The following is a 53492-nucleotide window of genomic DNA, read 5'->3' as shown; positions in this document are numbered from 1 at the left end:
GGGGCATTTTTTTTTGGGAACGCCCCGGGGGGGGGGGGTTTTGGGGGCGCCCCCCGCCCCCGGGGGGGGGGCGCGGGGGGGGCCCCCCGGTTTCGCGGGGGGGGCGCCCCCCCCCGGGGCCCCGCTCGCGCGTTCGGACGGTTCGTACTGTCAGCCCTTGAGCGCGGCGTTCAGCTTCGCGGACTGCGCGGTGACGATCGCCGCGTCGGGCAGGTCGCTCTTCACACCAGTCATGTCCATGCGCAGCGCGACGGTGATCGTCGAGCCGTTGCGTGTGACGACGTAGCCGTGCTTGGCGTCTTCGGCTTCGAACTTGAACGCGAAGGACACCACGTCCCCGCCGGTGAGCGGCGACGGGGCCTGGGTCAGCTTGAACGACGTCTTCTCCCCTCCGGCGTCCACCGTGAACGCCTGGCAGCCGGGGAACGCCTGGGCCGCGTCGCTGAAGACCTTGGCCGCCTGGTCAGAGGTGTACGCGGCGACCGTGACGACAGTCGGCGCCATCGGGTCGGTGCCGACGATCGACTTCTGGACCGCCGCCTGTGGTTTGACCGCGCCGTTCGGCAGGCTCACCACGTCTACCAGCGGCTGGCACGCGGCGGGCTCCGCCTTGGCCGTCGACTTGTCCTGCGGCGGGCCGCCGACGACCTGCATGCCGCCGGAGAGGTCCTGCGCGGTGAGTGCCGCCGCGTCGAGCTGAGCCTGCGTCAGGGTCTTAGACCCGGGCGGGCCGTCCGCGCTGAACTTCGGTGTGGCGTCGGGCACCGACGGCTTCCCGCCTGCTGCCGGAGCACCAGTCGCAGGAGCGCCCGCAGCCGGAGTGCCGGGGGCCGGCGCCTTGGTGTCCGCGGCAGGAGCGGCGTCGGCCTTCTTGTCGTCACCGCCGCACGCGGCAGTCATCAGGAGCAGCGGAACGGCGAGCGCGGTGGCGGCCAGACGGCGGGACACAGACATGGAGGACCTCGTGCTTGGAGTGGGAATCGAAAACTGCGCCGGCAGTGGGGAAGATCCCTCGCCGGAACGTTTCTGCCGCTCCCCCGGCCCGCTGGATGATCATAGGACAGCCCGAACGGCGCAGACAAAGGAAATCGGCCGCCGCGGCGTCCCGGACGGCCGAGCCGTGGAACGCCGCAACGGCCTCCTCGGTGGTTTCAGACGCCGGTCCGCGCCCGGAGCGCGGCTTCGCCGGCAGCCCGCATCTCCTTCAGCGGACCCGTCCGCCCGGTCATCAACTCCACTTGCAGCACCGCCTGATGGACCAGCAGGTCCAGACCGCTGACCACAGCGCCGCCCCGCCCCGTCCAGGCCGCCGCCAGCGGTGTGGGCCACGGGTCGTAGACGACGTCGAACAACACGCCCGGTGCGTCCGGGAGTCCGGCCGCCAGCTGGTCGGCGGAGCCCTTGGGTGTGGTGGAGATCACCAGCGGTGCTGACAGACCATCAGCAGCCTGCTCCCACGGGTGCGGCACGACCGTGACGCCAAGGCGTTCACCCGCGGCCAGCATCTCCGCGGCACGTGAGTCCCCCCGTACGAAGACACTCACCGGACCGTCGGTCAGGGCACCCAGGGCGGCCAGCGCCGACGTTGCGGTCGCCCCCGCGCCGAGGACCGCGGCGGAGGGGACCCGTGTGACCCCGCGTTCGCGCAGCGCGTTGACCAGGCCGGGGACGTCGGTGTTGTCCCCGGTCCGGCGGCCGTCGGCGGTGAACACCACGGTGTTGACCGCGTCGACGGCCCGCGCCAGGGCGGAGACCTCGTCGAGCAGCGGCATGACCGCGCGCTTGAGCGGCATCGTCAGGGAGAGTCCGGCCCACGTGTCGTCGAGCTCCCCGAGGAAACCGGGCAGTGTCCGCTCGTCCACGTCGTAGGACTCGTAGGACCAGCCCTCAAGGCCCAGCGCCGCATACGCGGCGCGGTGCAGCACCGGGGAGAGCGAATGGGCGATGGGCGAGCCGAGGACCGCGGCCCGGCGCACGGCGGCAGCAGCGGTCACGAGTTCGGGTGGTCCTTCAGCCACGCCCTGAGCTTCGTTTCCAGGACCTTGAATTCCTTGTCGCTCTTGGCGAACTCAGTCTTCTGAATCGACGGGTCAGTTGTCACGAAGAAGAGCCAGCCCTCGTTGGACGGTGCGAACGTGCCGTTGAGCGCGTCCTTGCCCGGGTTGCCGATGGGGCTCGGCAGGGTCAGTCCCTTGTTCTTGGCCAGACGTGTGTTGTACGGGCTGTCCGTGTTCAGATCCGCGACCGTCAGATCCAGGGCGCTCTTGTTGAGGACGTAGTTGACCGTCGAGTCCATGCCCAGGTTCATGTTGGTCTTCACCCGGTTCTCGATGACCTCGGCGATCTTCGGGAAGTCGTCCGGCTTCGCGCCTTCGGCCTGCACGATGCTCGCGATGATGATCGCCTCGTACGGGGTGCGCCCGATCGCCTTGGCCTTCCCCTCCAGGTCCATCTTCTTGTACGAGGCGTTCGCCAGCGCGACCATCTTCTTCAGCACGTCGACCGGCTTCATGCCCGGCGCGGCCGGATACTTCGCCGGGTAGAGGAAGCCTTCGATATTGCCCTTGGCGTACTCCGGCAGACCGATCGAGGGGTCCTTGGCGGCCTTCACGAACTCCTCGACCGGAACGGCCATCTGTTTGGCCAGCACCGCGTAGACCTGCGAAGCCCGGTTGCCAGGCTTCACGTCGACCGACTGCTGCTGCTTGGGGTCCCCCAGGACGTCCAGGACGGCCTTAGCGGGCATCTTCGGGTGCAGGATGTACGCCCCCGCCTCCACGTGCCGCTGGTCGGGGTCCTTGGTGAGGGCCTGGGTGAACGCCTCCACGCTCTTGGTGACGCCCTGCTTCTTGAGCTCGTTGCCGATCTTCTGACCGACCCAGCCGCTCTCGACGATGAACACGACCGTCTTCGCGTCGCCCTTGCCGGAGTAGTCGGCCGGAGCCCCGAACTGCTCTTTGAGGAAGCTGTACGCGTACCAGCCGCCGCCGCCGATCAGGCCGAACACGATGACGAACGAGAGCAGTACGGCCAGGCCGCTGCGTTTCTTGCGGCCACGGCTCCGCCCGCCGCCCCTGCCGCCGTCCCGGCCTCCACGCCGGCCCGAGTCTTCCTGGCGGCGCCGACTGCGCGGTTCGTGGTCCATCCGCAGCCCTACGTCACTCATCCTCGTGCCCGCTCTCCGCCGAAGTGGCCGGTCCGTCGCCGGACATGCCCTGGTCTACCGGTGCCTGAACTTCTGGTGTTCCCTCACCCGGGTGGATATCGGGTTTGGAAGGGACCTTAACCGGTCGGCCCGGCGGCCGCCCGGAGGCCCGCTCGGTCTCCAGGGCATTCTGCAGGATGACCACGGCAGCGGCCTGGTCTACGACACTGCGCTGCTTGCGCCCCTTGACCCCGGAGGCCCGCAGGTTCTGGTGCGCGGTCACCGTCGTCATCCGCTCGTCGATCATCGTCACCCGCACCGGCGCGACCGCTGCGGCGAGCCTCCTCGCGAACTCCCGGCACTTGGCCGCGGCCGGCCCCTCGTGGCCGGACAGCGAGCGCGGCAGGCCGACGACGACCTCGATCGCCGCGCGTTCGACGACATGGCCGGCGATCCGCTCGATGTCCCCGCGCCCGGCCTTGACTGTCTCCACCGGCGAGGCGATCAGGCCGTACGGGTCACTGGCGGCCAGGCCGATCCGCGCGTCTCCTACATCGACGGCGAGGCGTACGCCACGCCTCATCACCGGCTCATGGGACTGGGGGCTGGACAGGTTCGTCTCCTTGGCAGGGCACACGCGGGGGAACACGCTGGAGCACACGATTTTTAGCGCACATGCTTCGGGGGAGGCATATGAACATTCTAAGTGGACGACACTCAGGTCCCTGTCATGGCTGCCAGATGTTGATCAATGCCAGTGGCGTCGACAGAGTTGTTTTCCCGGTCAGTCCTACATGGCTTGAGCTAGCATCTACATCGTTCACTTGATAGTGATCGCACCACAACCGCGAGAAGACCCCCGCTAGTCGATAGCAGGGGTCTTCTTGTTAGGCCTTCCGGCCATCAAGGCTGGGGGCTCTGTTACTTCAGCTCAACGCCCAGGACTCGCCGTTGGGTTTGTCGAACCACACGCGCTGCCCGTCGCCGTTGACGGTCAGTCCGAACAGTTCAGGTTCCGGGCGGTCATGGTCGATCCACCACCGGTAGGCCGCTTCCACATCCGTCCACAGCGACCGTTCCCCGACTTCACGGACGTCTGTCGGTTCACCTTCGCTGAAGCACACATACGCAAACGACTTGTCCCACGTGGAGTAGAACCACGCGACCAAATCCCCGTCCGCCTCGTACACGTGAGAAACACAGTTGGGCACCTGAAGCCCAATCACGAACCCCACATCGGGATCCCCGAATTCTTCAACGGCCTTACGCGCAAGGCCGGTTCCCGGCTCCCGTGCGTCCTTCGCCCATCCATCATGCCGGTAGTCGTCTGGGTCGATCCCCAGGCGCTGTGCCCGCATCTTCATGAAGGACAGCCCGCCGGCAAAACCGCCCGACGCTGAGCCGTCGTTGTTGACGGTCAGTGTCAGAAGCCGGTCGTGCGGTGTGAAATCGGTTCCCCACGGAAGGACGATCCGCCCGCCCGGAAGGGTCTGCTTCACCCACTCGTACGACACGCGCCGGATTCCACAAGTCACATGGATTCCATTGAACGGGCCTTCCCGGTCGAACCCCTCGAACCCGTCCCCGGTGTGCACACGCACGAAGACATCCGCTCGCGTCATGTTTTCCCGGGCCGTCGCTGCTAGGTCCGGGTCTACTTCGATGGAGAAGACGTTCCCGACGCGCCCGGCAATTTCCTTGATCCGTGCGGCCGTGTAGCCGGTGCCTGTCCCGATGTCGAGATAGGTCCCGCCCACGATCGGACGCAGCGCGTCAAACATATCGTCCACGGCACCGGGCATCGAAGCGGACGAAGACGCCGTTGTCCCCGGATCCGTCCCGGTGTGCTTTCCGTCGTCCCACTGCGTGACAAGGGGGATGTCCGCAGACACCGCCGCTTCCCACGCGTCCGGGTCCGTTCGCCGGTCCACGGCCGACCCGTAGGTGTCCGTGTCCGTATCGAACGGCCAAATCACGTCCGGGATGAAGTCCCGACGTTCCACACTGGTCACTTGCTGGCCTTTCATTTTCCTCGCTTACCCGTGTCCGGCGGGGGCCTCTTGTCCGGGTTGGGCACGGGCAGCGGCTCTTTCTCCTTGCCGTGCTTCGGGTCGTTACCCATGGCCTTCTCCTTCTTGTTGGAACGATTGGGAACCCCGGCCAACACGGGGATGGGTGTGCCGGCCGGGGCATTGCTCAGTTCCTACCGCCGACCACTCAGCGGCACCATTCAGGCGGGTCAGGAAGAAGCCTGTCGGGAACGGAACTGTTGTACCCGTCATCGCGATGACGGGGTTGTACCCCGACCCTGCCGGGCTTCCGTGCTGGGGGAGCCAACGTTGGGTGACATCCGGCAGGATCGGGAGTCTGTGTCAGTGCACGGCCGGTACGGCCATTTTTAGCCGAATGGTTCTGCCCCGGCCGTCGCCGTCGAGTGCGGCACTCAGGTCCCCGTTGTGCCTGTCCGCCACGAGTGCGATGAAGGGAAGACCGCGCCGCGCCCTTGCGCGCTCAGGTGGCAGGTTGCGGACGTATGACTTCCACGAGCCGGAACCGGACAGGATCAGCGGGATTCGGGGGTCGTGGTCGCGGCAGTCGATGTACAGCCATCCCGTCGCCCCAAACCCCTGTGTCCGGGCGTAGCGCAACTTCAGCGACGCGTGCTTGTGCTGTCTCAGATACCGCGCGTGCTGGATCGAGTGGGCCACGAGGACGTTCACGGCGTCCGCGACGTCGCTGCGGAAGGCATGGTCACGTAGGAGATCCCACGACGCCATGAGCCGTGCAACGGCTTCGCCCACCTGACGAAGGACCGCCGCCGTGTCGCCCAGAACCGGGTATGTCAGCCCGTCTTCTCCGCCGTTCCGGCTGAGCGGTGCACCTTCCTGGCTGAACTTCAGGGCCGACTTCGCCAGCGTGCTCACAGGCCGTTCACCCGACGCAACCGGTTCTCTTCCCTTACGCGATTGCGCAGCTCGTCCATGGTCGGGCTGTCAGCGCGGGTAACGGAGTTCCGGTTACCGGCAACGCTGTTCCACGCCTTGCCGGGCGTGCGCTTCGGCAACGCGACGGGCTTGGGGGTGTCGTCGTCCTTGTTGGCGTTACTGGTCTTCACTGTTCCGCGTCCTTCCGGTGCGGGTGCTGCGTGATGATCGTGTTGAAGCCGGCCGCAGTGATCGGGCTTCCAAACGCCCTTGCCGCCGTGCGCCCCTTCACTGCCGTCTGACAGATCAGGCAGTCGGCTACGGCGGCAAGTTCGAGAAGGGACAGGCTCAGCACGAGAGTTGACGAACACTCACCGGCCACGATTGACCCTCCATCACGTCTGGTTTTCGATTGCCACGGGCACTACACACAGAGTGAGTGAGTCGGCGTACGCTGGGCTAGAGGCAGCGTGTTTCCAAGGAACTTGGAAAGGTGGGAGTTGCACCCATGGACAAGAGGCAGCCGGAATCGGCTGACGGGTTGAAGTGGTTCGGCGAAGAGTTAGAGCACTCACTAGCGCACACGGGGAAGACGGGGCAGGCCCTAGCCGACTTCACGGGCTACAAGCCCCCGTACGTCTCGAAGGTGAAGAACGGCCAAGCCCTGTGTTCGCCGGACTTCGCTGAAGGGTGTGACCGCTTCTTCGGTACGCCTGGGTACTTCGCCCGGTTGCGGGAGCGGATCGCACAACACGGGCACCCTGAGTGGTTCGTCCCATACTTGGATCTCGAAGACAAAGCCGAAAAGATCTTGATCTTTGAGACCTACTTCGTCCCGGGACCCTTGCAGACGCCGGCCTATGCTGAAGCAGTCTTCCGCGCGTTCCACCCTCGCGACACAGACGAAGCAATTCAGACAAAGGTGACAACGCGCCTAGAACGCCGCTCGTTGCTGGACCGCCCCGACAACCCCTTGCTGTGGGTTGTTCTTGATCAAAGCTGCCTCTATCGCATGGTCGGGGGTCCCGCAGTCATGCGAGAGCAGCTAGAACACTTGGTTGCCCTTGCGGACTCGCCCCACGTGGTCATACAAGTTCTGCCGTTCACGGCGGTAGCCCCAGCGTCGCAAGCCTTCACCCTGCTTATGTTTGGCGACGAAACACCCCCCGTCCTCTACGCTGAGACCCGAGGGCTTGGGCAAGTGCATGACTCCGCCGCCATCGTTGCTACTGGCGTTTCGCAGTACGAACGGCTTCAGGCGGACGCCCTGTCCCCGGCAAAGTCGATCAACGCACTACGAGACAGGATCAAGGAACTCTCATGACGAGCAACACAGACCCCCAGTCGTTGCAGTGGGTCAAGTCGTCGTATTCAGACGGCAACGGCGGACAGTGCATCGAGTGGGCGCCAGATCACGCCGCAGAGACCGGCGAGTTCCTGATCCGGGACAGCAAGATCCCGGACGGCCCGCACCTCACGTTGACCGCTGCAAGCTTTGCCGGGTTGGTCGCCTTCGCCAAGTCCCACGGCTGAACGTCTGCCTGACCGAAGTTCCGTCACCCTCATGTAAGAAGCCCGGCACCCCTTGAAAGGAGTGCCGGGCTTCTTCTTTTAGAGGGATTTAGAGAAGCGTTCTCTCAGATCCTCGGGGATGAACAATTCGTGGCCACCCCTGTTTCTTGGGTGGCAGTACATTTTGATTCCACCCTTGATCAAGTCTTGAGTTATCTCATCAAAGTCCTTGTTGTCCCACCGCTCTGCATAAGTCATTCCAAGCTCTTGGTACTCCCAATGATCCTTCGCCTTCTCGCCGAGGGCTGTAATTCTCTCGTACTCCTCGCTCAGGTTGACTAGGATTTTCTCACCCTTTTCGCGAAGGAACGGCTTGTCATAGAGGCCGCCGGGTTCCAGATACGCCATGTGGCGTGTGATGGATTCCTGTAGCTCCTCAAGTTTCTCCGAGCTGCCATTTCCGACAACGTAGACTCTGCGGGTGACCGGCTTGCCGCCGATCTCCTTAAGAACCTCAGCCATAAGAGGGGCAATGATCTCCTCTTCGGGCTTGAAGGCATACCCTGGGCAGGCAGGCTTCCCCGGCCGGCGCATGCACCTGTATGAGGTATAGACCTTCGCTTCACCGCTCGCGAGTGTCCTCTTCACGGTATGGATATGGAGGTTCATATTGCAGCCCCCGCACTCCAAAACTCCGAGGAAAGGTGTTACGTTCTTGGCTTGCTTAGGGGAGAATCTTGATATCTCTGAAATCGCCTTCTGTAGGGCTTCCCACTTCTCGGGGGTGAGGATCGGTTCACAAATAATCACCTTCTTGCCCTCTGTGTCATAGACCGGTACTCGCCGTGTGTAAGTTTTTCCAGGAACCTTCTCGGATCTGGTTTTCACCCCGATCAAGTTTTCGGAGATGAGGACTACCTTCAAACTGTGGGGGTGCCAGGGTCGGTGTCCTTCTTCCGTCCTGTAGCGCGGTGTGCTGCCTCGTTCGCCTCTGGGCTTTACGGCTTCTTCAGCAGGGGTTTTTACGCCCCGTTCTGTGAAGTCTCGACAGATCTGTGACATGCCTTCACCCGCGATGATCCTGTCAGCGGCTTCCTTGACGACTGCGGCAGTGGTCTTGTTGATCCTCAGGTACTTGGCGCTGTCCTTGGCGTAGACCTCAAGGCCGTACGGGGCCTTGCCGCCGGACCATCGAGACGTAGCCCGGAGGTGTGCCTTCATGTTCGTAACGCGCTCGGAGACGGCTCGGGCCTCCATGCGCGCAAACGCGGCGATCATCGTTGCCATGACCTCGCCCATGGGCGTGTTCAAGTCAAAGGGCTCGGTCATGCTGACCAGGCCCTTGCCTCCGTGATCCTGTGCCCACTTGATCATCTCGTGCAGGTCGTCCACGCGCCTCACGAACCTGTCGAGTCGCCAGAAGAGAATGAGGTCGAACTCCGGGGCCCTGTCCAGCCATGACGACAGTTCAGGTCTCTTCCATGGTGGCGTAGTAGACGCAGACACCGACAGGTCTTGCGCCACACCTACAAGGGTCATGTTGTTGCGTGCGCAGTACTCTCGGCCTTCCTTGAGCTGCCGCTCAGGGCTTGTGGTGACGTCCGTCTCTAGGGAGAGTCGGATAGCTAGCAGTACGCGAAGAGGGGACGGCGCGTCATAAATGACGCACCGCCCCCGATTGTCGTACATCCGGCAGCAGATCAGGCAGTCTTCTCGGCGACCGTCCTGGTGACGGCGTCGATGGCTTCAGCCACCTTCGCGGGGTCCGAACCGCCGCCCTGGGCGACGTCGGGCTTGCCGCCACCGCCGCCGCCGAGGGTCTGGGCCGCGACGCGGACCAGCTCACCGGCTTTGACCCCGCGCTGCTGCGCGGCGTCGTTGGCGGCGACCACGACCATCGGCTTGCCCTTCACGACCGACACGACCGCGACGGCGGCCGGACGGCCGCTCAGCCGCTGCCGGACGTCGAGCGCGAGTTTGCGCAGGTCGTCGGGCCCGGTGCCGTCGGGCAACTGCGAGACGACCAGCGCGACACCGTTGACGTCCACGGCCCCGGCGGCGAGCGCACCGGCTGCTTGCAGCACCTGGGCGCCGCGCAGCCGGGCGATCTCCTTCTCGGCTTCCTTGAGCTTCGCCATGATCCCGGCGACCCGGTCGGGCAGCTCCTCGGGGCGGCCCTTGACCACCTCGGTGAGCTGGTTGACGATCGTGTGCTCGCGGGCGAGGAAGTTGTACGCGTCCACGCCGACGAGTGCCTCGACGCGGCGCACACCGGCACCGATGGAGGACTCGCCGAGCAGCTTGACCAGGCCGAGCTGCGCGGTGTTGCCCACGTGGGTGCCGCCGCACAGTTCCTTGGAGAAGTCGCCGATGGTGACCACGCGGACCCGGTCGCCGTACTTCTCGCCGAACTCGGCGATGGCGCCCTGCTTCTTGGCCTCGGCCATGCTCATCACCTCGGCGGTGACGTCGAGCTCGCGGGACAGGACCTCGTTGATCTTCTGCTCGACGTCCGTCAGCACCCCGGCGGGCACCGCGGCGGGCGCGCCGAAGTCGAAGCGGAAGCGGCCCGGGGCGTTCTCCGAACCGGCCTGCGCGGCCGTCGGGCCGAGTGCGTCGCGCAGCGCCTGGTGGGTCAGGTGCGTGGCGCTGTGCGCGCGGGCGATGGCCCGGCGGCGGGTCACGTCGATCTCGGCGACGGCGCTGGAGCCGACCGTCACCTCGCCGACCTGGACGACGCCCTTGTGCACGCTGACACCCGGGACGGGCTGCTGCACGTCGCGGATCTCGATGACCGCGCCGGTGTCGACCCGGATCCGGCCCGCGTCGGCGAGCTGGCCGCCGCCCTCGGCGTAGAACGGGGTGCGGTCCAGGACGACCTCGACCTCGTCGCCCTCGCGGGCGGCCGGGGCCGGGACACCGTCGACGAGCAGGCCCACGACGGTGGACTCGGAGACCGTGGAGTCGTAGCCGGTGAAGACCGTGGTGCCTGACTTGTCGGCGACCGCACGGTAGGAGGACAGGTCGGCGTGACCCATCTTCTTCTGCCGCGCGTCGGCCTTGGCCCGCTGCTTCTGCTCCTGCATGAGGCGGCGGAAGCCGTCCTCGTCGACCATCAGGCCCTGTTCGGCGGCCATTTCGAGGGTCAGGTCGATCGGGAAGCCCTCGGTGTCGTGGAGCTTGAACGCCACGCCCGCGGAGATGACCGACCGCCCGGCGGCCTTGGCCTCGGTGACGGCGGTGTCCAGGAAGCCGGTGCCGGCCTGGAGACGGTCCAGGAAGCGGACCTCCTCGGCGACCGAGACCGCGTCGATGCGCGCGGAGTCGGTGACCAGCTCGGGGTACTGCGGCCCCATCACCTTGACGGTGGTGGCGACCAGGTCACCCAGGGTGGTGTCGGGAGCGCCGAGCAGACGCATGTTGCGGATGGCCCGGCGCATCATGCGGCGCAGCACGTAGCCGCGGCCCTCGTTGCCCGGGACGACGCCGTCGCTGATGAGCATGACGGCCGTACGGACGTGGTCTGCGATGACACGCAGCTTGACGTCGCTCTGCCCGTCGGCGCCGTAGGTGCGGCCGGACAGCTCGGCGGCGCGGTCGAGGATCGGCCGCGACGTGTCGATCTCGTACAGGTTGTCGACGCCCTGGAGGAGCGTGGCCAGCCGCTCCAGGCCCAGCCCGGTGTCCACCGAGGGGGCCGGCAGGTCGCCGAGGATTTCGAAGTCGTCCTTGCCGGTGCCCTCGCCCCGGATGAACTGCATGAAGACCAGGTTCCAGATCTCCAGGTAGCGTTCACCGTTGACGGCCGGGCCGCCCGCTTCGCCGTACGCGGGGCCGCGGTCGTAGTTGATCTCCGAGCACGGTCCGCAGGGGCCGGGCACGCCCATCGACCAGTAGTTGTCGGCCTTGCCGAGGCGCTGGATGCGTTCGGCGGGCACGCCGACCTTCTCGCGCCAGATCTGCTCGGCCTCGTCGTCGTCGAGGTAGACGGTGATCCAGAGCTTCTCGGGCTCCAGGCCGTAGCCGCCGTCGGCCACCGGGGTGGTCAGCAGCTCCCAGGCGAGCGTGATCGCCCGTTCCTTGAAGTAGTCGCCGAACGAGAAGTTGCCGCACATCTGGAAGAACGACCCGTGGCGGGTGGTCTTGCCGACCTCGTCGATGTCGAGAGTACGGACGCATTTCTGCACGCTGGTCGCCCGTGGGAACGGTGCCTTGACCTCGCCCAGGAAGTAGGGCTTGAACGGGACCATGCCGGCCGGCACCAGAAGCAGCGTCGGGTCGTCCGCGATCAGCGACGCCGACGGGACGACGGTGTGCCCGCGCTCCTCGAAGAAGCGCAGCCAGCGGCTACGGATCTCTGCGGAATCCATCAGCGTCGGTCCTTCCGGTCGTACCTGTTGTCGTTGCTGTAGTCAGGGAGTTCAGGTGTACGCGACGCGGGGAGCGCTGGGTACTGAGTTTTGCCGGTGATCGTCCGCGGCTGCGCGCCGAGCACGTCGGCGCCGATCTCGCGGTAGATCTCGGACTCGCGCTCGGCCATCCCCGCGCGGACCTCGTCCGCGAAGTAGCGGATGGCCTCACCGATGCCGGTCACGTTGTCCGCGACGCCTTCAGGCGTGTACTTGCGGGCCTTGTCCTTGACCTTGCCCATGGCCCAGACGCTCGCGCCCGCGCCGACGGCCATCCAGAAGATGCGACTGGCCATCAGGACTTCCCCCGGTTGTTGCGCTGCCGGGCCACCCGCTCGGCGCGGGCGGACGAGCGCACCCGCTTGCCGAGCTCCGTACGGTGCTGTGCGGACAGCGCCCGCTTGACGCCGTACGAGAAGGCGGACGCCTTGACGAGCGGGCCGCCGAGCGTCGCGGCGACCGTGGAGGACAGCGCGGTGGCGTTCCCCGTCATCGTCTGGACGTTCCCGGCGATCGAGTCGACCCGTACGAGCTGCGCGTTGGTCGCCCGGACCGCGTCGGTCATCTCGTCGAGCAGCGGTGCGGTGCGGTCGGCGGTGTCGGCGACCAGACGGGTCGCCTCCTTCAGCACCTTGACCAACTTGACCAGCACCACCGCGAGGAAGGCGACCAGGATCGCCCAGAACACCGCGATGATCATCAACGCGACTTCTCCACCGGACAACGTGATGCGCTCCCTGCGTAGATCGGGTGGGAGGGGTGTCGTGATGTACGTACGCCCCCGAGGGCCCGATCCTATCGCGCCGGGGTGACGACACTGAGCCCCGGCGGACCGTGACGGTCCGCCGGGGCTCAGTCGCATCAGGTCAGCGCGAGTAGAACTCGACGACCAGCTGCTCTTCGCAGATCACCGGGATCTCGTTGCGGTTCGGCAGCCGGTCGAGCCGGGCCGCGAGCGCACCGAGGTTGACCTGGAGATAGCGCGGCGTGGTCTCGGCGGCGAAGGCGCCGGCCCGGACCAGCTCGAAGAGCGGCTTGGCGCGGCTCTTCTCGCGGACCTCGACGACGTCGTCCGGGCGCAGCGCGTACGACGGGCGGTCGACCTTGACGTCGTTGACCTGGATGTGGCCGTGGGTGACCATCTGCCGGGCCTGGTAGATGGTGCGGGCGAAACCGGCACGCAGGATGAACGCGTCCAGGCGGCGCTCCAGCGTGATGATCAGCTGCTCACCGGCCTTGCCCTCACGCTTGACGGCGCGGTCCCAGGCCAGCTTCATCTGCTTCTCGGAGATGTCGTACTGGAAGCGGAGCTTCTGCTTCTCCTGGAGACGCGTCTTATAGTCGGTCTCCTTCTTGCGGCCGCGACCGTGCTCGCCCGGCGGGTACGGGCGGTTCTCGAGGTACTTCTGCGACTTGGGCGTAAGTGCGATCCCCAGCGCACGGCTGCGCTTGACCTTGGGGCGGGACTGGTTCAACGAAACCTCCGACAGCGGAATGGAACTGGTGTTTGCCAAGCAGCCACGACTTAGGTAAGGCTTACCTTAGCGATCGCGTCGCCGGAGGGAAAGTCCAGCCCGGCGCACGCACCGGTGGACCGACCCAGGAGGACGCATGTCCCGCAGCACCGAGCCGTTCCCGACCGACCTGGACGACTGCGGCGACGCCTGCGCCCCGGGCGGTCGGCCCGACGCGGCAGCCCGCGCCCGCACGCTCGCCGCACACGCCTCCTCCGCCCGGCTCGACCTGCCGGGGGCAGAGAGCGCGCACGAAGAGGACGGCATCATTCCGGCCGCACGCTATGTGGAAACAGACGGAAGCGTACTTATGTTCCTTCCGCCCGGGATCGGCACGGCCGTACTCGACGCCGCCGCGCTCGACGGCGGGGGCGACATGGCCGCCGTCCTGCACCTGATCGACGTAGCCCCGGTCGCCGTGCCACACCGGGTGAGGGCGCACGCCTGGATCGCCGGCTGGCTGTCCGTCCCCACCGGCGCGGACGCCGCCGCGGCCGCACAACTCCTCGAGGACGCCACCGGAGACCCGGCGTCCCTGGCCTACGACAGGGGCCACTGCGTCGTCCGCCTCGAAGTCGGCGAAGTCCTCGTCGACGACCTGTGGGGTGCCGGGCACGTCGAGCCCGAGGACTTCGCCGAAGCCTCCGCCGACCCCCTGGCGGTCTGCGAACCGGAACTGCTCCAGCACCTCGCCGCCGCGCACAGCGAACAACTTTCCACGCTCGCCACCTTCGTGGAGACCCCGCAGCCGCTGGCGAACGTGGCCCCCGTCTCCCTGGACCAGTACGGCCTGCGGCTGCGCTGCTGGGGTGCGGACGACAGCACCTGCGACCTCCGCTTCGACTTCGAAAAACCGGTGACCGGGCCCGAGGACCTCGGCGCGGCGCTGCGCCGCCTCCTTGAGCCCGCGGAATCCCTGCGCAACGAAACATGATCTCCGCAACCCCCTGGAGCGCGCGTCCCGCCGGGCATGGAGCACACTAATCGGACAAGATCAATAGAGTTCTCCACGGAGCAGCAACCTTCACTCTCCGGCCAGCACGGGAGGAACCGTCCGGTGACCGAGCCGCACGTACGCGACGACTCGACCGAACCGGCCGCCCGGCGTCCCGCGGTCAAGCCGTGGCAGGACCGGATGCGCACCCAACTGCGGGTGGGCGGCACGATGGCCGTCCCGGTGGTCGTCGAGCCCAAGCCCGAGCAGACGGTGTCCGTACCCCGCGTCATCGACATGGCCTTGCGTACGGGGGAACTCCTGCTCGGCAGCGGTGAGGGCGGCGAGGACGTCGAGGCGGCGATGCTCGGCGTCACGTCCGCGTACGGCCTGGACCGCTGCCAGACCAACGTGACGTTCAACTCGATCACGCTGTCCCACCAGCCGTCGCTGGTGGACCCGCCGATCACCGGGGAGCGGGTGGTCCGGCGGCGCGCGGTGGACTTCAACAGGCTCGACGAGGCGCACCTCCTCCTGGAGGACATCACCACCAACGAGCTCTCCCTCGAAGAGGCCTACCACCGGCTCGCGGACATCCGCCGCAACCGGCACCCGTACTCGAAATGGGTGGTGATGGCGGCGACCGGCGGCGTCGCGGCGACCGCCAGCATCATGGTCGGCGCGGGGCCGATCGTCGCCGCGGCGGCGTTCCTGGCCGCGGTGACGGGCGACCGGCTCGCACAGGCGCTGGCGACCCGCGGGGTCCCGGAGTTCTACCAGTTCGTCCTCGCGGCGGTGCCGGCCACCATGCTGGCCGCCCTGATGATCAAACTTGAGATCGGCGTCAAGCCGTACGCGGTCGTGACCGGTGGCCTGTTCGCGTTCCTGCCCGGACGCGCACTGGTCGCGGCCGTACAGGACGGTCTCACCGGCTTCTACATCACCGCCGCCGCCCGGCTGCTTGAGGTCGCGTACCTCATCATCGGTCTGATCTGCGGCATCTCCCTGGTGCTCTACTGCGCGGCGCAGCTGGAGATCGACTTCAACGTCGAGGGCGCGTTCGAGGTCAAGTCGAACCCGCCGGTGCAGATCCTGGCGGCGGCCGGGGTGTCGCTGACCTTCGCGATCCTGGTGCAGGCCCGCCACCGGGTGCTGCCGCTGGCGGCGGCCGGCGGCGGGATCAGCTGGGCGGTGGTCCAGGTGATGATCGGCACGGGTGCGGCGCCGGTCCTGGGCACGTTGGTCGCCAGCGGTCTCGTGGGCCTCCTCGGCCAGCTCCTCGCCAGGGTGGAGCGGGTGTCGGCGCTGCCGTACATCGTCCCGGCGATCGGTCCGCTGCTGCCCGGCAGCGCGTTGTACCAGGGGCTGCTGGCGATCTCGCACAACGACATCGACGCGGGGATGAAGGGACTGACCACCGCGACGTCGCTGGCCCTGGCGCTGGCGATCGGGGTCAACCTGGGCAACGAGGTCTCGCGGTTCGTACTGCCGTCACCCGCGCGCGACAGCGGCGCACTGCGTGCCGCGGCGAAGCGTACCCGCGGGTTCTAGGGCCTGTTCCGGGCAACGGAAACCGGGACGGCGACTGGGGTCCGCCCGCTTCACCGCTCGGTACGGATCAGCCGCCAGTCCCCGTCGGTGACCACCACATGGCCGGTGAAGCGCAGACCCACCATCGCCGCCGCCTCCAGCAGACGGGCCGTCACGAAGCGGTCGGGCTCGCTGGGTTCGGGATTCCCGCTCGGGTGGTTGTGCGCGACACCGAAGGTGGTGCCGCCCGCCGCGAGGACCACCGCCAGGACGTCGCGCACGGGGATCAGGCTGCGGTCGGCGGCCCCCTCGGTGAGCAGGACCGTCCGCAGCACCGCGCTCGACGAGTCACCCACGATGACGAGCACGCGCTCGCGACGCAGTCCGTGGAGCAGTGGCGCGGCGACTGCGGCCAGCCCCTCGGGTTCGGCGATACGTGACCGGGCCGTATCGGGGCGGGCCCGCCGGGCGAGCTGGAAGGCGGCTGCGATCCTGGCGGCCTTGGCCGGGCCCATGCCGGGGAGGATCAGCAGTTCGTGCGGGTCGGCGCGGGAGAGTTCGTACAGCCCGCCGTGGCGGGCGATGAGCCGTCCGGCGAGTTCGACGGCGTCGTGGTCGGCGGTGCCGGAGCCCAGGAGCAGGGCGAGCAGTTCGCGGTCGGCGAGGGCTTCGGCACCGCTGTTGAGGAGTCGTTCGCGGGGGCGCTGCTGGGCGGGCAGGTCCTTGACGCGCATTCAGCAGCCCCCTCCGCCGCGCCGGGTGTCCTCCCGGCGTCCTGGGCGGGAGCCCCGTCAGTCTGGGATTCCCGTACCAGGATCGCGGCGTGACCGGACGTCAACGGTCCAGTCACCGGGCTGTCACCCGATCGGATGATTTTCCGACACGAATTCTCCCCGGTTCATTTTCCGTCGCCCGTCAGCGTGGGACCTGGGTGTCGTAGACGACCTCCCAGCGGTCTGCCGGGACCACGATGTCGGCGGTCTCGACCGGTCTGCCGGCCTTGTCCAGGTGGGTGCGCTGGATCGCCATAACCGTCGCGGCCTGCGGAATCTCCAGTCTGCGGGCCTCGTCGAACGTCGCGTTGCGGGCCCGGACGACCTCGCGGACACGGGTCACGTCCACGTCGATCAGGGCCATGCGCTTGGCCACGCCGAGCCTTCCGTGCGGCCCGGCTTCGGGCAGGACGACCGTGTGGCGGCCGGTGATCTCCATCGGTTCCCAGCTGTGCACGATACGTACGCCGCGACGGCCGTCGAGGTAGACGTATTCGGTGCGCATCACCGGGTCCCCGGCCTTGACGGCCAGTCGTCCTGCGATGTCCTCGGAGGCGATATCGGTCGCGGACTCGGCCCGGAAGGGCAGGTCGTTGTCCGGCTCGCCGGGGATGCGGTGGAGCTGTTTGTGCAGCTCAGGGATGCGGACGTACGTGGCGTCGCCCTGTTGGGCGACGAGGAGTCCTTCCGCGACCAGGAGTCTGACGGCCTGTCGGCAGATGGCTTCGGTGAACCCGTACGCCTTCGACAACTCGGAACGACTCGGCAGGCGGGCGCCGGGCGGCAGTTCCCCCTCGTCCATCCGGCGCCGCAGGTCATCGGCCACCTGCAGATATGCAGCCTGGGAGCCCTCGGGCATGGCAACCTCACGAATTCTCTCGATGGAAATTTCACTTACAGGTTGAGACAACATAGTCACACGGAGTAGTTTGCATATCCATCGCTGAAACGAACGTACAGGGGATGGCATGAAAAGGAACGACACTCCGGCACTCCGGGAGTGGCAGGCCGACCGGGCCGCCGCCTACCTCCAGCGGGCGCTGGAGGAGGTCGCGCAGTGCCCGGTGCTGCAACTGCGGGGGCAGGACGGAACCCGCCGCTTCGAGCTGCCGCTGGCGCACGGGACGGGGCCCGAACTGATGGACCGCATCCACGACCTGATGCGCGGTCACGCCCGCTGGGGGGCGTCCACCGACCTGGACGGCAGCACCGTCCTGTGGGTCGAAGTCCCCCGCTGCTGGCCCGCCGCAGACCCTTCCGACACCGGACGGTACACCTGCGCGGAGCTCTTCGCCGACGAAATGACCGACATCGCCGGACAGACCCAGCTGGACCGGCTGGTGCACACCGGACTGGCCTGCCTGCGCCTGGGCGACCGGGTCGACTCACTGGTCACCGACAGCGGCAACGGCCGCCGCGCGCTCGACCTCCTGGACCTGCGCACGCCCCACTGGTCGGGGCCGGTCCTGGAGACCAACAGCGACCGCGTGCACTTCCTCGTGACGACCGGTCAGCCGCCCGGCGGCGCGCCCGTACCGGCAACGCTGCTGCGGCGGCTGGGTCCGGGCGGGTGGCTGTGGTGCCCCAACACCGGTGACCACACGAGCACATGGTGGCTGCGCGCCCCGCGCCCGGGTGCGGACGGGCGCGCGAGACTCGGCTCCGCCGAGCCGGTACTGCGCGCGCTGGCGGACTGCGCGGCGTAGCCGCCGTACGGGGCAGGGGGAACGAGCCGGGTGCGTTCAGGGCAGGACGCACCCGGCCGTTCGCACGTACGCAAGATGGACGACCTCACTGGTCCGAGGGGTCGTCGCGGATCAATGAGGTCGTCGACTTCGGTATGCGGCCCATGCCGGGCCGGTCCGCACGTCACCACTACCCGGCAGCCACCAACTTGTCCCCGCGCACCAGTTCGCGCAATTTCGCTTGCGTCTCAGGGTCGGTGGAGTACAGGACCGTGCCAACCATCCCACGGGTCAGCAGGACCTTGTAGGTGTTCCGGACCAGCGCCAGAAATTCGGCATCGGGGGCCTTCGCGACCACGGAATCCTTACTCTCCTCGCGGACGCCGACCCAGCCGTCGCCCCGCCACACCATGTCGGGGCCGAAGATCACACCGTTCCAGTCGTACTCGAACCCCTGCGCGGTGTAGATGCAACCTACCTGGCCGAACCCCGTCGGGTCGGTAGCCCACAGCGAGGACGCGGGGAAGCCCCCCACGCCACGCTCGCCCTTGACGTTCCACGGCCTACGCCAGTCGGCTTGTTCGATCGCGACGTCTTCAATCAACCGTCCGTCCTTAGTCGGGTCGCTCCAGGGCCAGCAGAACCCCGCTGTCATCCGCGCGACGTACCCGGCCTGCTGCTTGCTGTTCAACAGCGCCTCCAGCTCCTGGGGACTCTCCGCGATCCGGACGTCGAAGCGCTCATCACCCGGCCAGGTCATCGGACCACCTTTCGCCAGGCCCAGGAGCCGCAGCACCCACTGTTCGTACGCACGGCTGCCACCGAGCCTGAACTGGCCGTCGAGACTGACATGACGAACAGTCAATCCCCTGGCGGCGGCCGCCGCGTCGATCTCGGCCCGGCTGCCCATCTCGCCGGGGCGTACGACCTGGTGTTCGTCTAGGAGAAAGACGGGAACCCGGGCCACGTCGAGGAGTTCCTCGATCTGCCGCTTGCCACTACGCTTCGACGCCGGGGTGAACCTATTGTTGGACGTCTCCCGGATGCGGTGCGCTTCGTCGCAGATGATCACATCGAGGCTGTTCGGCTCCGTTTGAGCGAACGTGTTGAAGTACTTGAAGAGCGACTGCACCCGGGTACTGCCGCTCCCCGCAGTCTTCCGCAGGGTCGTAGTGAAGGACTTCGACCCGGTGGCGTGTACAGCGCTGTAGCCGCGCCGGAACATTTCGCCGAGCACTGAGAGCGCGATCACGCTCTTGCCGGAACCCGGCCCGCCGCTGACGACGATGACCTCTTTGTGGTCGGACTGCTTGGCCTTCTCCACCGCCCGCAGCACAAGCGAGTACGCGACCTGCTGCTCGTCCAGCAGGATGAACTGCTCACGGTTCTTGATCTCTTCGGCCGCGACAGCCATGAGCGGGCGGCTGGGCGCAACCTTGCTGGCCTGGAGCCGGTCCGCGGCAGCCGCGCCGGAACCCGCCGCCAGCCGGGACTTCAGGAACTCCTGGAAGGCTCCGCGCTCATCACCGGCGAACAGCCGTCCGTACGCGTCCTGTTCGAGGTCGTACAGCGTGTCGATACCGAACCGGGTCGCGTTGTGCAGATAGGCCGCACCTGCCACCGACTCTCCCCGACCGTCGAGAGCAGCGGTGAAGTCGACCAGGTATTCGCAGTAGCGCTGCACCTGCTTGACCGGATGCAGTAGCGCCCGGAACCCCGTCCCGGAGACCGTACACAAGTCCTCCGCGTCGGGTACCGCCTCCGCCTGACTCCACTGCTTGAGTTCAATGACTACGTACGAGTCCGCTCCCGTCTTCGGGTCGACTCCCGCCAATACTGCATCAGCCCGGTAGCTGGCCCACGGGAATCGGTACTCAGCCAGGACTTCCACTGCGTCGAGCCCGGCGTCGAGCAGGTCCTGGGCAAGGACACGAAGACTGTTCTCCCAGGAGCGGTATTCACTTTCACCTACCCGGTGCCCGAAGGCGAACCAGTACTGCTCACTCAAGCGGGCCCCGATGGTTCCGGCCACAGCTTCTTCGGCAAGGGCGCGCGCAGACATGCGCAACAACGTCACGGACTTCCCCAGGGCAGCACGAGGTATCTCGTGCGGGTGGGGACATATCCGTGAAGGGAAGTCCGGCGGGCCGCATCAGGTCGTCAGAACCTTAACCCGCCAGGCCGACAACGAGGTGCAGAAAGATCGCCTTCACGGCAGAAGTCGGTGACCTAACGTCAGAAACGTTCGACCGACCCGGGATCCCGTTCCTCAGGCAGACCCTCGGTGCCGGCCGCAGCTGCGGGAAGGCAGGCACTCGCAGCCTCGGACACGCAGGGGAGCAGCCCCTCGCAGCCAGGGGCCTCGCAACCGGTCACCGGCGGAGCGCCGGGGTGAATTCACGGCGAGAGGGATCTGCGCAAGAGCGCGCAGGTCCTTCAGCCTTCCAGCTTCCCCCGCACCCAGTCCGCGATGTCCGCGTACCGCGCCTCCGCCCCGTATCGCGTCGGGTTGTAGTAACGCGCGCCGTGGACCTCGTCCGGTGCGTACTGCTGTGCGGCCACCGCGCCTTCGACATCGTGCGGGTAGGTGTACCCCTTGCCGTGGCCCAGCTTCGAAGCGCCGCCGTAGTGCGCGTCGCGCAGGTGCGGCGGGACCATCCCCGCCTTTCCCGCCCGGACGTCTGCCAGCGCCGCGCCGATCGCCAGCGTCGCCGTGTTCGACTTCGGTGCCAGCGCCAGCGCGATAGTCACGTGAGAAAGCGTCAGTTGCGCCTCGGGGAAGCCGATCAGCGCGACGGCCTGGGCCGCCGCGACGGCCAGTGGCAGCGCGCCCGGATCGGCCAGGCCGATGTCCTCGCTCGCGGAGATCATCAGCCGACGCGCGATGAACCGGGCGTCCTCCCCCGCTTCGATCATCCGGGCCAGGTAGTGCAGCGCGGCGTCGACGTCCGACCCGCGGATGGACTTGATGAACGCACTGGTCACGTCGTAGTGCTGGTCACCGTCGCGGTCGTACCGTACGGCCGCCTTGTTGACCGCGGACTCCAGCGTCTCCAGGGTGATCGACGCTTCTCCCTTGTCGACCGCCGAGCCCGCGCCCGCCTCCAGTGCGGTGAGCGCGCGGCGCGCGTCTCCCCCGGCCACCCGCAGCAGGTGCTCTTCGGCGTCCGCGTCGAGGGTCACCCGCCCGCCGAGCCCGCGCTCGTCGGTCAGCGCCCGCGCGATCAGCTTCCGCAGGTCGTCCTCGGTCAGCGCCTCAAGGGTCAGCAGGAGCGACCGGGACAGGAGCGGACTGATGATCGAGAAGTACGGGTTCTCCGTGGTCGCCGCGATCAGTGTGATCCAGCGGTTCTCGACGGCCGGCAGGAGGGAGTCCTGCTGCGCTTTGGAGAAGCGGTGGATCTCGTCGAGGAAGAGCACCGTCTCCTGGCCGTGCATCCCGGACGCCCGCTTCGCGCCTTCGACGACGGCGCGGACCTCCTTCACACCCGCGGTGATCGCGGAAAGCTCGACAAAACGACGCCCTGTCGTATGGGAGACCACGTACGCCATCGTCGTCTTCCCGGTGCCCGGCGGCCCCCAGAGGATCACCGACGCGGGGGCGGTGACCTTGTTGGACGGGGACGTGAGGCGGCGCAGCGGGGAGCCCTCGCCGAGCAGGTGCTGCTGGCCGACGACCTCGTCCACGCTGCGTGGGCGCATGCGTACGGCCAGGGGCGCGAGGGTCGGGTCCTTGGCCTGGCGTTCCTCGGCCGCTGCGGTGAAGAGATCGTCGGGGTCCACGTGATCGAGCTTAGACCGGGGGTGGGACAGTCGGGCGGGCCGCTCCTGCCCTGTGCTTCCAGTTGCCGCCGCAGCTCACTACCGGGCACATGTGGGCCACCGGCGCGGCGGTGTGCTTCCGCACCGACCGGGACCCGCAGAGCGGCTGGCTGTACGCCCTGGGCGACCCTGCGCAGGCCGCCGTGCTGATCACTGCGGCGGTGCGGGAGCTGCCGGAGCTCCCCGCCGGTTGCACGATTGCCCGCAGCGCCGTCGAGCACCTCCCCGAGCACCTCCCCGAGCACGTGAAACTGACCGGCTTCGACCCGTGGAACTGGCGGTGGACGACTGCGGTGCCGGGAGACGCTGCGGGCGAGGACCGCGTACGGGAACTCCTGGACCCGGAAGAGCTGAATCGGTTCCTGGCCGAGCACAACCCCGGCCACACGCTCGCGCCCGGTGATCCGCGGGTGAAGCTCTGGGCGGGGGTGCGGGACGACGACGGCACGTTGCTGGCCTGTGCGGCGTCCACGTCGTACTACCCCAATCCGGACGTGCCGCACCTGGCCTCGATCACCACTGCCACCCGCGCCCGGGGGCAAGGTCTGGGAGCGGCGGTGACGGCCTACCTGACGCGCCGGGCGGTGACGGAGGCGGGCGTGTGCACGCTCGGCGTGGGCGCGGCCAACGAGGTCGCCCACCGGCTCTACACCCGGCTGGGTTACCGCGACGACAGCCCGCGCATGAACGCCGCGTTCGTCCGGTAGGACGCCGTGCGCGGGCTTTGTCGCGCGGGGTCTTGCGCACAGGATCTGTTGTCCCGACTTCACTGTGCGGGCTTCCGCACGCCGGCCCGCAGGAAACAATTCGCGTACGGATCACCCGCGCGTCAGGTGGACTTCCTTACCGCACAGCAGTTCTGAACCTCCGTCAGCGCAGCACTCCGGCGCGCTTCGCCGACTCCAGCCACTCCGGGAACTCGATCATCAGGTTGTCGAACAGTCGCTCGTCGGGCATCCCGCGTGGGTCGGTTCCGGCTTCGAAGAACCCGGCGTTGTCGACGGCCCGGTGCCGGGGTGCTTCGAGTTCGTCGAGCCGGTGTAGGAACGCGAAGTCGTCCTTCCCGAACCCGACGAACTGCCAGAAGATCGGCAGCCCGGCGGCCTTGCACAGGACCTTCTCGGCGGCCTTCGGATTGTTGGGCGCGCCGTCGGTCTGGAAGACGACGTACGCCGGATCGGTGGCCCCGCACGCCTTGTAGTGCCTGATGACAGCTTCCATCGCGGCCGTGTAGTTCGTCGTCCCCATGTGGCCGAGCTTCTTGTGCAGTCTGGCGATCCGCCCCTGGTAGTCCTCCAGGGAGATCTCCTGCACCTCGTGCGCGTTGGTGTCGAAGAAGACCACCGGCACAACGCCGTCGTCGTCGAAGTGCGCGGCGGCGGCGAGCACCCGTTCGGCCAGGGCCTGCACGCTGCCGTCCTTGTAGAAGCGCGACATGCTGCCGGACCGGTCGAGGACCAGGTAGACGGCCGCGCGGACACCGGCGAGGCGGTTCTTCTCCAGGCTGACGCCGGCCTTCTTGTACAGGTCGACGAGCCCGGGGGCGCTGGCCTGGACCTTCTCCAGGCTGACGCCGGCACCCCCGGTCCTGGGCGCGGCCTGCGACTGCGGCTGCGGGGGCGCCACAACTGCCTGCGCCTGTGGTTCCTTCTTGCGGCGGAACAGTGAGAACGGCATGTCAGGTCCCTCCCTGTGGCGTGACCGGGCCAGGACCCGACAGTACGCGCCCGCTCCTACTCAGCGCAGGGGTCGGGAGGCCGCTCCACCACACGGGTTCGCAGATCTCTGTCTTACCTCTACCGCCTGCAGCTCCGTCTCACATCTGCTTCCTACCTGTACTCGCTACATCTTCCGGACCAGTTCGTACGTCTGCCGGGCGATCTCGAACTCCTCGTCGGTGGGGATGACCGCCGCGGCGACCCGCGTGCCCTCCGGGGAGATGAACCGGGCGTCGCGTTCGGGTGCGCTGTTGCGGACGGGGTCCACCCGGATCCCCAGCGCGTCGAGGCCGGCGAGCGCGGCGGCCCGTACGAAGGCGTTGTTCTCCCCCACCCCCGCCGTGAAGACGACGGCGTCGAGCCGGCCCAGGACCGCGTAATAGGCACCGATGTATTTGCGCAGCCGGTGCACGTAGACCTCGACGGCCAGGCCGGCTTCGGGTTCTCCGCGCTCGGCGCGGGCGACGACCTCGCGCATGTCGTTCGCGCCGCACAGGCCGAGCATTCCGCTGCGTTTGTTGAGCAGGTCGTCGACCTCGCCGGCGGTCATCCCCGCGGTGCGCTGGAGGTGCAGGACGACGGCCGGGTCCAGGTCGCCGCAGCGGGTGCCCATGACCAGGCCCTCCAGGGGGGTGAGGCCCATGGAGGTCTCGACGCTGACACCGCCGCGCACGGCGGTCGCGCTGGCCCCGTTGCCCAGGTGCAGCACGATGGTGTTGACGTCTTCGAGCGGCCGGTCGAGCAACCGTGCCGCTTCCCGTGAGACGTACGCGTGGGAGGTGCCGTGGAATCCGTAGCGGCGGATCCCGTACTCGTCGGCGGTCTTCCGGTCGATCGCGTAGCGGGCCGCCGCCTCGGGGACCGTCGCGTGGAACGCCGTGTCGAACACGGCTACTTGCGGCAGGTCGGGGCGCAGCGCGCGGGCGACTTCGATGCCGGTGATGTTGGCGGGGTTGTGCAGCGGAGCGAGCGGGATGAGGTCCTTCATCCCGGCGAGCACCTGATCGTCGATCAGCGTCGGCCCGGTGAAACGGGTGCCGCCGTGGACGGCGCGGTGCCCGATCGCGGCGAGCTCAGGGGAGGACAGTCCGTGGCCTTCGGCGTCGAGGTGGTCGGCGACCAGGCGCAGCGCGGCCGCGTGGTCGGGGATGTCGGCCTTGCCGGTGGCCTGGTCGCCGCCGCTGGTGTGTTTGTACGGGGACTCCCCCTCGCCGATGCGTTCCACCAGCCCACCGGCGACCCGTTCACCGGTCACCACATCCAGCAACTGGTACTTCAGCGAAGACGACCCCGCGTTCAGCACCAGTACACGGCTGGCTTCGTTCTCACTCATGGAAGTTCCTCAGCGGTCGCTCGTCGGTCGTGCCCGGAATGCTGTGGTTGAAGATCGTTCCACCGCATTCCGGGCGTGACCGGCGCGGAGAATCGGGAGAGGTGCGGGAGCTCAGTTGTCCTGGGCCTGGATGGCGGTGATGGCGACGGTGTTGACGATGTCCTGCACCAGCGCGCCGCGGGAGAGGTCGTTGACCGGCTTGCGCAGCCCCTGGAGCACGGGCCCGACGGCGATGGCCCCGGCGGAGCGCTGGACGGCCTTGTAGGTGTTGTTACCGGTGTTGAGGTCCGGGAAGATCAGCACGGTCGCGTGTCCCGCCACGACCGAGTCGGGGAGTTTGGTCGCGGCCACTCCCGGATCGACCGCCGCGTCGTACTGGATGGGGCCTTCGACGGGCAGTTCCGGGCGGCGTTCGCGCAGCAGTGCGGTGGCCTGGCGGACCTTGTCGACGTCGGCTCCGCTGCCGGACGCGCCGGTGGAGTACGACAGCAGTGCCACCCGCGGCTCGACGCCGAACTGGGCCGCGGTCGTGGCCGAGGAGGCGGCGATGTCGGCGAGTTGGTCGGCGTCCGGGTCGGGGACGACGGCGCAGTCGCCGTACACGAGCACCTGTTCGGCCAGGCACATGAAGAACACGCTGGAGACCACGGAGGTCCCCGGGACCGTCTTGATGATTTCGAACGCGGGGCGGATGGTCGCGGCGGTGGTGTGCGCGGAGCCGCTCACCATGCCGTCGGCCAGGCCCTGATGGACCATCAGTGTGCCGAAGTAGTTGACGTCGGTGACCCGGTCGCGGGCCTGGGCGAGGGTCATGCCCTTGTGGGCGCGCAGTCCGGCGTACGTCCGGGCGAACTCCTCGCGCAGCGGCGAGGTGACCGGGTCGATGATGTGGGCGGAGCCGAGTTCCAGACCCAGTTCGGTGGTCCTGCGGCGGATCTCCGCCTCGGGGCCGAGCAGGGTGAGTCCGACGACGCCGCGGCGCAGGAGCACTTCGGCGGCGCGCAGGATGCGTTCCTCCGTGCCTTCGGGCAGGACGACGTGGCGGAGGTCGGCGCGGGCCCGTTCGAGGAGTTGGTGTTCGAACATCAGCGGGGTGACACGCGCGGAGCGGGCGATCTCGATGCGCCGGGTCAGGTCGGCCGTGTCGACGTGGCGTTCGAACAGACCGAGGGCTGTGTCGATCTTCCGGGGGCTGTCGGCGGAGAGCCGGCTCTCCAGTGTGTAGAGCCGGGCCGCGGTGCTGATCGACGCGCCCTCGACGGAGACGACGGGCACTCCCGGTGCGAGTTTTCCGGCGAGGTCGAGCACCCCGGCGTCGGGCACCAGGCCGAGGGTGAGCACGACGCCGGCGACGGAGACCTTGCCCGCGGCGTGCGCGGCGAGTGCGCCGACGACCAGGTCGGCGCGGTCCCCGGGGGCGACGACCAGCGACTTCTCGGTGAGGTGGGTGAGGAAGGTGGGCAGTGTCGCGCCGCCGAAGACCAGGTCGCGGACGTCGCGGTCGAGGTCTTCGGGGGTGCCCAGGACCAGCCTGCCGCCCATCTCCTCCATCATCTGCGCGACGGTCGGCGCGGAGAGGGAGGGGTCTTCGGGCAGGACGTACGCGGGGAAGCCCTGGTGTCCGGCGAGCCGGTCTGCGACGGTCCGCACGTCGGCCGGGGCGATCCGGTTGACGACTACCGCTACGACGTCGCAGCCCAGGTCGCGGTAGGCGCGGTAGGCGTTGCGGGCCTCGTCGACGGCGTCCTCGGCGGTGTTGCCGAGGCCGCCGGCGACCGGGAGGACAAGCGCGCCGAACTCGTTGGCGAGCCGGGCGTTGAGGGCGAGTTCGTCGGGGAGTGCGTCCGATTCGAGCGACGCGCCCAGGACCAGGACCGCTTCGCACTGTTTTTCGAGCGTACGGAAGGACTGGACCAGCCGGGTGACGAGTTCCTCCGTACCGTGCCCGGCCTGCACGGCGGCGGCTTCGGCGAGTGTCATCCCGCGCAGGAGCGCGGGGTCGAGGTCGATGCGGTAGCGGCGGCGCAGCAGGTCGAGCAGCGGGTAGTGGCCGCTGGCGTCCCGGACGATGGGCCGGAAGACCCCCACTCGGTCGATCTTGCGGGTGAGCAGTTCCATGACCCCGAGGTCGACGACCTGCCGGCCGTCACCCCGCCCGGTCCCGGTCACGTACACCGTGCGCGCCACGTGTGCTTCTCCGTTCCGCCGAAGCGATCGGCCGCGGGAGAGCGGCCGTACGGGTGATGATGCACCGCCGCACAGGAGCACCGGGCAAGATCGTTGGGAAATCATGGCCAGAATATCCGGTTTGCCCGATAAGGGAGGCATCAGGGGCCTACGGAGAACCAACAGTCCGCTGCGGCTTCCGCGGCCATCCGGGCAGGCCAACCGTCCGTTGTACTGTTCTACCGCGCTGACCTGGGTGCACCGGATCCACCGACGTGTCCGGCCCGGTCCGTTGAGGAGACACATGACCACCGCCGTGGACCACCCCGCCGCGCTGCGCGGCATCGACCCCGCCGTCCTCGACGCGGTCCAGCGCCGGGTGCTGTGGCTGGCCACCCGCATCGTGGACAGCGCCAACCACGACCGCCCCGGCGCCGACGGCATCAAAGTCGGCGGGCATCAGGCCTCCAGCGCCTCGCTGGTCACGGCGATGACCGCGCTGTGGTTCGCGCACCTGGACAACCCCGACAAGGTCAGCGTCAAGCCGCACGCCTCACCGGTGTTCCACGCGATCCAGTACCTCCTGGGCAACCTGGACCGCTCCTACCTGACGACGCTGCGCGCCTTCGGCGGACTCCAGTCGTACCCGTCGCGGACGAAGGACCCGGACCGCGAGTACATCGACTTCTCCACCGGCTCGGTGGGCCTGGGCCCGGCCGCGCCGCTGTTCGCCGCGACGGCCAGGCGCTACGTGGACGCGCACTTCGGTGCGCGCCCCGCCTCCCGGTTCGTCGCGCTGCTCGGTGACGCGGAGCTGGACGAGGGCAACATCTGGGAGGCGATCGCCGACCCGGCCACCCAGGGCCTGGGCAATGTGATGTGGCTGGTGGACTTCAACCGGCAGTCGCTCGACCGGGTGGTTCCTGGCATCAGGATCAACCAGTGGCGCGGACAGTTCGAGGCGGCCGGCTGGCATGTGGTCGAGGTGAAGTACGGCCGCAGGCTGCAGCACGCGTTCACGCTGCCCGGCGGCTTCGAGCTGCGGGCATGGCTGGACGCGATGCCCAACGAGCAGTACCAGTCACTGTTCGGCCTCGCGCCGGGAGACGTCCGTACGCGATTCCTCGAAGGTGCGCACGTCGGCGTAGCCGACGCCGTGGCGTCCCTGTCGGACGCCGAACTGACGTCGCTGGTCACGGACTTGGGCGGGCACGACCTGGCCGCGATGCTGACGGCGTATGAGCAGTGCGACGCGGTCACTGACCGCCCGTCAGTCGTCTTCGCCTACACGGTCAAGGGCTGGGGCCTGCCCACCGCGGGCAACCCGCGCAACCACTCAGCCTTGCTGACGGCCGATCAGATCGATGAATTCCGTACGGTGACGGGCTTGTCCGGCGCGACTGAATGGGACCGCTTCGACCCGGCTTCCCCCGAGGGCGTCCTCGCCGGGCAGCGGCGTGAACTCCTGGCACGCAGGCCGGTTCCGGGCCCGCTGGGGGTCGCCGTGCCGACCACGACGGAGCAGCGCGTCCACAAGCCGATGTCGACGCAGGAGGCGTTCGGGCGGGTGCTCGTGGACCTGTCACGCGACCCCGCGGTGGCCCCGTACCTCGTCACGACCGCGCCGGACGTGGCGACATCGACCAACCTCGCCGGATTCATCAACCGCACCGGGGTGTTCGCACCCGAGAAGCGCCGCGCGTGGTCCCCCGACGGGGCGCTGAAGTGGGTGGAGAGCCCCGGAGGCCAGCACATCGAGCTGGGCATCTCCGAGATGAACCTGTTCCTGCTGCTGGGTCAGCTGGGCCTGGCCGGGGACCTGTCCGGGCAGCCGCTGATCCCGATCGGCACGGTGTACGACCCGTTCGTGTGCCGCGGCCTCGACGCGTTCATCCACGCGGTCTACTCCGGGTCGCGTTTCATCATCGCGGGCACGCCGTCCGGCGTGACGCTCGCGCCCGAGGGCGGGGCGCACCAGTCGACCATCACCGCGTCGATCGGGCTGGAACTCCCGAACACGACGTACCTGGAACCCGCGTACGCGACCGCCCTCGACTGGCTGCTGTGTGACGCGGTGGGCCGGATCGCGTCCGGCCCCGACGCGGGCGCCGACCCCGACAACGGCGCGTACTACTTCCGCCTGACGACCCGTCCGATCGACCAGGCCCCGTTCGAGGCGGCGCGGGCCCGGCTGGGTGACGCGGTGCTCCGCCGTCAGGTGCTGGCCGGTGCGTACCGACTGTCCGAGGCCACCGGCCTGACGGACGCGCCCGTCGTCCACCTCGCCACCTGCGGCGCGATGCTGCCCGAAACCCTGGCCGCCGCCGAGGAGTTGCGCGCCGAGGGCATCGCCGCGCACGTGGTCGACCTGACCAGCGCCGACCGGCTGTACTCGGCATGGCGGCGCACGCTGCGTCAGGGCGTGCGGACTGCGACGACACCGTCGGTCCCCGGCGCGCTGCGCGCCGCGTTCCCCGACCGCGCGCCGATCGTCACCGTGCACGACGCGTCGTCGCACGCGCTGGCGTGGCTGGGTTCGGCGCTCGGCGTGCCGTGCGTTCCCCTGGGGGTGGACTCGTTCGGGCAGACCGGGACCATCCAGGACCTGTACGGGGCGCACGACCTGCTGCCGGGGTCGATCGTGAACGGGGCGCTGGCGGCGCTGTCACTGTAGGGCGCGTCAGCCGGGATCATGCGCGAAGCCGGATGCCGGAGGTCGGCGTTGCGGCGGTGGTGATCCGGTGACGGATGATCGCGACCGTCGGGATCATCCGTCACTGGATCAGGACGTCGGTGCGGCCAGGGCCCGCACATGGTCGCTGGACGGTGCGCAGGCCGGCCTTCCCGTGCGATTGCGACGGCCCCGCCTCCCTCCGCTACGCCACCGAGTCGACCACGGCCCGCGCCGAGACCCGGGCGCGGATCCACTGCGCGACCTCTTCGTGCTCCGGGTGCACCTGGTAGCCGTCAAGGCCCGCGACGTCCCCGTGCGTGGTCGTCAGGCGCAGGTGGAACCGCGCGTCGCCGGCACCCTCCGCGCCCAGGTCCTTGTCCAGCGCGGCGTCGAGGCTGAGGATCTGCGGCACTTTGCCGACCAGCGACTCCAGAAGTTCCTTGGCCTTGGGCGCGTCCGCGGGCTCGGCGAAGCGGAACAGGACGGTATGGGTGAGCACTTTGTGGACCTCCTGGAACTGGTGCAAACGATAAAACCGCAGCGTACCCGGGCCGCCGGGATCAACCAGTGGAAGATCCCGCCAACAAATAGTTGAACTCTCAATGATTGATTGCTACGTTTACTGCGAGCTCAACTACCCGTACACCACCACACTTGAGGATGTCCGCATGACCACTCAGACCGCAACGCCGCCCGGGTACCTCACCGGCACCTGGAACATCGACTCGGTCCACTCCGACATCGCCTACTCCGTGCGTCACCTCGGCATCGGCAAATCCCGCGGACGCTTCGACGGCTTCGACGGCGCGATCACCACAGCCGAGAACCCCCTCGAGTCGACGGTCACCGCGACCATCCGGACCGCATCGCTGAACTCGGGCAACGAGATGCGCGACGGGCACGTCCGCGGCGCTGACTTCCTTGACGTCGAGGCCCACCCGACGATGAGCTTCACCTCGACCGGGATCCGCGCCGAGTCGGAGTCCGTGTTCCAGGTCGACGGCGAGCTGACACTGCGCGGCATCACCAAGCCCGCCACCCTGGAGCTGGAGATCAACGGCTTCGGCCAGGGCATGGACGGCAAGCCGCTCGCGGGCTTCTCGGCCAGCACGACGATCAACCGCAGCGACTTCGAAATCACCGGCGGCCCGGCCGGCGCGGCGATCGGCGAGAAGATCACGATCACCCTGGAGATCGAGGCGCAGCAGGCCTGAGGCCTGTTCACTTCTTCTTGATCAGCTGCCCTCTGCTTGCGCGCGACGCAAGCAGAGGGCAGCTGTCGTACGGGGTTGCTACGCGTCGGTTTGGGGTGGGGACAACCCCCGCGCGGGCGGGGACCACGTCGACCAGGCCCTGGTCCTGACCGGCACCCAGGGACAACCCCCGCGCGGGCGGGGACCACGGGACCGGACTGGTCCAGGTGGACGGAGAGCAGGGACAACCCCCGCGCGGGCGGGGACCACCCGACGGGCCTGACGGGTGGTCCGGCCCGCTCAGGACAACCCCCGCGCGGGCGGGGACCACCTTGTCCGCCTCGGTCTGGTACTTGTCGGCCCGGGACAACCCCCGCGCGGGCGGGGACCACGAGGCGTGGGTCTCGATGGCCTTGTCCCAGTGGGGACAACCCCCGCGCGGGCGGGGACCACCTGACTCACTGACACTCGCAGATACCAGGACTAGGACAACCCCCGCGCGGGCGGGGACCACCAGGTCGGCGTACGCCTTCTTCAGCTTGGCGAGGGACAACCCCCGCGCGGGCGGGGACCACTCGCCGCCGATGTTCACCGGCACACGGACGGGGGGACAACCCCCGCGCGGGCGGGGACCACCGTAGGATGCTGCGCACGCTGGTGCAGGTGGTGGGACAACCCCCGCGCGGGCGGGGACCACGAACGGCACGGGCACCTCGTGAACCGTGCGGGAGGACAACCCCCGCGCGGGCGGGGACCACCTGGCGATCTGGAACGGGGCGTCGCCCTTTCGCGGACAACCCCCGCGCGGGCGGGGACCACGTGAGAGGACTCCTATGGCCCCCCAGATCCTGGGGACAACCCCCGCGCGGGCGGGGACCACCCGAAGTCGCTCTCGGCCGCCTGTAGGCGTTCGGGACAACCCCCGCGCGGGCGGGGACCACCATTGGGCTCGCCGGGCGTACTAGGAGACGGCAGGACAACCCCCGCGCGGGCGGGGACCACACTTCCTGACCTGCGCCCCCTCCAGCCGGTTGCCTCGTTTACATTCACCGACTACACGGTTGGAGAAGGCTGCGTCAACTCTCCACTCGGCAGAACAGAACCTGATCCACCATCAACAATCCGGCGTAGCAACACCCGACGGACGATAACACCGGTACTCACCATCGACGGATCTACGCCGGTTCCGCCACCCGTTGTCGGCGGTCACTGATAGACATGGGGCCGTGACCGAACCGAAAGCCGCCACGCCCTTCTCCCCCGCCGCCGAAGCGGTCTGGGCGAAGACCGGGAAGTTCAGCCGTGATCCGCGCATCCCCGATCACGCGTGGCACCCACTGCCCGCACACATGGCCGATTCGGTGGTCACCGCCGGCTGGGTGTGGGACACAATGCTCACGCCCGCAGCCCGCGAGCTGCTGTCGTCCGGCCTCTCCGGCGGTCCTGCGGAAGGCCGCAAGCGCTACTGCTGGCTCGCGGCCTTGCATGACCTCGGCAAATGCTCTATTTCCTTTGCCACCAAGAGTTTTCCGCATCTGGGGCCGATCCGGCGTGCTGGGCTTCCACTCCCCTCCGTGCCTGTAACTGCCCGCCCCCACGGGCACATCTCCGGCCAAGCGCTGTTGCGGTCACTTCAGGATGACGGCTGGAGTACGGATGCAGCGCTGTGGCCCGCAATGGTGGTGGGTGGTCACCACGGCGTGTTCCCCGCAGCCGAGGCATTCGCGGACCCCCATGGGATCGGGGAAGCCGACTGGGAATCCGTACGCCGTGAACTGTTTTTGACGTTCACCCGACTGACGGGTGCCGAACCGGACCGCTGGCGCTCAGTTGCCACGCCTTCGCTGCCCGCACAATCCGCGCTCGCCGGGGCGGTCACCCTTGCTGACTGGCTGGCGAGTAACGAGACCGCCTTTCCGTTTACCCATGGAATGCCCGCCGGCTATCCGACTCCCGTCCCGCTGCCGGAACTCACCCGATGGAAGGGAGGCTGGCTCCCGGATCCCGCTTCCGAATCCGCAGGCGTGACTGAGCACTTCCGTAAGCGTTTTTTCAGCAACCACCCGGGCAGAAGTCCCCGGCCCGTCCAACGAGTCGCGTTCGAAATCGCACAACACACCACTGGTCCCGGGCTGATGCTCATTGAGGCACCCATGGGTGAAGGGAAAACCGAGGCAGCGCTCGCCGTCGCCGAGGTTCTCGCCGCCAAGACCGGTGCGCACGGTCTGTTCATCGGGCTGCCGACCCAGGCGACCTCAAATCAGATGTTCGAGCGGGTGGTGAAGTGGCTCGACGGACAGCAGGGGAAGACGAACGTGGCGCTGGCCCACGGGAAAGCCGTACGACAGCCCGTTTTCCGGCAGCTTCTGGCCGGCGGTGTCGGAATCGACGAATGTGACGGCGGAACGGCCGCATCGAGCTGGCTGACGGTGCGTCATCGTCAGCTGCTGTCCCCTGTTGTCGTCGGGACGGTCGACCAATTGCTCTATGCGGGCGTTTCCATCCGGTTCGTTTCGCTGCGACATCTGGGCCTGATCGGCAAGGTCGTCGTTATCGACGAAGTTCACGCGTACGACGCCTACATGTCCACAATCCTGAACAGCGCGCTGGCCTGGCTCGGTGCGGCGCGAGTGCCGGTCATCCTGCTCTCGGCCACTCTGCCCGCGCAGGCCCGCGAAGAGCTGATGTCGGCGTACGCCGGAAATCGGGTCACCGTGACCACCGCAGGCTACCCGCTGGTCAGTTGGATTGACGCACCACAACAGCGCACCGAACCTGAGCTGGCTCCCTACGACTGGGATGACGACTGGAAGCCCTGGGTGAAGCCAACGGAAATCGCAACTCCAGCCGCCAGTACCGCCATTGCGGAACCTTCTTCCGCTACGCCCGATGAAAAGCCGTCGGCCGGAGTTGAGTGGATTTCCGAAGACGACAGCTCCGACCTGATCGGCCGCATCGTTGAAATGGCTGCCTCAGGTGCGCGGGTTCTGGTGATCCGGAACACCGTAGGGAAAGTTCAGGAAACCGCGAAGAGGCTTGCCTGCGCCGGCGGGTCAGGGCACAACATCCTCGGAGTCCGGCAGTTCCACGCGCGGTTCACCGATGCGGATCGCCGGAGCGGCGACCAGTGGCTGGTTGAGAACTTCGGGTCTCAGCAGCAGAACAGGCCGGGATATATCACCGTTGGTTCACAAGTGCTGGAACAGTCCCTGGATATCGATTTCGATGTTCTGGTCACCGATCTCGCCCCCGTGGACCTCCTGCTCCAGCGTCTCGGCCGGGTTCACCGGCATCAACGCGACGACCGTGCTCCAGGGTTCGACAAGAACCCCCTGATGCTGATCGCCGGGTTCACCGAGCGGTCCGGGCAACCCCCAGGGTTGCCTGTCGGCTCGGAGTGGATATACGGAACGCATCTGCTGTGGCGCACTTTTCTCGCGTTGCGGGGCCGTACGGAGATCCGGCTTCCCGGCGATATCGCGGAATTGGTGCAACTCGTTTACGGTGATGCCCTGTTGGGCCCGGCGGACTGGCAGTCCGCCTTGACCGGCGCCCGGCGCGCTTCCGATGTACGAATCGCCAAGAAGGCGCGCTCCGCAGGCGGGATCATCCTGCCCGGCCCCACCTCGGTCGACCATCTCGGCGCGCTCCACCGGAACGGCAGGAACGGTGTGGACGAGGACGATCCGACCGTCCAGTCCCACGTACGGGACGGCGAACCGACCGTCGAGGTCGTCCTCTTGCGACGGACGGCGGATCCTGACGTGGTGCGGACGGTCTCCGGTCCGGAGAACGAGCGTCGGACGGTGACACTTTCTGAGGTGCCGGACGACGAGCTCGCCGAGGTGATCCTGGATCAGTCGGTACGGCTGCCGGTGGGGGCTTCGGCGGCTTACCGGGAAGTGGAGCTCCGGCCTTCAGCCTGGAGGGACTGTCCTGCGCTGACCAAAGCGCGAGCGTTTCTCCTGCCAGACGAGGACGGTCGCGCACACCTGGGCGACAAGGGGTACACCTATGACCCGGGAACTGGGCTGAAGTCCCACTCGTGATCGCCGCACGTTTGAGCGATCTTCGCCCGCCGGAGACAACCTCAAGCGCACTGGGATTCCTGGGTCCGTACTACTCGACAGTCGCACATTGTACTCATAATCTCACTATCCATCAGGCGTCGTCCCCGACCGCCACTGCGGGGGTGCTCCGCGCACAGGGATCCATGGACCGCTCGTCCCGGCCCGCGCCGGGGTTCTCTGTACGCCTGATCACTGCCGACTGATTCCGCGATCAAGGGGACATCATGGCAAGGAACCAATCGAGCATTCCACTCATCGAGAGCCAAATCCGACTCGGAGGCGGGATTCTCATCAGCATCAAAATCACTACGCAGGGGCTGCTCGTGCTGACCTCATTCGTAGCGGCGCTGGCGGTCTCCTTGTTGGCCCTTCCGCGCTGACACAGCTCCAACCGACGGGGCGCAGCGTCGCCACTACGCGTCCTGTCGGCCCACACATCAGAAGTCAGGAGCCGTTCGGTGTCCGACGTGTACCGCGTACCGCACTTCGATCTGGTGGATTCCCCCTGGCTGCCCGCCATCGGCGTTGACGGACGCGCCTACGAACTTTCGATCCGTCAGATCCTCGTCGACGCACACACCATCCGCGATCTGACTCCCGACGTGCCGACGCAGTACCCGCCCTTACTACGACTGCTCCTCGCACTGCTTCACTCGGCCCTCGGCAAAAGCCGCGAACGTGGGCCTGCCGACCTCAAAGAGTGGAACGAGCTGTGGAATTACGGCCCCGGCGGGCACAACGCAGGCCGCGGTTTCCCGACGAAGCGCATATCCGGCTACCTCGACGAGTGGCAGCACAAGTTCAACCTGTTCGGCCGTGACGCTCTGTTTCAGGTTCCGGGTCTCCAGGCGCTGAGCAGCGAGACAAAAAGCGCCGCACTGCTCATCCCGTCCTTGGCCACCGGCAACAATGTGCCGTTGTTCTCAGCACGGCGCGACTCCGGACCCCCTCCGCTCGGCGCTGCTGAAGCGGCCCGCTGGCTGTTGCACACACAGGCTTATGACACCGCCACGATCAAGACCGGTGCGGTCGGTGACGGAAGGGCCAAAGCCGGTAAAACCACCGGGAATCCGACCGGGCCGCTCGGCCAGCTCGGCTTCGTCTCCCCGGTCGGTCCCACCCTCTGGCACACTCTGATGCTCAATCTCCTGGTGCTCGACGGCACCCGGACGAGCAGCGACGACCTGCCGGTCTGGGAACGTGACAAACCGCTGACAGCAGAGTGGGACACCGTTCCCCGCCCCGCCGGTCTTCTGGAGCTGTACACCTGGCCCGCCCGGAGGATCGCGCTGCGACCCGTCTGGGACGGTCAGGAATGGCGGGTTCCGGCCGTCGTGCTCACAGCTGGGGACCGCCTCGACATACCGGCGTTGTACGGGCTGGAGCCGCACACCGCCTGGCAGTTGAGCGCGAATCTGTCGAAGAAACACGGCCGGGACACTTATTGGCCGGTTCAGCACCGGGCGGAACGGCAATTGTGGCGCGGGCTGCAATCGACGCTCGCGCTTGCCGAAAAGACCGGCCAGTCGGGCCGTCGGCCCCAAGTGCTGCAGCAACTGGCGGAACCCTCCGTCAAGCAAGCAGTATCGGCGGTTCCCGTGCGGCTGCGGGCGGTCGGCATGTTCTACGGAACACAGAGCGCGGTCTTCGATGATGCGTACACCGACGAAATCCCGTTGCCGCTAGCTGTACTGGAAACTGTGGACCAGGCATGGCACGGCGTCGTACTCAACGCGGTGAAGTCCACCGAGTCGGCTGTGTATCTGCTGACCGACCTCGTCGCCGATCTGTCGCGAGCCGCCGGCGACCGGGAATCCTCGACCATCGACGCCGCGCGCGCACAGGCCCGGACATCTTTCTACGCCGCCCTCGACGGCTCGTTCCGGGAATGGCTCACCGTCGTCGACACGATGTCGTCAACGGGCACCGCACCGACGGACGGCGCTCTCGCCCGGTGGGTCCATCAAGTGCGGGACAGCATCAGCCCGTTGGCGGATACCGCCTTTGCCCAGGCACCCCCGGATGCAGTCCGTGGGCGTCTCGCCGAAGTCGGCGGGAAGAAGATCCTGCTCTCTTCCGCCGTCGCACTCACGATCTTTCACCGGCGACTGAACAAACTTCTCGGGCCGTCCAATGAACCAGGAGGTTCACCGCGTATGTCCGGCCTGTTGGCCGCCACCCACGGTGGTTGGCATGTTCAGCTGTCCCTGTTGCTCACCCGGGTCGCGGAAAGTTCCGCGTCGGCCGCTGCCTGCCGAAAGGGGCTGGGAAAAGCGCCCCTTGAAGTAAAGGATATGTGGCCACTCGTCTTTCCGGTCACGGAGAAACTTGCCGACAACGACGCCTGGAGAACCCGCGCGGACCACGCGGTCCATCACGCGACCTCGCTTTTCGCCCACCACCTCCAGGGTTTCCGGTCCGACCTGTCACCCCATCAGGAACGTGGCCCTTCATTCGGGACTGCCATGCGGAAACTGGCCGAAGCGCGCGATCCGAACCCGGTTCCGAAAGACGGCCCGACAACACGGAAGTTCCTGAATGCCGTGACCGCCGACGAACCCGGCGAACTGACCGGCCATCTGCGCGGTGCCGTAATGCTGATGCGCGCAGAAGGTATCCGCCTTGACTACATCCAGCTGGCCGATGCACTCGCTGCCTGGCCCGATTCCGCACTGCGCCAGAAGATCCGCAGCACCTGGGGCGCCGATTTCTATCGCGCGCCGAAAGTTACCCGTACTCCCCCGGAATCACCCGGGGAGTCCACACCGGCCGTTCCTGCGCCGGTCCAGCCTGATGGCGGGGACGATTCCGCCTCGACTCTCTACTGACACCACCGACCGGGGGCCGGACATGCCGTTCGTCGATATCCACGTAATCCAGAACGTACCGCCGTCCAACATCAACAGGGATGAGTCCGGGAGCCCGAAAACCGCCCGGTACGGCGGGGTTCCGCGCGCCAGGGTGTCGTCCCAGGCGTGGAAGCGGGCCGTACGGAATTCCTTCAAGGAATCGCCGGACCTCGCCGGGGAGGCCGGAACGCGCACAAAACGGCTCCCCCAGGTCATCGCCGACCGCGTGGCTGAAGCCGAGCCGTCGCTGGCGGACCGTGCGGACGCGATCGGTCTCGCGGCAGCCGCATCGATGTTCAAAGTGAAGGCAGCCAAACCCAAAAAGGGCGAAGCGGCCCGGCCGGTGACGGAGTATCTGCTGTTCCTGGGTGAGCAGCAGATCGACCGGGTGGTCGGCAGGCTTGTCGGTGAGGCTGACGCACTGGCCGGAGCCGACAACGACACAATCACCGCTATCGTCGCCAACCTCAAACTCGCCGAACTCGGCATCACCGGCCACCCCGGCGCCGTCGCACTGTTCGGACGGATGGTCGCCGACGATCCGCACACCAACGTGGACGCAGCCTGCCAGGTCGCGCACGCGCTCTCGACCCACAAGGTGGAGCTGGAATTCGACTATTTCACCGCCGTGGACGATGAACCGGACGGGGACAGCGGGTCCAGCGCCAGAATGATCGGCTCGGTCGAGTTCAATTCTGCGACGCTGTACCGCTACGCCACGGTCGATCTGACCGAACTGCTGCACAACCTCGACGGTGAAGTCGAGCGTGCCGTTGAGATCCTCGGAGGATTTCTCCGGGCATTCGCCCTGTCGATGCCGACCGGCAAGCAGAACACCTTCGCCAACCGCACCCGTCCCGACTTCATCCAGATCCAAGTGCGTACGGATCAACCGGTGAACCTGGTCGGTGCGTTCGAAAGGCCTGTACAGGCGGACGTCGGGGGGCTCGTTGCCGCGTCGGTGGTGGAACTCCTTCGCTATGGAAACGAGCAGGACAACACTTTCGACGACGCCCCGGCCGAATCGGTGCTGGTGTGCCCCGCACGGCTGACGGAGCAGCTAAAAGCCGATCTGAAGGGCACCGAGTCGCAGGTGCGGCCCGTCAAGTTCCCGGAAGCGATCGAGCGTACGGTAGCCGCGGCCCGGCGGCTGTTCCCCGTGCCCGTGGCGGAATCGTGAGTGTCCTCGTCCTCCGCCTTGCCGCTCCCCTACAGTCCTGGGGCGTCTCGGAACGCAATATGACCCGCGACACGGCACTGGTCCCCACCAAGTCGGGTGTCGTCGGATTGCTCGCCGCCGCACTGGGCCGACCGCGTGGAAGTGACCTCGCGGACCTGTTCAGCCTTCGTTTCGGCGTACGGAGTGACCAGCCCGGGGAGCCGCTGACCGACTATCACACTGTCAGTGGGGCCTCCCAGACCGACCCGCTCGGGAAGTGGACCGGCCGGCTGCCGACGGCATCCGGGAACCGGCTTTCTGTAACCGACTCGACCAAAGTGACGCGTCGGCACTACCTGCAGGATGCCGTGTTCATCGCGGCATTCGAAGGACCCGCGGAGTCCGTAGACGCGTGTGCGTCGGCCGTACGCCGTCCACGTTTTCCGCTGTATCTCGGGCGTCGGTCCTGCCCGCCGGCCGGGCGGGTGCTCGTCGGGGTCGAGCACGACCAGGATCTTGAGCAAGTCCTGCATGACGTGCCGTGGCGCGGGTCGGCCAAAGAAAGTGCGGGCCGGACGGCCCCGGTTTCCCTGGCCATCCAGATCGAGGACCCGGCCGGGCTCGACTCCGTCGCCGACATCGTGCTGCCCTCACCACCGTGGGAACGCCGGTTCGCCACACGGTCGATCAGACATCTGACGGTCTCGCCGACACCGCACGATCCGCTCAGCCTGCTTGCCGAATTCAACCGGAACGGTGCCTGATGACCTACCTGACCCGGGCGTTCCTGAACCCCCGTCGAGGCGGTGCACAGAAACTGCTCAGCAGCCCGCAGGCCATGCACGCGTGTGTCCTCGCCGGTTTCCCGGAGCAGCCGATCGTACACAGCCCCGACGCTCGGGTGCTGTGGCGGCTGGACGCGGACAACCCGCACCGCCCCGCACTGTTGCTGATGTCGCCGCAGAAACCCGACCTGACGCATGTCATCGAGGCGGCCGGCTGGCCTGCTGCGGACCTGCCGCAGTGGGAGGCGAAGCCGTACGGGCCGCTCCTCGGTCAGCTGAAACCCGGCCTCACGTTCGCGTTCCGGCTGACGGCCAATCCGGTGCACTACCGGCGCGGGCAGGACGACAAGCGTCGCGGGAAACGATTCGAGCACGTGACGGCGGCGCAGCAGACGGGCTGGCTACTTGAGCAGTCAGAGCGGGCGGGGTTCCGGATCCTGCCCTCGTCGGCTCCGGGTCCGGATGGGGATGTTCCGCTTCAGTTGCATTTGCGGGAGCGCGCGAAAGTCCGGTTCAACAAAGCCAAGGACACCAGGGTCACGATGGCCCGGGTGACGTACGAAGGCGCGCTGGAGGTCACGGATGCCGAAGCGCTGCGCAGAACGCTGATGAACGGGCTGGGCCCGGCACGGGCGTACGGGTGCGGGTTGATGACGCTGGCCAGGTTGGAGTGATCGTTTGCGGCCTGAAATTCGGTCAATAAACGGCAGAGGCGCTAGCGCGGCGCAGGTCAGGAAGTGTGGTCTCCGCCTACGCGGAGGTATTCCGGAATTCACTCTGGTTCAAGTCCGGGGCGGGGCGTGGTCTCCGCCTACGCGGAGGTATTCCGGCCATCACGTCGCGGATGGTGTCGTAGCCGCCGTGCTCCCCGCCCACGCAGGGTGCGCCGACACAGATGGCCCCCGACCTCACACGAGGTCGGGGGCCGTCCGTTCAACTACCTGTCAGTTCTTGTCTTCCGCCGTCTTCGGCTTCGCGTCCACGCCCGCCTCGCGGCGCTGCGCCGGGGTGATCGGCGTCGGTGCGCTGGTCAGCGGGTCGCTGCCGCTTGCCATCTTCGGGAAAGCGATCACATCGCGGATGGTGTCGTAACCACCAAGAAGCGTCACCAGGCGGTCGAGACCCAGCGCGATGCCGCCGTGCGGCGGCGGGCCGAAAGCGAAGGCGTCCAGCAGGAAACCGAACTGCGACTCCGCTTCCTCTTCGGAGAGGCCGATCGCGTCGAACGCCCGCTTCTGGACGTCCTGGCGGTGGATACGGATCGAGCCGCCGCCGATCTCGGATCCGTTGAGCACCAGGTCGTAGGCGTTCGACAGGGCCTCGCCCGGGTTCTTGTCGAACGTGTCGGTCCACTCGGCGGTCGGCGCGGTGAAGGGGTGGTGGATAGCATGCCACCCGGTCTGGTTCCCCTTGTCGTCCTCGATGGGCTCGAACATCGGGAACTGGTCGACCCAGAGGAAGTTCCACTTGCTCTCGTCGATGAGGTCGCAGCGCTTGGCGATCTCCTGACGGGCCGCGCCGAGCAGTTCGAGCGAAGCCGTACGACGACCGGCCGCGAAGAAGATCGCGTCGCCGCGGGAAGCTCCCGAGGCCTCGACCAGGCCGGCCAGGTGTGCCTCCGACAGGTTCTTCGCGACGGGGCCGCGCAGCTCGCCGGTCTCGGCGTCGATCAGGACGTATGCCAGGCCGCGCGCGCCGCGCGACTTCGCCCAGTCCTGCCAACCGTCAAGCTGCTTACGTGCCTGCGCGGCGCCGCCCGGCATGACGACCGCACCCACGTACTCAGCCTGGAAGACTCGGAATTCCGTGCCCTCGAAGTACGCGGTGAGATCCTTCAGCTCGACCTCGAAGCGGGTGTCCGGCTTGTCCGAGCCGTACCGCGCCATCGCCTCGGCGTAGGGCATCCGCGGCAGCGGCAGCGGGATCTCGTAGCCGTGGACTTCCTGCCAGACCCGGGCGACGACCTTCTCGCCGAGCGCCATGATGTCGTCCTGGTCGACGAACGAGGCTTCGATGTCGAGCTGGGTGAACTCCGGCTGGCGGTCCGCGCGGAAGTCCTCGTCACGGAAGCAGCGGGCGATCTGGTAGTAGCGCTCCATGCCGCCGACCATGAGCAATTGCTTGAACAGCTGGGGCGACTGCGGCAGGGCGTACCAGCTGCCCGGCTGCAGCCGGACGGGGACCAGGAAGTCGCGGGCGCCTTCCGGCGTGGACCGGGTCAGGTACGGCGTCTCGATGTCCAGGAACCGCTCCTGCGCCATGACCTCGCGGATGATCCGCGTCGTCTCGGCACGCAGCTTCATCGCGCGGGCCATCGGCGCGCGGCGCAGGTCGAGGTAGCGGTAGCGCAGGCGCACCTCCTCGTTCACCGAACCGGGGGTGTACTCCTCGATCGGGAACGGCAGCGGCGCGGCCTCGCTGAGCACCTCGAAGTCGTCGACGACGATCTCGATGTCACCGGTGGGCAGGTCCGGGTTGGCGTTGCCCCCGGGGCGGACGCCGACCTTCCCGGTGACCTTGACGCAGTACTCCGAGCGCAGGCCGTGCACCGAGTCCAGGTCGCGGAAGACGACCTGGGCGCTGCCCGAGGCGTCCCGCAGGTCCACGAACGCCACGCCGCCGTGATCGCGGCGCCGGGCCACCCAGCCGGCCAGCGTCACAGTGGTCCCGGCGTCGCTTGCGCGAAGCGTGCCGGCTTCATGGGTGCGGATCACTACAGGGCTCCTAGGGGTGCGGGAAATTGCGTTCAGAATACGGGCTGAAGCAGGTTGAAGCGGGCCGGAACGGGCCGGTTCCGGCCCGTTCCAGTGGTCCCGTACGGCGTCAGCCTCCGAGGACTTCGAGGCGGCCGCGCAGCTCGGCGACCACCTGGTCCAGCGGGACCGACTGCTGGTCGCCGGAGGAGAGGTCCTTGAGCTGGGCAACGCCTTCGGCGATGTCGCGTTCGCCGACGATGACGGCGTAGCGCGCGCCGGACTGCGACGCGGCCTTCATCGAGCCCTTGAGGCCCTTGCCGCCGAAGGCCATGTCGGCGGGGATGTCGGCGACCCGCAGTTCGTTGACGATTTTGAATACCGTACGGCGCGCCGCTTCACCCATGGGGACTCCGTACACGTCGACGTCGACACCGGCGTTGTCGGTGAGGCCTTCCCGCTCCATGGCGAGCATGGTCCGGGTGACGCCGAGCGCCCAGCCGACGGAAGGCAGGTCGGGGCCGCCGAGGTCCTGCGACAGACCGTCGTACCGGCCGCCGCCGCCGATGGCGGACTGCGAGCCGAGTCGGTTGTGCACGAACTCGAAGGTCGTGCGGTTGTAGTAGTCCAGGCCGCGGACGAGCTTCGGGTCGTCCACGTAGTCGATCTTCAGCTCGTCGAGCATCGACTTCACGAAGGCGTGGTACGTCTCGCACGCCGCGCACAGGTTGTCGATGATCAGCGGCGCGTCGGTGAGCTGCGCCTGCACCGCCTCGCGCTTGTCGTCGAGGATCCGCAGCGGGTTGATGTCGATGCGGGCCCGGGTCGCCTCGTCGAGGTCGAGGCCGCGCAGGAACGCGACGAGCTTGTCCCGGTAGACCGGACGGCACTCGCGGCAGCCGAGCGAGTTGAGCAGCAGGGTGAAGTCGGTGAGGCCCAGCTTCTGGAAGCACTCGACGGCGAGCGCGATCATCTCGACGTCGACCAGCGGGTCGTCGCTGCCGATCGCCTCGGCGCCGACCTGGGTGAACTGCCGTGTACGGCCCTCCTGGGGGCGTTCGTAGCGGAAGTACGGGCCGAAGTACCACAGCTTCACCGGCAGCCGGCCGGCCTGCAGGTTGTGCTGGAGCACGGCGCGGACGACGGCCGCGGTGCCCTCGGGGCGCAGCGTCAGCGAACGGTCGCCGCGGTCGGTGAAGGTGTACATCTCCTTGGAGACCACGTCGGTGGACTCACCGACGCCGCGTTTGAACAGCGCGGTGTCCTCGAAGACGGGCGTCTCGATGTAGGAGTAGCCGGCGTCGCGCAGTTCGAGGCCGAACTGGAGGCGGATGCGGTTGAAGAGTTCCGACTGCGGCGGCAGCAGGTCGGGGGTGCCCTTGGGGGAGCTGAACGTACTCATTTTTAAGACTTCACATTCCTCGGTGCGGCCCTGCGCCCGGCACCAGCTCTTGGAGGTACGGGTTGGTGGCGCGTTCGCGGCCGATCGTCGTCTGGGGGCCGTGCCCGGACAGGACCACGGTCTCGTCCGGGAGCGGGAGGACCACCCTGGCGAGCGACCGCCGCATCTGCGCGTAGTCGCCGCCGGGGAGGTCGGTGCGTCCGATGGAGCCGGCGAAGAGCAGGTCACCGCTGTAGAGGATGGGCGGGATGTCGCCCTGCGCGGTGTCCGTGCCGAAGGTCACCGACCCCCGTGTATGGCCGGGCGCATGGCGCACGGTGAATTCCAGGCCCGCGAGCGAGAGGTGCGCGCCGTCGCTGAGTTCCCGTACGTCGTCGGGTTCCTGGAACGTCATGCCGCCGAACACCTGCTGCTTCATGGCCGCGGAGATGCCCTTCCCCGGGTCGGCGAGGAGCTCGCGGTCGTCGGGGTGGATCCAGGCGGGGACCTTGTAGTCCGCGCAGACCGGCACGACGGACCACATGTGGTCGAGGTGGCCGTGGGTGAGCAGGACGGCGACGGGCCGCAGGCGGTTCTTGCGGACGATCTCCTGGACGCCTTCGAAGGCGTTCTGGCCCGGGTCGACGATGATGCAGTCCTCGCCCTCGGCGGGGGCGACGACGTAGCAGTTGGTCTGGAAGGAGCCCGCGGGGAAACCGGCGACGATCACTTCTCTGCCTCACTGCCGCGTAGGGGGAAAAGTCCGCCGGACTACGGCGGACGTGGGAAACCTGACACGAGCCTACCGGCGCGCGGGCGGGTGATGCGAACCGGTTAGCAGGTGGCGTGCCTACACTGGCCGCGAGCTTCGCACTGTTCGATTCCTTCAGGGATCTATGCAGGTCGCGGCACTTGTCCCTAGGGTCTGGGGCAGTTCCCTCCGCACCATGTCGTCCGGTAACCAGTCCAGGAGTGCCTCCGGTGGTCAGCAAGCAGCAGCGCCAGCGCCAGCTGGCTCGTGAGAAGTACGAGCGCCAGACGCAGAAGCGTACGGTCGCCCAGCAGCGCGCGTTCCGCCGCAACAAGATCATTGCCGCGGTGGCCGGTGTCGGTCTTGTCGCAGGTGCGGCGGTCTGGGGCGGGGTCGCCCTGATGGGTGACGACAAGAAGACGAACACCACTCCGGCCGCCGCGAAGTCGCCGGCGCCGACCGCGTCCGACAAGCCGGCGGCGAACACGAAGCCGAAGCAGTGCGCCGCCCCGGAGGCTGGGGAGCCGGCGAAGCTGAGCTTCGACAAGGAGCCGGCGATGGAGATCGACGTGAAGGCGTCGTACCAGATGGTCCTCAAGACCAACTGCGGCGAGCCGGTCACCATCGACCTGAACGCGGAGAAGGCCCCAAAGACCGTGAACTCGTTCGCGTTCCTGGCCGGGAAGAAGTTCTTCGACCACACGAAGTGCCACCGGATGACCGAGGGCGGGCTGAACGTGCTGCAGTGCGGTGACCCGACGGCCACCGGCTCCGGTGGTCCGGGTTACCAGTTCGCCAACGAGAACCTGACGGGTGCGACGTACCCGGCCGGGACGGTGGCGATGGCCAACTCGGGTCCGGACACCAACGGCAGCCAGTTCTTCCTGGTTTACAAGGACAGTCAGCTGCCGCCGCAGTACACCCCGTTCGGGAAGGTCAGCGGCGGCATGGACGTCCTGGAGAAGATCGCCGCCGGCGGTATCGAGGCCCCGGACGCCAGGGGGACGACCGCACCGCACGAGACTGTGGTCCTCAACAGTGTGACCGTCAGCAAGAAGTGAGGCCGGGCCGGGCCGGGCGGCCCGGCCTGGCCGTCCGTGTACCGGTGTCCCTCTCACGTCCTGTGTAGAGTGCGCCGCATTCTGGTTATGCGAAAGGGAGGCCGCTGTGAGCAGCGACCCGTGGGGGCGTGTCGACGAGCAGGGCAACGTCTATGTGAGGACGGCCGACGGTGAGCGTCAGGTCGGCTCGCTGCCTGGCGGCACGTCCGAGGAGGCGCTGGCGTACTTCGTGAAGAAGTACGAGGGCCTGGTGGTCAAGATCGACCTGCTGGTGCGCGCGGTGCGTACCGGGGCACGTGACCCGAAGGAGGCGCAGGAGGACATCACCCGCCTGCGCAAGGAGCTCGCGGAGGCCAACGCCGTCGGCGACCTGGCCGCGCAGACGGCCCGCCTGGACGCGCTGACCGGCGTGGTCGCCGAGCGCCGCGAAGAGAAGAAGGCGCAGAAGGCCAAGGCGCAGCAGGACGCGCACGTCGCCAAGGAGAAGATCGCGGCCGAGGCCGAGCAGCTGGCTTCGAGCACCGACTGGAAGACGGTCGGTGAGCGACTGCGTGGTCTGGTCGACGCGTGGAAGGCGATCCCGCGCCTGGACAAGAAGGCCGACGACGAGCTGTGGAACCGCTTCTCGCTGGCGCGTTCGCAGTTCGCCAAGCACCGCAAGGCGCACTTCGCGGAGCTCGACGAGCAGCGCGACGTGGCCCGCAAGGTCAAGGAGAAGCTGGTCACCGAGGCCGAGGCGCTGTCGGCTTCGACCGACTGGTCGGGCACGTCGACCGACTACCGGACGCTGATGGACCGGTGGAAGGCCGCGGGCCGGGCGCCGCGCGAGGTCGAGGACCTCCTGTGGGCGAAGTTCCGGGCCGCGCAGGACGTGTTCTTCGCCGCGCGCAGTGCCGTGTACGCGGAGCGGGACACCGAGCAGCAGGACAACCAGGCACTCAAGGAGGCCCTGCTTGTCGAGGCTGAGGCGCTCCTGCCGATCAGGGACCTCAAGGCGACCAAAGCCGCGCTGAACAAGATCAGTGAGCGCTGGGAGGCCGTCGGCTTCGTCCCCCGGGACGCGAAGCCGAAGCTGGAGTCGCGGCTCAACGCGGTCGAGCGGGAGGTCCGGGACGCCGAGGAGGACCTGTGGCGGCGCAGCAACCCGGAGGCCCGGGCCCGCGCGCAAGCTGCGGTGGACCAGCTCCAGACGGCCATCGACAAGCTTCAGGTGCAGGCCGAGAAGGCCCGTACGGCGGGCAACGACCGCAAGGTCAAGGAGGCTGAGGCTTCCATCGTCGCGCGCGGCGAGTGGCTGGCCGAGGCGCAGAAGGCCCTGGAGGAGTTCTCCGGCTGAACGGGGCTGACAGCGGTGTGCTGACACGCTGAGAGAAGATCTTGTACGGAGGCCCCCGCGCGTCGGATGATTCCGGCGGGCGGGGGCCGCTGTCATGCCGTACGGGCTACTGCTGTCTGCCGCTGGTCACCCGGTAGGCGTCGAAGACCCCCTCGACGCCCTTGACCGCCTTCAGCACGTGCCCGAGGTGCTTCGGGTCGCCCATCTCGAAGGTGAAGCGGCTGACCGCCACCCGCTCGCGGTTGGTCGCGACCGACGCCGAGAGGATGTTGACGTGCTGGTCGGACAGCACGCGGGTGATGTCCGACAGGAGCCTGGACCGGTCGAGCGCCTGGACCTCTATGGCGACGAGGAACACCGAGGACGCGGTCGGGGCCCATTCGACCTCGACCATCCGTTCGGGCTGCTGCATCAGCGCGTCGATGTTTCCGCAGTCCGCGCGGTGCACCGAGACGCCGTTGCCGCGGGTGACGAACCCGGTGATGGGATCGCCGGGCACCGGCGTGCAGCACCGGGACAGTTTCACCCACACGTCGGCGACGCCCTTGACGACAACACCCGGGTCGCCGGTGGAGCGCGGGCGGCGGCGCTGGGTGCCGAGCGTGGCGGACTCGGCCAGGTCCTCCTGCGCGCCCTCCGCGCCGCCGAGCGACTGGACCAGCTTCTCGACCACGTTCGCGGCCGAGACCTGACCTTCGCCGATCGCCGCGTACAGCGAGGAGATGTCCGGGTGCCGCAGCTCGTGGGCCAGGGTCACCAGGGCGTCGCCGCCGGTCAACAGGCGCTGCAACGGCAGGCCCTGCTTGCGCATCGACTTGGTCAGGGCCTCCTTGCCCTGTTCGATGGCCTCTTCGCGGCGTTCCTTGGAGAACCACTGCCTGATCTTGTTCCGGGCCCGCGGTGACTTGACGAAGCCCAGCCAGTCGCGGCTCGGCCCGGCGCTCTCGGCCTTTGAGGTGAAGACCTCCACCAGGTCGCCGTTGTCGAGCTTGGACTCCAGGGGCACCAGACGCCCGTTGACCCTGGCGCCGATCGTCCGGTAGCCGACCTCGGTGTGCACCGCGAACGCGAAGTCCACCGGGGTGGCCCCGGCGGGCAGCGCTATGACGTCGCCCTTGGGCGTGAAGACGAAGACCTCCTGGCTGGACAGGTCGAACCGGAGCGACTCCAGGAACTCCCCCGGGTCCTCGGTCTCCCGCTGCCAGTCCAGCAGTTGACGCAGCCACGCCATCTCCCCGGCGTGCGTCTCACCCTTGCGGACCCCGCCGGCCCCGGCGCCGGGCGCGGTCTTCGCGCCGACCGCCTCCGCCTTGTACTTCCAGTGCGCGGCGATGCCGTACTCGGCCTTGCGGTGCATTTCGAACGTACGGATCTGCAGTTCGACGGGCTTGCCCTCGGGCCCGATGACCGTCGTGTGCAGCGACTGGTACATGTTGAACTTGGGCATCGCGATGTAGTCCTTGAACCGCCCCGGCACCGGGTTCCACCGGGCGTGGATGGTCCCCAGGGCCGCATAGCAGTCGCGGACGGAGTCGACCAGGACGCGGATGCCCACCAGGTCGTAGATCTCGGCGAAGTCGCGGCCCCGCACGATCATCTTCTGGTAGACGCTGTAGTAGTGCTTGGGCCTGCCGGTGACGACCGGCTTGATCCGGGCCCCGCGCAGGTCCTGCTGCACCTGGTCGATGACCACCGCGAGATACTCGTCGCGCTTGGGGGCGCGCTCGGCCACCAGGCGCACGATCTCGTCGTACATCTTGGGGTAGAGGATCGCGAAGGCGAGGTCCTCCAGTTCCCACTTGATGGTGTTCATGCCCAGGCGGTGGGCGAGCGGGGCGTAGATCTCCAGCGTCTCGCGGGCCTTGCGCTCCTGCTTCTCCCGCTTGAGGAAGCGCATGGTGCGCATGTTGTGCAGCCGGTCGGCGAGCTTGATGACCAGCACCCGCGGGTCCTTGGCCATCGCGATGACCATCTTGCGGACCGTCTCGGCCTGCGCCGCCTCGCCGAACTTGACCTTGTCGAGCTTGGTGACGCCGTCGACGAGCATCGCCACCGTGTCGCCGAAGTCGCGGCGGAGCATGTCGAGGCTGTAGTCGGTGTCCTCGACGGTGTCGTGCAGCAGTCCCGCCATCAGCGTCGGCGGGTCCATGCCGAGTTCGGCGAGGATCGTCGCCACCGCGAGGGGGTGGGTGATGTACGGGTCGCCGCTCTTGCGCTTCTGCCCGCGGTGCCAGCGGTCGGCGGTGACGAACGCCTTCTCCAGGAGCCGGACGTCAGCCTTGGGGTCGATGCCCCTGACCACCCGCAGGAGGGGCTCCAGGACCGGGTTGACGGTGTTCCCGCGCTGCACGCCGAGGCGGGCGAGACGGGCCCGGACGCGTCCCCCGGCGTCCGAACGCAGGCTGCGGGTCCGTTCGGCGGGGCGTGCGGGGGTACGGGCCTGAGTCGTCGCGACAGGGGGTTTCGCCGGTACGGCGACCGCCGCGACGCCGGGCTCGGCGCCCGCCACGACAGTGGGGACCACCGCAGTGGGGGTCACGACAACGGGGTCGACGGTGGGTGTGGCCACCGGCTCCGGGTGACTCGCGGCACGGGCGGTCGGACCGGCCGCGGGCACGTCGGCACCAGGGCCGGTCTCCGGGCCCTTGGTGTGCTGCGCGGGCTCGCCACTGGCCGTCACGGCCGGGCCGTCAGTGCCCTCAGCCGCGGGGGTCGCCCCCCGGGAACGCACAGTAGAGGTCGTACTGGCTGGTCCGGAGCCGTTCGCAGCACCGCCGGGGGCGGTCTCCTGCGTGGGCTCGGGTGCAGCCGACGGAACCACGGGCGTGGCCTCGTCCGGCAACGGAACTCCTCCCGCCGGGGTCGTATCGTCCATGGTAACGAGCGTCACCTGCCCGGGCTTCCCCCGGGACTGTGACCATAGCGGCTCACACCCGGGGCCCGGACGCGGTGCCGCGTCCTCCCGGGGGATGGCCCCCCGGACCCGTGAGGGGCACTCCGGAGCCGCGTGACGCGTTCCGAAGTGCCCCTCACCGGAGAAGTAAACCGCTGGTCAAACGGTGATGTACGCGGTGATCGCCGCATCCGGCAGCAGTGCCGCCACCCGCGCCCGCCCCGGCAGGAAGCCCAGCTCCATCAGCACAGTCACCCCGGCCACCTCAGCGCCGGCCTCGCGGACCAGGCCGATCGCAGCTTCGACGGTGCCGCCGGTGGCGAGCACGTCGTCCACGATGAGCACCCGCTCGCCGGGCTTGAAGGCATCGCGGTGGACTTCGAGGACGTCCTGCCCGTACTCCAGGTCGAACGACCGCGCGAAGGTCGCACGCGGCAACTTGCCCTGTTTGCGGACCGGTACGAACCCGGCGCCGGCCCGGTAGGCGGCCGGGGCTGCGAGGATGAACCCGCGCGCCTCGATGCCGACGACCTTGTCGATGCCCTCCGCCGCGCACTGCGCGGCGATGGCGTCGACGAGCGCGGCGAACGCCCCCGGGTCGGCCAGCAGCGGGGAGATGTCCTTGAAGACGACTCCGGGCTTGGGCCAGTCCGGGACGTCGAGGATGTGGCTTTCGAGCAGGGCCGTGAAGGCCCGGCCGTGTTGCGTGTCCTGTGCTTCCCGCGCGGTGGTCACTTGCGCCGCGCCCCACCGGCGCGACGGGCGCGGCCGCGCTCGTCGACCGGCTGCCGGCGGGCGCGTGCGCGCCCGGCCGGGACCTCGTCCCCGTCGCCGTCCGTGTCCTCGTGTGCCTCGTTGTCGCCGCTGTCCGCCTCGGAACCGCCTTCGGCGGCCTTCCTGGCGTCGGAGGCGCGCCGCTGCTCGACCCGCTTGGCGAGTGAGCGCATCTCAGCGGTGCGCTCCTTCATGTCGGCGAGGAACGGTGTGGCGATGAAGATCGAGGAGAACGCGCCGGCCGCCAGGCCGACGAACAGCGACAGCGCGATGTCCTGCAGCATGCCCGCGCCGAGCAGCGGCCCGCCGACGAACAGCAGGGCGGCGACCGGCAGCAGTGCCACGATCGTGGTGTTGATCGACCGCACCAGCGTCTGGTTCAGCGCGGTGTTGGCGGCGTCGCTGTAGGTCTTCTTCGTCTGCTTGGTGAGCCCGCGGGTGGCGTCCTTGACGCCGTCGAACACGACGACGGTGTCGTACAGGGAGTAACCGAGGATCGTCAGCAGGCCGATGACCGTACCCGGCGTGACCTCGAAGCCCACCAGCGCGTACACGCCGATGGTGATCACGATGTCGTGGATCAGCGCGACGAGGGCGGCGATGGCCATCCGCCACTCGAAGGCGAACGCGAGATAGATCACCACCAGGACGAGGAAGATGAGCAGGCCGTTCAGGGCCTTCTCGGAGATCTCCGAACCCCAGCTGGGGCCGACCACCTGGGTGTCGACCGAGGCGACGCCGAACTCCTTCGCGAGATCGTTGCTGATCTGCGTCGACCTGGCCGCGTTCGACTCACTGAGCTGGATGCGGACCTGGCCGCCGCCGACCTTCTGGATGATCGGCTCGGCACCCCCCGGGGCGACCTTGTCGATCGCCTTGCGGGCGTCCGAGACGGTGATCCCGGCCTTCTTGACGTTGTAGACCGAGCCGCCCTCGAACTCGATGCCGTAGTGCAGACCGCGGCCGAACAGGCCGATCGCGGACAGCACCAGGATCGCCACGGAGACGCCGTACCAGATCTTCTTCCTGCCGACGAAGTCGTAGCTGACCTCGCCCTGGGCCAGGTGGTGGCCGATGTTCCTGAGCTTGCTGATGCGGGACATCAGGCCTCCTTCGCCAGGTCGACGGTCGCCGACGTCCGACGGGTGCGCGGCTTGCGGTAGGACTTCTTGTTAGCCGCGCCCAGCCTGTCCGGGCTGAACCCGGACCACTTGTGCCCCTGGGCGAAGAACTTCTTCTCGGCCAGGATCGTCATCAGCGGCTTGGTGAACAGGAACACCACCACGACGTCGAGCAGCGTGGTCAGGCCCAGCGTGAACGCGAAGCCCTTGACCTTGCCGACCGAGACGCCGTACAGCACCGCGGCGGCGAGGAAGGACACGAAGTCCGACACCAGGATGGTCCGCCGGGCCCGCGGCCAGGCGGCCTCGACGGCCGGCCGGAGCGTACGGCCCTCGCGGATCTCATCGCGGATCCGTTCGAAGTACACGATGAACGAGTCGACGGTGATACCGATAGCCGCGATGGCGCCGACCACCGCCGGCAGGTTCAGCGCGAAGCCGATCCCGCTGCCCAGGAGGCACATCAGCGCGTACGTGAGCGCACCGGACACCGCGAGGCTGGAGATCGCCACGAGGCCGAGACCGCGGTAGTACGCCAGGCAGTACAGGATGATCAGGATGACGCCGATACCGCCGGCCATCAGGCCGCCGCGCAGCTGCTCACCGCCCAGGGACGCCGAAACCTCGGTGACCTCGGACTGGTCGAAGGACAGCGGGAGCGAGCCGTACTTCAGCACGTTGGCGAGGTCCTTGACCTCCTTCTGCGAGAACTTTCCGTTGATGACCGCCTGGCCGCCCGGGATCGGGTTGGACACGTTCGGCGCGGAGACGACCTGGCCGTCCAGCTCGATCGCGAACCGCTGCGTCGGGTACTTGCTCGACGACAGGTCCGTGGTGATCTTGGTGAACTTGTCGGTGCCCTTGCCGTTGAACGACATGGCGACCTGCCAGCCGCCCACGGTCCCGCCCTGCGGCAGTTCCGCCCTGGCGTCGGAGAGGTCGACGCCGTCCACCGCGGCCGGGGCCAGGATGAACTTCTCGACCTGCTCGCCCTTGGAGTCGCGGGTGCAGGCGACCGTCACCTGGTCCGGTGCGACCGCGTTGGTGTTCAGGCGCGCTTCGGGTTTGGTGCAGTCGAGCGTGTTGTACTTCGCGCGGAGCTCCGGGGTGATGCCGTACTTGGCGTCGTTGGCGCCGGGCGCCTGCTGTCCGGCCGCCGGGTCCTGCGCACCGGAGCCGGGGACCGTGAGGTCCAGCGGGGCGTTGGTGGGCGGGGGCGTGGCGCCGGGGGTCGGGTCGGCCTGCTTCAGACCGGGGATGACCCTCCCCTGCGGCTTGCCGGTGCCG

The 53492-nt window shown here is 68.0% G+C and carries 41 protein-coding genes, 1 pseudogene and 1 CRISPR repeat array (1 of these 43 running past the window's edge); of the genes and pseudogenes, 15 read left to right on the top strand and 27 right to left on the bottom strand.

Annotated features, from left to right (window positions below; translation table 11 throughout):
- Positions 1-150: 150 nt before the first annotated feature.
- From AC0Z36_RS10540 to AC0Z36_RS10510, 7 genes and pseudogenes are all read right to left on the bottom strand, one after another.
- Positions 151-954 (bottom strand): hypothetical protein, encoded by an 804-nt coding sequence (locus AC0Z36_RS10540; RefSeq protein WP_485462500.1) that lies wholly within the window; start codon positions 952-954, stop codon positions 151-153.
- A gap of 197 nt (positions 955-1151) precedes the next feature.
- On the bottom strand, positions 1152-2018 hold the full coding sequence (locus AC0Z36_RS10535) for a shikimate dehydrogenase (RefSeq protein ID WP_485462499.1): 867 nt from the start codon (positions 2016-2018) through the stop codon (positions 1152-1154).
- The gene (gene mltG, locus AC0Z36_RS10530; RefSeq protein ID WP_485462498.1) at positions 1991-3166 is read right to left on the bottom strand and encodes an endolytic transglycosylase MltG; all 1176 of its coding nucleotides are present in this window, start codon (positions 3164-3166) and stop codon (positions 1991-1993) included. Before mltG ends, AC0Z36_RS10535 begins: the two co-directional genes overlap by 28 nt.
- Positions 3167-3272: 106 nt before the next feature.
- A pseudogene (gene ruvX, locus AC0Z36_RS10525) lies at positions 3273-3728 on the bottom strand (Holliday junction resolvase RuvX); the annotation flags it as partial.
- A gap of 343 nt (positions 3729-4071) precedes the next feature.
- Complete coding sequence (locus tag AC0Z36_RS10520; RefSeq protein WP_485462497.1) at positions 4072-5157, bottom strand: methyltransferase domain-containing protein; 1086 nt, start codon at positions 5155-5157, stop codon at positions 4072-4074.
- 360 nt (positions 5158-5517) lie between these two features.
- Positions 5518-6069, bottom strand: a complete 552-nt coding sequence (locus AC0Z36_RS10515) for a hypothetical protein (protein ID WP_485462496.1) — start codon at positions 6067-6069, stop codon at positions 5518-5520.
- Positions 6066-6260, bottom strand: a complete 195-nt coding sequence (locus tag AC0Z36_RS10510) for a hypothetical protein (protein ID WP_485462495.1) — start codon at positions 6258-6260, stop codon at positions 6066-6068. Before AC0Z36_RS10510 ends, AC0Z36_RS10515 begins: the two co-directional genes overlap by 4 nt.
- Before the next feature lie 317 nt (positions 6261-6577).
- Here AC0Z36_RS10510 and AC0Z36_RS10505 point away from each other — a divergent pair, with 317 nt between their 5' ends.
- Together AC0Z36_RS10505 and AC0Z36_RS10500 are read left to right on the top strand one after the other, a co-directional pair.
- On the top strand, positions 6578-7393 hold the full coding sequence (locus tag AC0Z36_RS10505) for a helix-turn-helix domain-containing protein (RefSeq protein WP_485462494.1): 816 nt from the start codon (positions 6578-6580) through the stop codon (positions 7391-7393).
- Positions 7390-7602 carry a DUF397 domain-containing protein gene (locus AC0Z36_RS10500; RefSeq protein ID WP_485462493.1) on the top strand — a complete coding sequence of 71 codons (213 nt, stop codon included), beginning with the start codon at positions 7390-7392 and terminating at the stop codon, positions 7600-7602. The genes AC0Z36_RS10505 and AC0Z36_RS10500 overlap by 4 nt, the downstream gene beginning before the upstream one ends.
- A 78-nt stretch (positions 7603-7680) precedes the next feature.
- Here AC0Z36_RS10500 and AC0Z36_RS10495 read toward each other — a convergent pair whose 3' ends face one another.
- From AC0Z36_RS10495 to rpsD, 5 genes are all read right to left on the bottom strand, one after another.
- Positions 7681-9270 (bottom strand): recombinase family protein, encoded by a 1590-nt coding sequence (locus tag AC0Z36_RS10495; protein WP_485462492.1) that lies wholly within the window; start codon positions 9268-9270, stop codon positions 7681-7683.
- A gap of 11 nt (positions 9271-9281) precedes the next feature.
- Positions 9282-11951 carry an alanine--tRNA ligase gene (gene alaS, locus AC0Z36_RS10490; protein ID WP_485462491.1) on the bottom strand — a complete coding sequence of 890 codons (2670 nt, stop codon included), beginning with the start codon at positions 11949-11951 and terminating at the stop codon, positions 9282-9284.
- Complete coding sequence (locus tag AC0Z36_RS10485; protein WP_485462490.1) at positions 11951-12286, bottom strand: DUF6167 family protein; 336 nt, start codon at positions 12284-12286, stop codon at positions 11951-11953. The genes alaS and AC0Z36_RS10485 overlap by 1 nt, the downstream gene beginning before the upstream one ends.
- On the bottom strand, positions 12286-12714 hold the full coding sequence (locus AC0Z36_RS10480) for a DUF948 domain-containing protein (protein WP_485462489.1): 429 nt from the start codon (positions 12712-12714) through the stop codon (positions 12286-12288). Before AC0Z36_RS10480 ends, AC0Z36_RS10485 begins: the two co-directional genes overlap by 1 nt.
- 142 nt (positions 12715-12856) lie before the next feature.
- Entirely contained in the window at positions 12857-13465 is a 609-nt protein-coding gene (rpsD, locus tag AC0Z36_RS10475) for a 30S ribosomal protein S4 (protein WP_485462488.1), read from the bottom strand.
- Between the two features lie 136 nt (positions 13466-13601).
- Here rpsD and AC0Z36_RS10470 point away from each other — a divergent pair, with 136 nt between their 5' ends.
- Both AC0Z36_RS10470 and AC0Z36_RS10465 read left to right on the top strand, forming a co-directional pair.
- Positions 13602-14438 carry a DUF2470 domain-containing protein gene (locus AC0Z36_RS10470; protein WP_485462487.1) on the top strand — a complete coding sequence of 279 codons (837 nt, stop codon included), beginning with the start codon at positions 13602-13604 and terminating at the stop codon, positions 14436-14438.
- A gap of 123 nt (positions 14439-14561) precedes the next feature.
- On the top strand, positions 14562-15989 hold the full coding sequence (locus tag AC0Z36_RS10465; protein ID WP_485462486.1) for a threonine/serine exporter family protein: 1428 nt from the start codon (positions 14562-14564) through the stop codon (positions 15987-15989).
- Between the two features lie 50 nt (positions 15990-16039).
- Here AC0Z36_RS10465 and AC0Z36_RS10460 read toward each other — a convergent pair whose 3' ends face one another.
- Both AC0Z36_RS10460 and AC0Z36_RS10455 read right to left on the bottom strand, forming a co-directional pair.
- Positions 16040-16702 carry a JAB domain-containing protein gene (locus tag AC0Z36_RS10460; RefSeq protein ID WP_485462485.1) on the bottom strand — a complete coding sequence of 221 codons (663 nt, stop codon included), beginning with the start codon at positions 16700-16702 and terminating at the stop codon, positions 16040-16042.
- 181 nt (positions 16703-16883) lie between these two features.
- A complete protein-coding gene (locus AC0Z36_RS10455) occupies positions 16884-17600 on the bottom strand; it encodes a GntR family transcriptional regulator (RefSeq protein ID WP_485462484.1) in 717 nt (238 codons plus the stop codon).
- A gap of 109 nt (positions 17601-17709) precedes the next feature.
- Between AC0Z36_RS10455 and AC0Z36_RS10450 the strand changes: the two genes are divergently transcribed.
- Positions 17710-18447 (top strand): hypothetical protein, encoded by a 738-nt coding sequence (locus tag AC0Z36_RS10450; protein ID WP_485462483.1) that lies wholly within the window; start codon positions 17710-17712, stop codon positions 18445-18447.
- A 169-nt stretch (positions 18448-18616) separates the two neighbouring features.
- On the opposite strand, the gene AC0Z36_RS10445 is transcribed toward AC0Z36_RS10450, so the two are convergent.
- Positions 18617-20488, bottom strand: a complete 1872-nt coding sequence (locus tag AC0Z36_RS10445) for a DNA/RNA helicase domain-containing protein (protein ID WP_485462482.1) — start codon at positions 20486-20488, stop codon at positions 18617-18619.
- Positions 20489-20862: 374 nt separating this feature from the next.
- Positions 20863-22209, bottom strand: a complete 1347-nt coding sequence (locus AC0Z36_RS10440; RefSeq protein WP_485462481.1) for a replication-associated recombination protein A — start codon at positions 22207-22209, stop codon at positions 20863-20865.
- An 89-nt stretch (positions 22210-22298) separates the two neighbouring features.
- Between AC0Z36_RS10440 and AC0Z36_RS10435 the strand changes: the two genes are divergently transcribed.
- Positions 22299-22955, top strand: coding sequence for a GNAT family N-acetyltransferase (locus tag AC0Z36_RS10435; RefSeq protein ID WP_485462480.1), 657 nt, complete (start codon positions 22299-22301; stop codon positions 22953-22955).
- A 163-nt stretch (positions 22956-23118) separates the two neighbouring features.
- Here AC0Z36_RS10435 and AC0Z36_RS10430 read toward each other — a convergent pair whose 3' ends face one another.
- The 3 genes from AC0Z36_RS10430 to pta form a co-directional block, all read right to left on the bottom strand.
- On the bottom strand, positions 23119-23925 hold the full coding sequence (locus tag AC0Z36_RS10430) for a VWA domain-containing protein (RefSeq protein WP_485462479.1): 807 nt from the start codon (positions 23923-23925) through the stop codon (positions 23119-23121).
- Positions 23926-24090: 165 nt separating this feature from the next.
- Entirely contained in the window at positions 24091-25299 is a 1209-nt protein-coding gene (locus tag AC0Z36_RS10425) for an acetate kinase (RefSeq protein WP_485462478.1), read from the bottom strand.
- 111 nt (positions 25300-25410) lie between these two features.
- Positions 25411-27486, bottom strand: coding sequence for a phosphate acetyltransferase (gene pta, locus AC0Z36_RS10420; protein ID WP_485462477.1), 2076 nt, complete (start codon positions 27484-27486; stop codon positions 25411-25413).
- 283 nt (positions 27487-27769) lie between these two features.
- Here pta and AC0Z36_RS10415 point away from each other — a divergent pair, with 283 nt between their 5' ends.
- Positions 27770-30139 (top strand): transketolase-like TK C-terminal-containing protein, encoded by a 2370-nt coding sequence (locus AC0Z36_RS10415; protein ID WP_485462476.1) that lies wholly within the window; start codon positions 27770-27772, stop codon positions 30137-30139.
- Between the two features lie 202 nt (positions 30140-30341).
- On the opposite strand, the gene AC0Z36_RS10410 is transcribed toward AC0Z36_RS10415, so the two are convergent.
- A complete protein-coding gene (locus tag AC0Z36_RS10410; RefSeq protein ID WP_485462475.1) occupies positions 30342-30638 on the bottom strand; it encodes a Dabb family protein in 297 nt (98 codons plus the stop codon).
- A 169-nt stretch (positions 30639-30807) separates the two neighbouring features.
- Between AC0Z36_RS10410 and AC0Z36_RS10405 the strand changes: the two genes are divergently transcribed.
- From AC0Z36_RS10405 to cas6e, 6 genes are all read left to right on the top strand, one after another.
- Entirely contained in the window at positions 30808-31353 is a 546-nt protein-coding gene (locus tag AC0Z36_RS10405; RefSeq protein WP_485462474.1) for a YceI family protein, read from the top strand.
- A 99-nt stretch (positions 31354-31452) separates the two neighbouring features.
- Positions 31453-32334: direct repeats of the CRISPR family, unit length 28 nt; unit sequence GGACAACCCCCGCGCGGGCGGGGACCAC.
- A gap of 224 nt (positions 32335-32558) precedes the next feature.
- Complete coding sequence (cas3, locus tag AC0Z36_RS10400) at positions 32559-35381, top strand: CRISPR-associated helicase Cas3' (RefSeq protein ID WP_485462473.1); 2823 nt, start codon at positions 32559-32561, stop codon at positions 35379-35381.
- A gap of 479 nt (positions 35382-35860) precedes the next feature.
- Positions 35861-38230, top strand: a complete 2370-nt coding sequence (gene casA, locus AC0Z36_RS10395) for a type I-E CRISPR-associated protein Cse1/CasA (protein WP_485462472.1) — start codon at positions 35861-35863, stop codon at positions 38228-38230.
- Between the two features lie 22 nt (positions 38231-38252).
- On the top strand, positions 38253-39431 hold the full coding sequence (cas7e, locus tag AC0Z36_RS10390) for a type I-E CRISPR-associated protein Cas7/Cse4/CasC (protein WP_485462471.1): 1179 nt from the start codon (positions 38253-38255) through the stop codon (positions 39429-39431).
- Positions 39428-40174, top strand: a complete 747-nt coding sequence (gene cas5e, locus AC0Z36_RS10385) for a type I-E CRISPR-associated protein Cas5/CasD (RefSeq protein WP_485462470.1) — start codon at positions 39428-39430, stop codon at positions 40172-40174. Before cas7e ends, cas5e begins: the two co-directional genes overlap by 4 nt.
- Entirely contained in the window at positions 40174-40869 is a 696-nt protein-coding gene (gene cas6e, locus AC0Z36_RS10380; RefSeq protein ID WP_485462469.1) for a type I-E CRISPR-associated protein Cas6/Cse3/CasE, read from the top strand. Before cas5e ends, cas6e begins: the two co-directional genes overlap by 1 nt.
- Before the next feature lie 270 nt (positions 40870-41139).
- On the opposite strand, the gene aspS is transcribed toward cas6e, so the two are convergent.
- The 3 genes from aspS to AC0Z36_RS10365 all read right to left on the bottom strand — a co-directional run bounded on the left by aspS (position 41140) and on the right by AC0Z36_RS10365 (position 44999).
- The gene (aspS, locus tag AC0Z36_RS10375; RefSeq protein ID WP_485462468.1) at positions 41140-42909 is read right to left on the bottom strand and encodes an aspartate--tRNA ligase; all 1770 of its coding nucleotides are present in this window, start codon (positions 42907-42909) and stop codon (positions 41140-41142) included.
- A gap of 109 nt (positions 42910-43018) precedes the next feature.
- Complete coding sequence (gene hisS, locus AC0Z36_RS10370) at positions 43019-44290, bottom strand: histidine--tRNA ligase (RefSeq protein ID WP_485462467.1); 1272 nt, start codon at positions 44288-44290, stop codon at positions 43019-43021.
- A 10-nt stretch (positions 44291-44300) separates the two neighbouring features.
- Positions 44301-44999 carry an MBL fold metallo-hydrolase gene (locus tag AC0Z36_RS10365; protein WP_485462466.1) on the bottom strand — a complete coding sequence of 233 codons (699 nt, stop codon included), beginning with the start codon at positions 44997-44999 and terminating at the stop codon, positions 44301-44303.
- 251 nt (positions 45000-45250) lie between these two features.
- On the opposite strand from AC0Z36_RS10365, the gene AC0Z36_RS10360 reads away from it, so the two are divergent.
- The gene (locus AC0Z36_RS10360) at positions 45251-46081 is read left to right on the top strand and encodes a peptidylprolyl isomerase (RefSeq protein ID WP_485462465.1); all 831 of its coding nucleotides are present in this window, start codon (positions 45251-45253) and stop codon (positions 46079-46081) included.
- A 106-nt stretch (positions 46082-46187) separates the two neighbouring features.
- Positions 46188-47417 (top strand): DUF349 domain-containing protein, encoded by a 1230-nt coding sequence (locus tag AC0Z36_RS10355; protein WP_485462464.1) that lies wholly within the window; start codon positions 46188-46190, stop codon positions 47415-47417.
- Between the two features lie 106 nt (positions 47418-47523).
- Here AC0Z36_RS10355 and AC0Z36_RS10350 read toward each other — a convergent pair whose 3' ends face one another.
- The 4 genes from AC0Z36_RS10350 to secD form a co-directional block, all read right to left on the bottom strand.
- On the bottom strand, positions 47524-50292 hold the full coding sequence (locus AC0Z36_RS10350) for a RelA/SpoT family protein (protein ID WP_485462463.1): 2769 nt from the start codon (positions 50290-50292) through the stop codon (positions 47524-47526).
- A 177-nt stretch (positions 50293-50469) separates the two neighbouring features.
- Entirely contained in the window at positions 50470-51045 is a 576-nt protein-coding gene (locus AC0Z36_RS10345) for an adenine phosphoribosyltransferase (RefSeq protein WP_485462462.1), read from the bottom strand.
- Entirely contained in the window at positions 51042-52178 is a 1137-nt protein-coding gene (secF, locus tag AC0Z36_RS10340; protein WP_485462502.1) for a protein translocase subunit SecF, read from the bottom strand. Before secF ends, AC0Z36_RS10345 begins: the two co-directional genes overlap by 4 nt.
- 8 nt (positions 52179-52186) lie before the next feature.
- Positions 52187-53492: the 3' portion of a protein translocase subunit SecD gene (secD, locus tag AC0Z36_RS10335; RefSeq protein ID WP_485462461.1), read on the bottom strand. 488 nt of this gene lie beyond the right edge of the window; 1306 of the gene's 1794 nt are visible here — the last part of the coding sequence; its start codon lies off the right edge, out of view — the gene reads right to left on this strand; the stop codon is at positions 52187-52189.

Source organism: Kitasatospora sp. UYEF31 (assembly GCF_057291755.1).
Note: the sequence above shows the minus strand (reverse complement) of the source record. Positions and strands in the feature narration are given on the sequence as shown.

Excerpts from the sequence above, each read along its gene's own strand:
- mltG (WP_485462498.1), bottom strand. The coding sequence starts at position 3,166 with ATGAGTGACGTAGGGCTGCGGATGGACCACGAACCGCGCAGTCGGCGC.
- AC0Z36_RS10500 (WP_485462493.1), top strand. The coding sequence starts at position 7,390 with ATGACGAGCAACACAGACCCCCAGTCGTTGCAGTGGGTCAAGTCGTCG.
- AC0Z36_RS10405 (WP_485462474.1), top strand. The coding sequence starts at position 30,808 with ATGACCACTCAGACCGCAACGCCGCCCGGGTACCTCACCGGCACCTGG.
- cas6e (WP_485462469.1), top strand. The coding sequence starts at position 40,174 with ATGACCTACCTGACCCGGGCGTTCCTGAACCCCCGTCGAGGCGGTGCA.
- AC0Z36_RS10495 (WP_485462492.1), bottom strand. The coding sequence starts at position 9,270 with ATGTACGACAATCGGGGGCGGTGCGTCATTTATGACGCGCCGTCCCCT.
- AC0Z36_RS10445 (WP_485462482.1), bottom strand. The coding sequence starts at position 20,488 with ATGTCTGCGCGCGCCCTTGCCGAAGAAGCTGTGGCCGGAACCATCGGG.
- alaS (WP_485462491.1), bottom strand. The coding sequence starts at position 11,951 with ATGGATTCCGCAGAGATCCGTAGCCGCTGGCTGCGCTTCTTCGAGGAG.
- AC0Z36_RS10425 (WP_485462478.1), bottom strand. The coding sequence starts at position 25,299 with ATGAGTGAGAACGAAGCCAGCCGTGTACTGGTGCTGAACGCGGGGTCG.
- AC0Z36_RS10460 (WP_485462485.1), bottom strand. The coding sequence starts at position 16,702 with ATGCGCGTCAAGGACCTGCCCGCCCAGCAGCGCCCCCGCGAACGACTC.
- hisS (WP_485462467.1), bottom strand. The coding sequence starts at position 44,290 with ATGAGTACGTTCAGCTCCCCCAAGGGCACCCCCGACCTGCTGCCGCCG.
- AC0Z36_RS10455 (WP_485462484.1), bottom strand. The coding sequence starts at position 17,600 with ATGCCCGAGGGCTCCCAGGCTGCATATCTGCAGGTGGCCGATGACCTG.
- AC0Z36_RS10540 (WP_485462500.1), bottom strand. The coding sequence starts at position 954 with ATGTCTGTGTCCCGCCGTCTGGCCGCCACCGCGCTCGCCGTTCCGCTG.
- AC0Z36_RS10435 (WP_485462480.1), top strand. The coding sequence starts at position 22,299 with ATGTGGGCCACCGGCGCGGCGGTGTGCTTCCGCACCGACCGGGACCCG.
- AC0Z36_RS10350 (WP_485462463.1), bottom strand. The coding sequence starts at position 50,292 with ATGGACGATACGACCCCGGCGGGAGGAGTTCCGTTGCCGGACGAGGCC.
- AC0Z36_RS10485 (WP_485462490.1), bottom strand. The coding sequence starts at position 12,286 with ATGGCCAGTCGCATCTTCTGGATGGCCGTCGGCGCGGGCGCGAGCGTC.
- AC0Z36_RS10415 (WP_485462476.1), top strand. The coding sequence starts at position 27,770 with ATGACCACCGCCGTGGACCACCCCGCCGCGCTGCGCGGCATCGACCCC.
- cas7e (WP_485462471.1), top strand. The coding sequence starts at position 38,253 with ATGCCGTTCGTCGATATCCACGTAATCCAGAACGTACCGCCGTCCAAC.
- AC0Z36_RS10450 (WP_485462483.1), top strand. The coding sequence starts at position 17,710 with ATGAAAAGGAACGACACTCCGGCACTCCGGGAGTGGCAGGCCGACCGG.
- AC0Z36_RS10470 (WP_485462487.1), top strand. The coding sequence starts at position 13,602 with ATGTCCCGCAGCACCGAGCCGTTCCCGACCGACCTGGACGACTGCGGC.
- AC0Z36_RS10430 (WP_485462479.1), bottom strand. The coding sequence starts at position 23,925 with ATGCCGTTCTCACTGTTCCGCCGCAAGAAGGAACCACAGGCGCAGGCA.
- AC0Z36_RS10505 (WP_485462494.1), top strand. The coding sequence starts at position 6,578 with ATGGACAAGAGGCAGCCGGAATCGGCTGACGGGTTGAAGTGGTTCGGC.